Annotated in this window: 50 protein-coding genes, 1 tRNA gene and 2 pseudogenes (1 of these 53 running past the window's edge); 18 read left to right on the plus strand and 35 right to left on the minus strand. The window is 34.4% G+C overall.

Annotated features, from left to right (window positions below; all coding sequences use genetic code 11):
• Positions 1–485 precede the first annotated feature (485 nt).
• The 3 genes from H602_RS0100010 to H602_RS0100020 are packed head-to-tail and all read left to right on the plus strand — an operon-like array spanning position 486 to position 3,979.
• Positions 486–1,838 carry a hypothetical protein gene (locus H602_RS0100010; RefSeq protein WP_026976173.1) on the plus strand — a complete coding sequence of 451 codons (1,353 nt, stop codon included), beginning with the start codon at positions 486–488 and terminating at the stop codon, positions 1,836–1,838.
• Between the two features lies 1 nt (position 1,839).
• Complete coding sequence (locus tag H602_RS0100015; RefSeq protein WP_026976174.1) at positions 1,840–2,880, plus strand: hypothetical protein; 1,041 nt, start codon at positions 1,840–1,842, stop codon at positions 2,878–2,880.
• A 4-nt stretch (positions 2,881–2,884) separates the two neighbouring features.
• The gene (locus tag H602_RS0100020; protein ID WP_026976175.1) at positions 2,885–3,979 is read left to right on the plus strand and encodes a hypothetical protein; all 1,095 of its coding nucleotides are present in this window, start codon (positions 2,885–2,887) and stop codon (positions 3,977–3,979) included.
• Between the two features lie 233 nt (positions 3,980–4,212).
• On the opposite strand, the pseudogene H602_RS19765 reads toward H602_RS0100020, so the two are convergent.
• Positions 4,213–4,333 (minus strand): annotated as a pseudogene (locus H602_RS19765) (IS1595 family transposase); the annotation flags it as partial.
• Between the two features lie 1,076 nt (positions 4,334–5,409).
• On the opposite strand from H602_RS19765, the gene H602_RS20155 reads away from it, so the two are divergent.
• The 3 genes from H602_RS20155 (at position 5,410) to H602_RS0100050 (ending at position 7,418) form a co-directional block, all read left to right on the plus strand.
• Complete coding sequence (locus tag H602_RS20155; protein WP_211224005.1) at positions 5,410–5,556, plus strand: helix-turn-helix domain-containing protein; 147 nt, start codon at positions 5,410–5,412, stop codon at positions 5,554–5,556.
• Positions 5,557–5,832: 276 nt separating this feature from the next.
• Positions 5,833–6,639: a type IV toxin-antitoxin system AbiEi family antitoxin domain-containing protein gene (locus H602_RS0100045; protein WP_026976178.1), complete on the plus strand. Its 807-nt coding sequence runs from the start codon at positions 5,833–5,835 to the stop codon at positions 6,637–6,639.
• A complete protein-coding gene (locus tag H602_RS0100050) occupies positions 6,636–7,418 on the plus strand; it encodes a nucleotidyl transferase AbiEii/AbiGii toxin family protein (protein WP_026976179.1) in 783 nt (260 codons plus the stop codon). Before H602_RS0100045 ends, H602_RS0100050 begins: the two co-directional genes overlap by 4 nt.
• Before the next feature lie 533 nt (positions 7,419–7,951).
• On the opposite strand, the gene H602_RS0100060 is transcribed toward H602_RS0100050, so the two are convergent.
• From H602_RS0100060 to H602_RS0100130, 16 genes are all read right to left on the minus strand, one after another.
• Complete coding sequence (locus H602_RS0100060; RefSeq protein ID WP_026976180.1) at positions 7,952–9,187, minus strand: site-specific integrase; 1,236 nt, start codon at positions 9,185–9,187, stop codon at positions 7,952–7,954.
• Positions 9,188–9,436: 249 nt separating this feature from the next.
• Positions 9,437–9,521: transfer RNA gene (locus tag H602_RS0100065), tRNA-Ser, on the minus strand.
• A 143-nt stretch (positions 9,522–9,664) separates the two neighbouring features.
• Positions 9,665–10,798 (minus strand): 3,4-dihydroxy-2-butanone-4-phosphate synthase, encoded by a 1,134-nt coding sequence (ribB, locus tag H602_RS0100070; protein WP_026976181.1) that lies wholly within the window; start codon positions 10,796–10,798, stop codon positions 9,665–9,667.
• A complete protein-coding gene (locus H602_RS0100075; protein ID WP_026976182.1) occupies positions 10,788–12,272 on the minus strand; it encodes an LptF/LptG family permease in 1,485 nt (494 codons plus the stop codon). Before H602_RS0100075 ends, ribB begins: the two co-directional genes overlap by 11 nt.
• Before the next feature lie 9 nt (positions 12,273–12,281).
• Positions 12,282–12,935 (minus strand): outer membrane lipoprotein periplasmic chaperone LolA1, encoded by a 654-nt coding sequence (gene lolA1, locus H602_RS0100080; protein ID WP_245574896.1) that lies wholly within the window; start codon positions 12,933–12,935, stop codon positions 12,282–12,284.
• 1 nt (position 12,936) lies between these two features.
• Positions 12,937–15,387, minus strand: a complete 2,451-nt coding sequence (locus H602_RS0100085; protein WP_026976184.1) for a DNA translocase FtsK — start codon at positions 15,385–15,387, stop codon at positions 12,937–12,939.
• Between the two features lie 56 nt (positions 15,388–15,443).
• Positions 15,444–15,818: a diacylglycerol kinase family protein gene (locus tag H602_RS0100090; RefSeq protein ID WP_425402306.1), complete on the minus strand. Its 375-nt coding sequence runs from the start codon at positions 15,816–15,818 to the stop codon at positions 15,444–15,446.
• Between the two features lie 2 nt (positions 15,819–15,820).
• On the minus strand, positions 15,821–16,318 hold the full coding sequence (gene tpx, locus H602_RS0100095) for a thiol peroxidase (RefSeq protein WP_026976186.1): 498 nt from the start codon (positions 16,316–16,318) through the stop codon (positions 15,821–15,823).
• Between the two features lie 125 nt (positions 16,319–16,443).
• Positions 16,444–17,433, minus strand: coding sequence for a TerC/Alx family metal homeostasis membrane protein (locus tag H602_RS0100100; protein ID WP_026976187.1), 990 nt, complete (start codon positions 17,431–17,433; stop codon positions 16,444–16,446).
• Positions 17,434–17,467: 34 nt separating this feature from the next.
• Positions 17,468–20,167, minus strand: coding sequence for a DNA gyrase/topoisomerase IV subunit A (locus H602_RS0100105; RefSeq protein WP_026976188.1), 2,700 nt, complete (start codon positions 20,165–20,167; stop codon positions 17,468–17,470).
• Positions 20,168–20,178: 11 nt separating this feature from the next.
• Positions 20,179–21,363, minus strand: coding sequence for a PDDEXK nuclease domain-containing protein (locus tag H602_RS17870; protein ID WP_051224044.1), 1,185 nt, complete (start codon positions 21,361–21,363; stop codon positions 20,179–20,181).
• 2 nt (positions 21,364–21,365) lie between these two features.
• Positions 21,366–21,545, minus strand: coding sequence for a hypothetical protein (locus H602_RS19770; RefSeq protein WP_157504773.1), 180 nt, complete (start codon positions 21,543–21,545; stop codon positions 21,366–21,368).
• Positions 21,546–21,611: 66 nt separating this feature from the next.
• Positions 21,612–23,468, minus strand: coding sequence for a DNA topoisomerase IV subunit B (locus H602_RS0100115; protein ID WP_026976189.1), 1,857 nt, complete (start codon positions 23,466–23,468; stop codon positions 21,612–21,614).
• A gap of 125 nt (positions 23,469–23,593) precedes the next feature.
• Positions 23,594–24,268, minus strand: a complete 675-nt coding sequence (locus H602_RS0100120) for a TIGR02117 family protein (RefSeq protein WP_026976190.1) — start codon at positions 24,266–24,268, stop codon at positions 23,594–23,596.
• Positions 24,269–24,423: 155 nt separating this feature from the next.
• Positions 24,424–24,921, minus strand: a complete 498-nt coding sequence (locus H602_RS0100125; protein ID WP_026976191.1) for a hypothetical protein — start codon at positions 24,919–24,921, stop codon at positions 24,424–24,426.
• Between the two features lie 129 nt (positions 24,922–25,050).
• A complete protein-coding gene (locus tag H602_RS0100130; protein WP_026976192.1) occupies positions 25,051–25,839 on the minus strand; it encodes a hypothetical protein in 789 nt (262 codons plus the stop codon).
• Between the two features lie 262 nt (positions 25,840–26,101).
• On the opposite strand from H602_RS0100130, the gene aroC reads away from it, so the two are divergent.
• From aroC to H602_RS20400, 4 genes are all read left to right on the plus strand, one after another.
• Entirely contained in the window at positions 26,102–27,163 is a 1,062-nt protein-coding gene (aroC, locus tag H602_RS0100135) for a chorismate synthase (protein WP_026976193.1), read from the plus strand.
• Positions 27,160–28,449: a dicarboxylate/amino acid:cation symporter gene (locus H602_RS0100140; protein WP_026976194.1), complete on the plus strand. Its 1,290-nt coding sequence runs from the start codon at positions 27,160–27,162 to the stop codon at positions 28,447–28,449. The genes aroC and H602_RS0100140 overlap by 4 nt, the downstream gene beginning before the upstream one ends.
• Positions 28,450–28,776: 327 nt before the next feature.
• Positions 28,777–29,037 (plus strand): proline and serine-rich protein 1 family protein, encoded by a 261-nt coding sequence (locus H602_RS20495; RefSeq protein ID WP_026976195.1) that lies wholly within the window; start codon positions 28,777–28,779, stop codon positions 29,035–29,037.
• A 320-nt stretch (positions 29,038–29,357) separates the two neighbouring features.
• Entirely contained in the window at positions 29,358–29,483 is a 126-nt protein-coding gene (locus tag H602_RS20400) for a hypothetical protein (protein ID WP_281170753.1), read from the plus strand.
• A gap of 291 nt (positions 29,484–29,774) precedes the next feature.
• Here the strand turns inward: H602_RS20400 and H602_RS0100160 are convergent, their stop codons facing one another.
• Entirely contained in the window at positions 29,775–30,992 is a 1,218-nt protein-coding gene (locus H602_RS0100160) for a porin family protein (RefSeq protein WP_026976196.1), read from the minus strand.
• Between the two features lie 73 nt (positions 30,993–31,065).
• Positions 31,066–33,867, minus strand: a complete 2,802-nt coding sequence (uvrA, locus tag H602_RS0100165; RefSeq protein ID WP_026976197.1) for an excinuclease ABC subunit UvrA — start codon at positions 33,865–33,867, stop codon at positions 31,066–31,068.
• Between the two features lie 272 nt (positions 33,868–34,139).
• Between uvrA and H602_RS0100170 the strand changes: the two genes are divergently transcribed.
• On the plus strand, positions 34,140–34,724 hold the full coding sequence (locus H602_RS0100170; protein ID WP_022827053.1) for an RNA polymerase sigma factor: 585 nt from the start codon (positions 34,140–34,142) through the stop codon (positions 34,722–34,724).
• 211 nt (positions 34,725–34,935) lie between these two features.
• Here H602_RS0100170 and H602_RS0100180 read toward each other — a convergent pair whose 3' ends face one another.
• The gene (locus H602_RS0100180; protein ID WP_026976198.1) at positions 34,936–35,601 is read right to left on the minus strand and encodes an endonuclease III domain-containing protein; all 666 of its coding nucleotides are present in this window, start codon (positions 35,599–35,601) and stop codon (positions 34,936–34,938) included.
• Positions 35,602–35,635: 34 nt separating this feature from the next.
• On the opposite strand from H602_RS0100180, the gene bcp reads away from it, so the two are divergent.
• On the plus strand, positions 35,636–36,088 hold the full coding sequence (gene bcp, locus H602_RS0100185; protein WP_026976199.1) for a thioredoxin-dependent thiol peroxidase: 453 nt from the start codon (positions 35,636–35,638) through the stop codon (positions 36,086–36,088).
• A 247-nt stretch (positions 36,089–36,335) separates the two neighbouring features.
• On the opposite strand, the gene H602_RS0100190 is transcribed toward bcp, so the two are convergent.
• The gene (locus H602_RS0100190) at positions 36,336–37,514 is read right to left on the minus strand and encodes a hypothetical protein (protein WP_026976200.1); all 1,179 of its coding nucleotides are present in this window, start codon (positions 37,512–37,514) and stop codon (positions 36,336–36,338) included.
• 118 nt (positions 37,515–37,632) lie between these two features.
• A complete protein-coding gene (gene fahA, locus H602_RS0100195; protein ID WP_026976201.1) occupies positions 37,633–38,916 on the minus strand; it encodes a fumarylacetoacetase in 1,284 nt (427 codons plus the stop codon).
• 111 nt (positions 38,917–39,027) lie between these two features.
• Here fahA and H602_RS0100200 point away from each other — a divergent pair, with 111 nt between their 5' ends.
• The 3 genes from H602_RS0100200 (at position 39,028) to H602_RS0100210 (ending at position 41,738) form a co-directional block, all read left to right on the plus strand.
• Positions 39,028–40,302 (plus strand): serine hydroxymethyltransferase, encoded by a 1,275-nt coding sequence (locus H602_RS0100200; RefSeq protein ID WP_026976202.1) that lies wholly within the window; start codon positions 39,028–39,030, stop codon positions 40,300–40,302.
• A 239-nt stretch (positions 40,303–40,541) separates the two neighbouring features.
• Positions 40,542–41,135 (plus strand): MiaE family protein, encoded by a 594-nt coding sequence (locus H602_RS0100205; protein WP_026976203.1) that lies wholly within the window; start codon positions 40,542–40,544, stop codon positions 41,133–41,135.
• A gap of 105 nt (positions 41,136–41,240) precedes the next feature.
• Entirely contained in the window at positions 41,241–41,738 is a 498-nt protein-coding gene (locus H602_RS0100210) for a GNAT family N-acetyltransferase (RefSeq protein WP_026976204.1), read from the plus strand.
• A gap of 126 nt (positions 41,739–41,864) precedes the next feature.
• Here the strand turns inward: H602_RS0100210 and H602_RS0100215 are convergent, their stop codons facing one another.
• Entirely contained in the window at positions 41,865–42,434 is a 570-nt protein-coding gene (locus H602_RS0100215) for a pentapeptide repeat-containing protein (protein ID WP_026976205.1), read from the minus strand.
• A 199-nt stretch (positions 42,435–42,633) separates the two neighbouring features.
• Between H602_RS0100215 and H602_RS0100220 the strand changes: the two genes are divergently transcribed.
• Together H602_RS0100220 and H602_RS0100225 are read left to right on the plus strand one after the other, a co-directional pair.
• Positions 42,634–43,752, plus strand: a complete 1,119-nt coding sequence (locus H602_RS0100220; protein WP_026976206.1) for a vWA domain-containing protein — start codon at positions 42,634–42,636, stop codon at positions 43,750–43,752.
• A 156-nt stretch (positions 43,753–43,908) separates the two neighbouring features.
• Positions 43,909–45,372, plus strand: a complete 1,464-nt coding sequence (locus H602_RS0100225; protein ID WP_026976207.1) for an AAA family ATPase — start codon at positions 43,909–43,911, stop codon at positions 45,370–45,372.
• An 88-nt stretch (positions 45,373–45,460) separates the two neighbouring features.
• Here H602_RS0100225 and H602_RS17875 read toward each other — a convergent pair.
• The 11 genes and pseudogenes from H602_RS17875 to nhaC form a co-directional block, all read right to left on the minus strand.
• Positions 45,461–46,420 (minus strand): annotated as a pseudogene (locus H602_RS17875) (lipid A deacylase LpxR family protein).
• Positions 46,421–46,539: 119 nt separating this feature from the next.
• On the minus strand, positions 46,540–46,839 hold the full coding sequence (gene trxA, locus H602_RS0100235; protein ID WP_026976208.1) for a thioredoxin: 300 nt from the start codon (positions 46,837–46,839) through the stop codon (positions 46,540–46,542).
• A gap of 2 nt (positions 46,840–46,841) precedes the next feature.
• Positions 46,842–47,039, minus strand: a complete 198-nt coding sequence (locus H602_RS19775; protein ID WP_157504778.1) for a hypothetical protein — start codon at positions 47,037–47,039, stop codon at positions 46,842–46,844.
• Between the two features lie 58 nt (positions 47,040–47,097).
• Complete coding sequence (locus H602_RS0100245; RefSeq protein ID WP_026976209.1) at positions 47,098–47,691, minus strand: hypothetical protein; 594 nt, start codon at positions 47,689–47,691, stop codon at positions 47,098–47,100.
• A complete protein-coding gene (locus H602_RS0100250) occupies positions 47,678–48,175 on the minus strand; it encodes an RNA polymerase sigma factor (protein WP_035758600.1) in 498 nt (165 codons plus the stop codon). Before H602_RS0100250 ends, H602_RS0100245 begins: the two co-directional genes overlap by 14 nt.
• A 146-nt stretch (positions 48,176–48,321) precedes the next feature.
• Positions 48,322–49,173, minus strand: a complete 852-nt coding sequence (locus tag H602_RS17880) for an alpha/beta fold hydrolase (RefSeq protein WP_051224047.1) — start codon at positions 49,171–49,173, stop codon at positions 48,322–48,324.
• Between the two features lie 169 nt (positions 49,174–49,342).
• On the minus strand, positions 49,343–49,600 hold the full coding sequence (locus H602_RS0100260; protein WP_026976211.1) for a DUF6952 family protein: 258 nt from the start codon (positions 49,598–49,600) through the stop codon (positions 49,343–49,345).
• A 6-nt stretch (positions 49,601–49,606) separates the two neighbouring features.
• Entirely contained in the window at positions 49,607–49,921 is a 315-nt protein-coding gene (locus H602_RS0100265) for a thioredoxin family protein (RefSeq protein ID WP_026976212.1), read from the minus strand.
• 86 nt (positions 49,922–50,007) lie between these two features.
• Positions 50,008–50,646: a peroxiredoxin gene (locus tag H602_RS0100270; protein WP_026976213.1), complete on the minus strand. Its 639-nt coding sequence runs from the start codon at positions 50,644–50,646 to the stop codon at positions 50,008–50,010.
• Between the two features lie 194 nt (positions 50,647–50,840).
• The gene (gene katG / locus H602_RS0100275; protein ID WP_026976214.1) at positions 50,841–53,024 is read right to left on the minus strand and encodes a catalase/peroxidase HPI; all 2,184 of its coding nucleotides are present in this window, start codon (positions 53,022–53,024) and stop codon (positions 50,841–50,843) included.
• Positions 53,025–53,175: 151 nt separating this feature from the next.
• Positions 53,176–54,660: a Na+/H+ antiporter NhaC gene (gene nhaC / locus H602_RS0100280; RefSeq protein ID WP_026976215.1), complete on the minus strand. Its 1,485-nt coding sequence runs from the start codon at positions 54,658–54,660 to the stop codon at positions 53,176–53,178.
• Positions 54,661–54,840: 180 nt separating this feature from the next.
• Between nhaC and H602_RS0100285 the strand changes: the two genes are divergently transcribed.
• Positions 54,841–56,406 carry a L,D-transpeptidase family protein gene (locus tag H602_RS0100285; protein WP_026976216.1) on the plus strand — a complete coding sequence of 522 codons (1,566 nt, stop codon included), beginning with the start codon at positions 54,841–54,843 and terminating at the stop codon, positions 56,404–56,406.
• Positions 56,407–56,478: 72 nt separating this feature from the next.
• Here the strand turns inward: H602_RS0100285 and H602_RS0100290 are convergent, their stop codons facing one another.
• On the minus strand, positions 56,479–57,671 hold the 3' portion of the coding sequence (locus H602_RS0100290; protein WP_026976217.1) for an aminotransferase class I/II-fold pyridoxal phosphate-dependent enzyme. Its footprint extends 10 nt past the window's final position; 1,193 of the gene's 1,203 nt are visible here — the last part of the coding sequence; its start codon lies beyond the right edge, outside the window; its stop codon occupies positions 56,479–56,481.

Raw genomic sequence — 57,671 nt, forward strand, 5'->3', positions numbered from 1 at the left:
AACGTTTTTGGAGCGTATACAAGTATTCTTGGACTTGCTCTACATCCAATTCGGTTGGGATTTTACCAAAGTGCAATGCTATTGATGCAACATGTTGGGCATAATTCCTGTAGGTACTGTCGCTCCTGCCTAAAATGGACATCGCTCGTTCAAATCGGTGAAGTAATTCTGCAAATTCAGGAACTTGAGCAACGGCTCGACTCAGAATTGTGTTGGATCCAACTAACTCATCTGCTTTTTTTTGTCATTGTAATTAATTTTTAATTAGTTTTACAAAGGACTAACATTTTCAGGTAATACGCTACCGAAGGTTTAGTTCAACAATGCATATATTCAATAGCGACTTTTAGTGTATCTGAAAGTCGCTTTTGTATTTGGAATGTTTTGGCTAAATCCTTAATGTGGACTTTTTAATCCGCTACTGAAATATATGCACGGACGTTATATGACACCTTTTAGCTACACAGAACATTGAAAAACCGCATATGAAGACAATATTTTTCTTTTTAATTCCATTATTTACTTTCTCACAAGTAAAAATACCAAGTGTTCAGCAACCAACTCAAATGCAACATTGCGGAAATCAAGGTTTAGGAAATCCGAACAATATAAATGTAGTTCCAAATCCGATGAATATATTTAACGGAACTGATGAAACTCCAAAAAGACAGCAACTCCAAAACGAGAAATTAATCCAACAAGCTAACCAATCCGAAAAGCAAAAGAAAATACAAATGCGTGAAATTTACGCGGACATCAACCAAACTAAATCAAATATCAATTACAATCTTCCTTCTTATTCTAATCTTTCAGGAACATCATACTATTATGAAGTTTACGACAGAATAATACAAATTGACACCAATAGTTTATCGGTAAAAGACATTAATTTTCAAATCGAAAACGCTTATTTTGAAAACAAACAAGACAAAGCTCAATTTGACCAAATCATAAAAAACTTGGGCGATTTCATTATTGCAAAAATGAAAGAGTTAAAATATGATATCGAAAGTAATGTCGCCAAAAACTTTATGCTCTTTCAATTCTTTTCAGAAACTTTACAACTCAAATCAAACGGATTAAAACATACTGCTTTTCAATATGATTTTGACGATTATATGGGCGTGAAAGATTATTCCAAAATGTTTGTGTCAAAACTTCTTGCCACCAAAACAGGGCAATGTCATTCATTGCCACTACTCTATTTAATTCTTGCCGAACAAATAAATGCCGAAGCGTTTTTGGCGTTCTCGCCAAATCATTCTTATATTCGTTTTAAAGACGATATTGGAAAGTGGTACAACATAGAACTAATAAACGGAATGTTTTCTACAACTTCCTACATTTTACAATCGGGTTACATAAAATCAGAAGCGTTACAAAACAAAATCTATATGCAAAATCTTTCTAAAAAAGAATTGCTTTCGCAATTTTATGTAGATTTAGCAAACGGTTATGTTCATAAATTTGGTTACGATGAATTTGTACAAAAACTTATTACCAAAGCATTAGAACTTTATCCAAATAGCATTTCAGCCAATATGATACAATCCAATTTAGACACGGTACGCTTTGAATATGTAATGCAACAAATTGGAATTAATCCACGCAAAAAAGAAGAACTCCAAAACATTCGTTCATTTTCACAAGCAGTTGCACTACTCAACAAAGTAAACGGGCAATATAATTTTATGGATAATTTAGGTTACGAACATATGCCAGATGAAGCCTATCAAAATTGGCTACAATCTATGAAAGAACAAAAACACGTTCAAGATAACGAAGCCATCAGAAAACAGTTTAAAGGTTTAGTCATCAAAAAATCATTAAAAAACTAAAATGAAGAAATACATCATACATTCTTTTCTCTTTCTCTCAACATTTTGTGCTGTCGCACAAAATCAAGAAAAACTATTTGAACAAAGCTACGCTTTGCTCAATAGTATGATTGTTGATGAGAATAATTATAGTTTTAAGAAAGCCGTTTTTTCTGTTGAAAATGCTTATCTCAATGATAAATTAGATACTACGTTTGTCAATAAAGAAATCAAAACATTAACTAACCTTTGCAATTCTTTAATCCAAAATAGATTTTTGGCTTATGTAGAAAACGACAAAGAAAAAGTAAACAAATGGGCTTCGGTTTATTCAGTAATGTGCGACACAATTCCGATAATTATTGAAGACAAACAATACAAATACATTCCTTACGGTTACGACTTTAACGATGTTTTTGGGCATAATGATTTAGCCAGTATGTCGGTTACAAAGTTGCTTCGCACTCGAAAAGGAAATTGCCATTCATTACCTTATTTATACAAAATTCTTTGCGAAGAATTAGGAACAACTGCTAACCTTTCGTTAGCACCAAACCACATTTACATCAAACATCAAAACAAAAAACACGGTTGGTTTAATACCGAACTCACAAGCGGAATTTTTCCAAACGATGCTTGGATAATGGCTTCAGGTTTTGTCCATCTTGACGCTATTACAAACGGCGTTTATATGAAAGCACTAAACAATAAAGAAAGTATTGCACTTCTTTTAATTGATTTAGCCAATGCTTATAAAAGCATTTACCCGAAGAACGACGGAACTTTTGAATTAAAATGTGCCGAAACGGCAATAAGTGCTTATCCAAGCTTTGCAACTGCTTTAATTCTTAAAGCCGAAATTCATAAAAAGCAATTAGAACAAGAACCAAACGATGAAAAAGCAAAATTGCTTTTCACGTCTTTGGAAAAAGAATACGGACACATTCACAAAATCGGTTATCGTTTTATGCCCGAAGAAATGTATTTCAATTGGTTAGTTAAATTAAAAATCGAAAAAGACAAATACGAAAACAAAAAATTAAATAACTTTAGCACAAATTAAATCTATGACAAAAATTTATTTTTTAGTGCTTTGCTTCTTAACTTTTGGTGTGCTTTCAGCACAAGAAAAGTTATCTAAAGAAGAACAAGCACGCCGAGAGAAGAACATACAGGCAGGAAATCCTTTTGCCAAGTTTGGTTATAAAGGTAAAGTTGCTACTTTAAGCAAAGGCAAGTATTTAGAAGTTCACGATTTAGACAGTATCGTAACTATTGGTTCAATTCGTTACCATGTTGACAATAAACAAATTGTTGGTAATATCGTAATTGACACCACCAATATATATGCTCGACCAATTGGCGACACGCCAAGCCGTTGGCTTTCGCCTGACCCATTGAGTGAAGAATTTCCTGATTGGTCACCTTACAGCTTTTCATTCAACAGTCCTTTAAAATATAATGACCCGACAGGAATGGCACCAGAAAGTGTAATTCCGCCTGATGATTATGTATTTAATGAGAAAGGACACTATGTTAGAACAGATAAGACTAATACTCCGGATATGCTTGTCATAGAAAACTCAAAGACATCTGCAAAAAGTTCCTACACATTTAATGACCCAAAAACTGATGTTGCATCTATAAATTATAATATTAACAAATATGGAAGTCAGGGTTTCAAAGAACATCAATTTGTATTTGGTATAGATAACTCTTGGATGAATTTTTTCAAAAAAGAATCAGGTATAGAACAAAAAAACTATTTTTCACGAACCTTTTTTGCTGCTACAGAATCAGTTGGAGGTAAAATGGATCCTTCTGTATACTCACTCTCGTTACTCTTGTATTCGGCAGGAGAATATTACAATTATGATGCAAAAACAGAAATTTTGGGCGATAAAGGACCTTTATATATGTTTCAAAATGATGGCTATCGCGTTTATAATCATTTAGATTCTGGTAATTTTTTGTGGGGTAATTTTATGAATGGCTTGGGTTTTAGTTCATCCGATGCAATGAATTATGCAAAAGATTATAATAAAAATGATACTTCATCAGATATAAATGCTATCCAAAGAGGTAGTACATTAAATAATAGTATGGGGATTTACGGGAACTTACCAATAACAAATGAAAAAGTAAATGAAGTACAAAAATAAAATAAGTAGGGCTTTAATTATTTTGATAGCAATTTTTATAATCTTTAAATTGTCAAAATACTTATATCATAATGTTTTTGATGAATATTTTAAAGAGAAAACCTGGAATGAATCGGTTGATAGAGCTAAATCAAAATAGTTTTTCCATTTTAGTATATAAAAATTAAACAGATGAAACAAATAATAAAACTAATCAGTAAAGAAGATAAATTAAAACGCATATCCGTTTTCAATCATACTCCTGTAATGCTTACTATCACTAGTCTGTCGAATAATTTTTCGCCAAAATATCTTCTTTTTTAATTTGTAAACAAAATCATCGAGGTAAAGTTGTAAATTCTTGCGCTTTATTTTAGCCCCCTAGCCCCCAAAGGGGGAATTGGAGTTGGGTTAATAACTGGTTATTTTTTATATCTGTTACTGGTTTTGTCTCATTTGAAAAACCTAACGCCCTTGCACGAACTAACTAAACCAAAAAACTCGGCAAGGGGTTAGGATTCCTCACCCCAGCCCTCTCTGGTTGCTTCATTCTTCGCAATGACAGAGGGAGCCAGAAGTGTTGTGCTGGTCGCTTTAAATTCATAAGCTTTATTGTTTATAAAGGAAGGGGAACTGCCGTTGCAGATTGCAGCCAGGCGCGGGCAGTATCCTTCCAGAAAAATAATTTTCAAATTGAAATGCGAAACTGATAAAAAGAAAGCAGTGCTAAGAATTAAGGAGAGTTGGCTTTTTGGAAATAAAAAAAAGCGTGGAACTCAGCTTACTGCACTAGTGGTACTGGTATACCGAGCAACAATAAGAGAGCCCACGCCGTTAGACGTGAGCATCGTACTTATTATCTCGTTGCAAAAATTACCAGTTTTCTAGTGCGAGATTCTAAGCGAATGCTTCAAATGTGATATGTGAAGAATCGCAAATATATGTAATTATTAACAAATATAATAAAATTATAATGCGCACGACAATGCGCAGTGTATTTTAACATATTTCTTTAATTTGAAAATGGGAAAAAATGAGAAACCTCTAAGTAATGTACGGATTCGTAAAGTTTTTAATGTAGATAAATTATTATGTAATTTTATCGTTGAAGAATTTTAGGATGCGAATTCTAATCGGTTTGTTGGCGACAGTATGAATAAGTCGGAATCAATAATCCGAAAGTTTAAAGATGAATATGGCTATAACGTTCCGTTATCTACAATTAATGCTTTCTGCATTAGCCAAAAAATTCTTCTTTCCGATTTTTTCAAGCTTTTTGAAGATAAATATGGAGACTTAATCGACGAGAAGTTTGATAGAGTTGAAGTAAGGCATACAAAGAAATAAGGAAATTTCATTTACCCCCGGTACCGCAGGAATTCTATATTTCATAAGTTCTTATAACAAATATTTTATAAAAAATGAAGCATTTTGTTTTCAAGCAATAGTAGATGGAGAAGCATAATGAAAAAATATTGAGTGATTTTGGAAAGCATGTGAAGAAACTTAGAAAGGATGCTGGCTTAAGTCAGGATCATGCTGTAGCTAACAGTAACTGGCTTATTAAAGCAACAGTAAGCGATATTGAAAACGGTTAGCGTAATTTGTCTTTTACAACTTTAATTGATCTTGCAAAGGGCATGAACAAACATCCTAGAGAATTGTTAGATTTCAAATTTGATTTAGATATAGATTTATAGAAAAAAGATGCTGGGGCATCTTTTTGTTTTATTTTCATAATGTTTAAAATTCTTTTTTTTTAAATTTTAAGTTTCGAAATATCCCCAAAACATTGTTACTTATAAAAATATTAATTAAGTTTACATCTGCAATAGGGTACGGACTTCATACCCTATTGCAGACAAAAACTTAAAATGAAAAGTAATTACGCTTATTTAGAAGACTTTATCAATGAATTACGTTCCAACGGGAGGTATGCATTTTCATTACAAGAAGTAAGAAACCAATTTAATCAGTCTGATCAAGCCATTAAAAAGGCAATACAACGACTAAAAAAGAAAAAAGAAATTGCTATAATAAGAAATGAATTCTACGTAGTAATAACGCCAGAATACAGGAGTAAAGGCATTCTTCCACCTTCATTATTCATTTCGGAATTAATGAAATTTTTGGAAAAAGATTATTATATTGGATTACTAAATGCAGCATCGTATTATGGAGCTGCACACCAGCAGCCTCAATCATTTTCTGTAATAACTATGAAACCTAGTTTAAGAAATATCAATAATGACAACCTAAAAATTAATTTTTACATTAAAAAACAATGGTCAAAAGATGATATAGTCCAAAAAAAAGTTGATACAGGCTATATAAACGTTTCTTCTCCCGAGTTAACAGCTTTGGATTTGATGTGTTATTATGATCAAGCGGGAGGTCTTAATAGAGTTGCAACAGTGCTAGAAGAACTCTGTGAAAGCATTGATGCGACTAAATTGCTTGATATCTCAAAACGTTATACTCCTATAACTGCGATACAGCGTTTAGGATTTTTGCTTGAAGAAATTTTAGATATGAGGGATTTAAGCGATCCAATTAAAGAATATCTAAAAACAATAAAATATTTTCCAATATTATTAAGGCCACAAAAAGAAAAATCGGAGATGATAACGGGTAATGACTGGAAGGTTGTACAAAATATAGAAATAGAAACAGATTTATGATTCCAAAAGCATATATAACCGCATGGCGTAAAAAAGTACCCTGGCAAGAGGATTTTCAGGTAGAACAAGATTTGGTAATTGAAAGAGCGTTAATGGCCATTTATAGCGATGAATATTTAAAAGGGAAATTAGCTTTTAGAGGAGGAACTGCTTTACACAAATTATATCTATCACCTGCAGCAAGGTACTCTGAAGACATAGATTTAGTACAAATTACCGCAGAGCCTTTTGGTCCAATTATGGATAAACTTCGCGAGGTACTGTCTTTTTTGGGTCACAAACCTATACGTAAACAGAAACAACATAACAACACATTAGTCTACCGTTTTGATTCAGAAGACGGAATACCATTAAGGCTAAAAGTCGAAGTCAACTGTAGAGAACATCATACCATTTTTGGTGTTCAAGAAGTTAAGTATACTATGCAATCTGAATGGTTCACTGGAGAAGTATCAATACCATCTTATCACCTCACCGAGTTGTTGGGAACAAAAATGCGTGCGCTTTACCAAAGAAGAAAAGGAAGGGATTTGTTTGATATGTGGTATGCAATAACGAAAAATGATGTATCTCCACAAATAATTATTGAAGCATGGAACTTTTACATGAACGAAGAAGGCAATAGTATAACGCAAAAAGAATTTCTCGAAAATATGGAAAAGAAAATTGCAGATCAAGATTTCGTAGGCGATATGGAAGGATTATTAAGACCCGGTTTGTCTTATAACATTATCGAAGCTTATGAATTTGTGAAAACAAACTTATTGGAGAAAATTTAAAGGTGAATAATAGAGATGACTAGCATAAATAACCAATAATTGGATGTGCAACTGCAATTGGTGAAGAAGGGATTGCATATAGCAACGGTAGTCATTTAATTAGAAGTGATAACTTATGGGAAGATGAAATTTTAGCCATGCACATTCATCCATTTATTAGAGAAGAGCGGTTTAAAATTTTGATGGAGAAGATAGAACAAATAATAAAATAAAAGCTGTACTATTGGTATAAATCATTTTAGAATATATTGAGACAATTAAAATAACTCAACTTTTAATGTCACTAGCAATTTAATTTTAAACAGAATTTATATGGAAACTATTCAAGCAATTAAACCGGGACCTAAACCTAACAAAGAGGACGGAACGCCTGATGAAAGAAGGAGAGTTACGCCGCCCAATAAGGATAAGCATCCTGATTTAAAGCCTCATAAGCATAGGCCAAAGGATTAGAATTAATAAAATAAAAAAGACAGCTCAATTGCTGTCTTTTTTTGTATTTTGAACCGTGGATTATTTTTTAAAACTAATGATTAGGATGATTTCTTAATTGCTTTATCTGCTAATTTCTGTTTTAGCAAGTTCATATCTTCACTTACTTTGCGGTCCACAACTTTCGCATAATGCTGCGTAGTTCTTAAGTTTTTATGTCCAAGCATTTTGCTTACGCTTTCTATTGGAACACCGTTGGTTAATGTAACCGTAGTAGCGAATGTGTGTCGCGCCATGTGAAAGGTCAGTTCCTTGTTAATTTCACAGAGCGTTGCAATTTCTTTTAAATACGCATTCATTTTCTGATTACTTAAAATAGGAAGTAATTTATTCTGGATTATGCACTCCTTTTGTTTACTGTACTTTTCGATGATCATTGCCGTAACCGGTAATATTGGAATTTTGGAAGCGGCTTCTGTCTTCTGCCTGTGCGTGAAAATCCATTGGTCGCCGTCGATACCAAAAGTAATATTTTCTTTGGTCAAATTCTTTACGTCAATATATGCGAGACCGGTGAAACAGCTGAAAAGAAATAGGTCGCAGACCAATTCTAATCGGGGAGTGGTAAACTTTTTTTCAATTAAATTTTGAATTTCTTCTTCGGAGAGATAAGTGCGCTCCAGTTCTCTAATTTTTGATTTGTAGTTTGCGAATGGGTTTTTATCAATCCAATCGTTTGCGATGCAGATTTTAATTATTTTACTAAAATTCTTAATGTATTTAACTGCTGTATTATTTGCACAGTTTCTCACACTTCGCAAGTAGAATTCATAGTCCATAATAAATGCATGGTCTATTTTATTCAATTCAATATCTGATGTTCCATACTTCCACTGCATGAACTCCACTGTGTGCTTTAGAGAGGTTGTGTAACGCTCTAAAGTCCCTGCCGCATATTCTTTACCTACGAGTTCTTTTATTCGATTGTTGCGGTCTTCGAATATTGGGATAAGCGTTCTTTTAGGTTCTTCCTTATTCAAAATATTATCCTTAAAACTACTGTAAGTAATTGCTATATCTTTCTTGAATAACTTTTTTTCAGATTCGACTGTTTGTTGTGTCAAATATTCGAGATGACTATTAATTGATCTCGCTTCTTCTGAACTACCCCGCATTTTTCCAAATTCACTCGACCAGTTTATAGGATTTATATACTTGCCGGTACTTCGATCTAATCTCTTGCCATTAATGGTAATCCGATGATAAATTGGTACTAGCCCTAAACTGTTGATTTTTGCTCTCTTTAAGTAAAAAAGATTTATGATTACTGTTTTCATATTGGTGACTTTTAGAAATTAATAATTTACGATTAAAATCCAAACGACACAAGATGTTCAATAGGTGTACTGGTTCAGTCTAAACAATGTGGCTCAATTCGGGGCACAATTTTTAGCCTAGTTTGATGTGCCCCTAATTGTACTCCTTTTCGATTGAAAACAATTGTGTTTCTTTTGCTTTATGTAAAAGAAAAAACCCCTTAAATCATACGATTTGAGGGGTTTTAAGATACTTTGAAAAGTATTGTGCGGAGAAAGAGGGATTCGAACCCCCGGACCTGTTACAGTCAACAGTTTTCAAGACTGCCGCATTCGACCGCTCTGCCATTTCTCCAGTCTGTCGCTTTCATTACCTGATTGCGAGTGCAAATATAAGACGTTTTTTGAATACTCAAAGCATTTTTTGATAAAAAATTGCAAATTTTTTCTTTATATTTTTCAACAATTTAATACTCTTATAGTTAAAAGAAAAATAAATTAGAAATTAATGTAATCTACAATTTCTAAACCGTACCCAATCATACCTACACGCTTGGATTGTTGTGAATTTGACATCAAGCAGATGTGTGAAATATCAATGTCATGTAAAATTTGAGCTCCAATTCCAAAATCTTTGGAATCCATTACAATTTTTGGCGCTTTGTAAATTCCCTCTGATTGCAGCGATTTTAGCTCTGTAATGCGATTAAGCAAATTTATAGAATGACTTTCCTGATTTATAAAAATAATAGCTCCTTTGCCTTGCTCATTGATAACCTTAAACATATCATCTAACTTTTGATCCGCGTTATTCGTTAGCGTACCTAATAAATCATTATTGACCAATGTTGAATTAATCCGTGTTAAAACAGTATCTCCTAAGTTCCAAGTCCCTTTTGTTAATGCAATGTGAACCTGTTTATTGGTAGTTTGTAAATACGCTCTTAATCGATAAGTTCCAAAACGAGTTTCAATATTAAAGTCTTCTTTTTTGACAATTAAACTATCATGCTGCATGCGGTACGCAACTAAATCCTCAATAGAAACTAATTTTAAATTAAATCTTTTGGCAACTTGCACTAACTCTGGTAAGCGTGCCATCGTACCGTCTTCATTCATGATTTCACAAATAACTCCAGCGGGTTTAAACCCTGCCAATCTTGCAAAATCTATTGCTGCTTCTGTATGTCCTGTTCTTCTCAATACACCACCTTGCTTTGCAATAAGTGGAAAAATATGTCCTGGACGTGCTAAGTCAAAAGCTTTTGTTTCGCCATCTATCAATGCCAAAACAGTCTTAGCACGATCTCCAGCAGAAATACCTGTGGTAACACCATTTCCTTTTAAGTCTACTGAAACTGTAAAAGCGGTCTCTAAATGATCTGTATTATTGGAAACCATTGTGCGTAAATCTAATTCTTTACAGCGACTTTCGGTCAATGGTGCACAAATCAACCCTCTACCGTGAGTTGCCATGAAATTGATCATTTCGGGCGTAATCATCTCAGCAGCACAAAGAAAATCCCCTTCATTTTCACGATCTTCATCATCTACAACGATGATGATCTTTCCGTTTCTAATATCTTCAATCGCTTCTTCAATGGTATTGAGTTGTATTTTGTCAGTGGACATCTTTTTTATCTTTGTTTTTGTTAAAAATCTTTTTAAATAAATTTTGAATGGGTGTAAACACAGCATCCATATTGATCAAGCCAATATCGTTCGTTGCACGATAGGTTAGTAATAATGCAAAAGGCGTCAGAATAATGCTAGACATCCAAACTCCTAAAAATGGCGTTAAGCCGTCTTCTTGTGCAATTTTTTTACCAAATGTATTTGTAAAATGAAATGTTATAAAAATCAAAACTGCAAAAACGATTGGCAAACCAAGACCACCTTTTCTAATAATTGCTCCAAGAGGTGCACCAATAAAAAAGAGTAAAATGCAGGCATAGCCCATTACAAATTTCTCGTGTATGGCAATATAGTGGTTGTTAATGTTTTTTCGTTTTGAATGAAAGTCTTCTCTTGAACCTTGGATACTAAAATTAGTACTAGTAACACTATTGAATGCCAATTCAAGAAAACGCGATTGTTCAGCTGTAGTTAAGTCGGCAAGAATATCATCCGGAATGATGGTTTTTACAGTTTCTTTGGGTAAAGAATCTTGATTTTCAGTGCGAAATTGTTCCCGTAATGGACCACTTTCTATACCACTTCGGCTGTGGATATTTTCAGCAAACGACACAATTTCGTTTTTGTAGTTTAAATTTAAAGAATCTAATGTGTAATGCAATTCTCTGATATTCAACATGGTGTTTGTTCCTGCGGCAATGGTTTCTTCAGAGTCACCTTTACTCAATTGCGATAAATCTAAATTCATCGTATATTTTTTAAATGCAGTTTTTGCAAACGGTATTTTTCTACGTTCCTCATATTTATTAGGAACAATATCTTCATATTGAAAACCATTGTACAAAATAAGCTGCAACATATTAGAGTCTTCACTACTTAATAATTGACCTCTTTCAGCTTTTATTACGTTAGTCACCCCACTTCCGTTCGGCTTCTTTTTATGGATCGTAACTCCGGTTAATTCATTTCCTTTAGGTCCTGATTTTTTTTCTACTTTGATGTTAAAAGGACCTACCTCGCTAAATTGTCCTTCGGCCACGGCCAAAGCAGGTTTAACCTGTGCAATGTTTTGGCGAAAGCTGATGAACTTAAAAGAGGCATATGGAATTACGTTGTTCGCAAAAGTAAAAGCAGCAATACTTAGGATGACAATGAATACGATCAAGCTTTTCATTGCTCTTTGCAAAGAAACACCAGACGACTTCATAGCTGCAAATTCATAATTTTCAGATAAATCTCCAAACGTCATGATTGAGGCTAGAAGCACAGAAAGTGGCAAAACCAAAGGAACAACATTGGGCATGGAGTACCCTAGAAACTTTAGAATTAATATAAAATCCAAGTCCTTCCCTGCAAGTTCAGCGATAAAAAGCCAAACGGTTTGCAAAATGAATATAAAAAAAAGGATTACAAATACCGAAGTAAATGTAATCAGAAATGTTTTTAAAATGTATTTGTCAAGGATTTTCACTCCAGTTCTTTAGTCTATGTTGTTAATGTAATAATTAGGATATTTACTTTTAACAAATGTAAACTGATTTTTTGAAACGGGCTGATTGGTTTTAAAAGAATTAACAACAATTGTTGTTTTAGTACCATTCTTACCAGTTTCAATCACATTGTAAATATTTTTTGTCTGAACATCAATGCCCAAAAGCACTTCTTTTCGTTGGTCTTTTGAACTGATAGGAATCAATTTTATGTATTGGATCTTTCTTCCACGAACATTTTGCAAAATATCCCATGAATATTTATAACCTTTATTGAAAAAAGTTAACATTTTAGAAGGAGTAATGGCACTCTCGTCTTTTTCATCAAAGTTAGAAACACTAATTTCTTCGTCTTCAGGTACAATAGTATATACTTTTTTACCATCAAAAATTTTAGTAATACCCATAAAGTTTAATACGTAATTATTGTTTTGCAATAATACGTTTCCTTTACTTTCCTGATTGATGTTCTCTTTGCTGTTTTGCAATGAATACTTGAAATCAATGGCAATATTGCTATAACTTTTAACTTTTGAAGTTACGTCATCCAACAAAGCTTTCGCTTTCGCATCTTGAGCATTTGCAGTAAAATTAAAAACTAGAGCAAAAAATAAGGAGAATAAAAACGGGATCTTGAATTTCATTTTAAAATGTATTTTTTTCATTATTAAAAAAATCGTCAAGAGCACTTAAATCTTGGATTAAAACGCCTCGTGCTTTACTGCCTTCAAAAGGTCCTACAATTCCTGCAGACTCCAGTTGGTCAATTAAACGTCCGGCACGATTGTAGCCTAGTTTTAATTTTCTTTGCAATAAAGAAGCGGATCCTTGTTGAGCTGTTACAATTATTTCTGCAGCCTCTCTAAATAAAGTATCTCTTTCGGAAATATCCATATCAAGTTTAGTGCCACTTTCTTCATTGCCAGTAAATTCAGGTAATAAGTAGGCGTCATTATAGCCTTTTTGTGCGCCAATAAATTCTGTAATTCGTTCTACTTCTGGTGTATCCACAAAGGCACATTGTACCCGAACTACATCATTTCCATTGGTATACAATAAATCTCCACGTCCAATCAATTGATCTGCTCCTGCCGTATCTAATATAGTTCGTGAATCTATTTTTGAGGTCACTCGAAAAGCGATTCGTGCAGGGAAATTGGCTTTAATGATACCTGTAATGACGTTTACCGAAGGTCTTTGCGTAGCAATTATTAAGTGAATTCCAATAGCTCGTGCCAATTGTGCTAGTCGAGCAATCGGAGTTTCCACTTCCTTACCGGCTGTCATAATTAAATCGGCAAACTCATCCACAACCAAGACAATATACGGTAAAAATCGGTGTCCATTTTCAGGATTCAATTTTCTACCTTTAAACTTATCGTTATATTCTTTAATATTCCGAACCATTGCATCTTTAAGCAAGTTGTAACGGTTGTCCATTTCAATACAAAGCGAATTTAAAGTATTAATTACCTTTGCGTTATCAGTGATAATAGCATCGCCTCCGTCTGGAAGTTTGGCTAAATAATGGCGTTCAATTTTGTTAAATAAAGTAAGCTCTACTTTTTTAGGATCTACTAACACGAATTTTACTTCCGCAGGGTGTTTTTTGTATAAAAGAGAGGTTAAAACTGCATTTAAACCAACTGATTTTCCTTGACCCGTAGCTCCAGCCATTAGTAAGTGGGGCATTTTGGCTAAATCAACTACAAAAGTTTCATTGCTAATTGTTTTACCTAAAGCAATTGGAAGTTCCATTTCTGCTTCTTGAAAACGTGCTGAACCAAGAACACTTTTCATAGAAACCATCGTTGGATTTTTGTTCGGAACTTCAATACCAATGGTCCCTTTTCCAGGGATAGGTGCGATAATTCGAATACCTAATGCAGATAAAGAAAGCGCGATATCGTCTTCTAAACTTTTAATTTTTGAAATACGAATTCCTGCCTCAGGAACGATTTCATACAATGTTACTGAAGGACCTACCGTAGCTTTAATCTGTGCAATTTCAATTTTATAATTGCGCAAAGTTTCCACAATGCGATTCTTATTTTCTTCTAATTCAGCTTGATTGATCGTAATTCCGCCCGTTGAATATTCCTTTAATAGATCTAAAGAAGGAAATTTATATTTGGATAAGTCTAGAGTAGGGTCAAACAATCCAAAATCAGCCACCAATCGAGATGCTATATTTTCGTCAATTGTTTCTTCTTCCGCTACTTTTTCTATTACAAAGTCTTCTTGTTGTGGTACTTCTTCAACAACTAAGTCGGGTGAAGCAACAATTGGCTTTGGTTTTACATCCAATTGCAATTCCGATGAATTACTAATTGTGGGTTTAAGCACTTCTCGGTCAATTTCAAATTTTGATGCTGGTTTCTGAACAGGTTCTTTTCTAATTAATTCCGGCTCTTCTTCTACTGCAAATTCTTCTAAATTATAAGAAGGCACTTCCTCACGTGTTTTCTTTAGGGCTTCAAAATCAGCATTTACTTTATTTTTTGTTTTTTCAAAAGCATGTTTCACTGCGTCTGGCGAAATCTTTATTCTAAAAATAAGAAAGATGATTATTCCAAAAATGAGAACGAGTAAAGTTCCAGTTTTCCCTAAGTAATCTTGTAAGTAATCGTTCATTTCAAATCCAATTACACCACCTAGTTCAGGCAATTGGGTTGCAAAAAAACCGAAAAGTATAGAAACTACAATAGCTACAAAACTATCCCAAAACCAGCTGCTGCGTAATTTTCTTACAGATAAATCTAAAATTAAATAAGCGCCAGTTAAAAAGAATAATCGTACAAATATAAATGCGGCAAGGCCAAAACCGTCGTAAACAAAGAGATTGGAAAGATAGGCTCCAAATTTGCCCAACCAATTACGGACTTCAATGCTTCGATTTCCAACTTCATGAACGGCGCTTTGGTCTTGATGACCATAGACATAAAAAGAAATAAAAGAAAGCGTCAGAGCTACAGCAAATAAAATCAATAATGTTCCAAAAATGACTTTGTACTGTCGAGATAAACCTTTCCTTTTTGTGGGAGTAGAGGTGGATGTGTTTTTGGAAGTCGTTTGTTTTTTAGTTGATTTTGCCATGCTGCAGGGAAAAGCTTATAAGTATAAATGTAAACTATTTAATATTTTTTCAAGTATTAAAGCGCTTGAATAATAGGGATGTAGATAATTGCACCAATGATAAAGGCGGTTATGGCAGCAAAAAACACGGCACCAGCGGCTATGTCTTTTATAAAACCAATTCGTTCATGATATTCAGGATGAATAAAATCTGCAATTTTTTCAACTGCGGTGTTCAACCCTTCAATACTTAAAACTAAACCAATGGCAAAAGTTTGAAAAAGCCAGTCCGTATGTGAAATTTTAAAGTAAAAACCAGCAATTGTAACCAGAATTCCCAAAGAAAACTGTACCATAATACTGTGTTCAGTTGTAATGAGTTTGTATGCGCCAACAAGGGCGAATTTTAAACTTTTAAGTCTTCCGGTTACAAATGTGTGATCTTTTTTCATTTTTATAGAACTGCTAAAGCTGCCTCGTAATTAGGTTCTGCAGCGATTTCGCTAACTTGTTCTGCGTATAAGACAGTTCCGTTTTCATCTAAAACGATTACTACTCTTGAATGCAAACCGGCCAATGGACCATCAGTCATTTCTAAACCATAGTTCTTTCCAAAAGCGCCTGTATTGAAGTCAGATAGGTTAACTACATTTTCTAAACCTTCAGCACCACAAAAGCGTTTTTGAGCAAAGGGTAAATCTCTTGAAATACATAAAACAGTAGTGTTATCTAATTTACTTGCACTTTCATTAAAAGTACGAACAGATTGCGCACAAGTTCCTGTGTCAATGCTTGGGAATATATTTAAAACCAGTTTTTTACCTGCAAAATCAGCTAAAGTTGCTGTGGATAAATCTACTTTTACTAATGAAAAATCTGCAGCTTTTGAGCCTTTTTGTGGTAAATCTCCATTTGTATGAATGGGATTTCCACCTAATGTAATTGATGCCATAATTGATTTATTTAGATGCCAAAAATACTCATTTTTTCGTAGAAAAGAACGAATGATTCCGGTTATTCGTTGCTAATTATTTGTAAAACAGAAAAACCTAAAACTTTGAATTAAAAGTGCTGAATTTAAGATTTTTCTGCAAATAGTGCCGAAAGTAGTACCGAGCCAATTAAAATTCCTCCAATAATAATTAGGGAAAAAACGGATTCTACATGATAAAATGGAGCAACTATCATTTTTAAACCAATAAATGTAAGAATGATGGCTAATCCATATTTAAGCATACTGAACATGTAAAGAAAATTATCGAGCAGAAAAAATAACGCTCTTAAGCCCAAAATTGCAAATATATTTGATGTGTATAGTATAAATGGATCATCAGAAATTGCAAAAATAGCCGGAATTGAATCTACTGCAAAAAGTAAATCCGTGAATTCAATAACTGCTAAGACCAAAAACAATTTTGTAGCAACGCGTTTCCCGTCTTTTATGGTGAAAAATTTATCTCCATCATATTCATCGGTGACTTTAAAAATTTTTCGAACCAGTTGTGCTCCTTTGCTTTTATTGTAATTGGTATCTTCTGACTCTTCATCCGAACTCCAAGATTTAATTCCAGCGTAAACCAGAAATAGACCAAAGAAAGTCATAATGATATTGATATTATACTTGAATCCTTCAATGCCAAAATTCCCTAAAATGGTATTCAAATAAGTTAATCGAATCAGATAAGCTCCCGAAAAAATAAAAATTGCGCGCAAAATTAAAGCACCTACGATTCCCCAAAAAAGTATTTTGTGCTTATTTTGATTGGCCACATCAAAAAATTTGAAGACCATTATAAAAACAAATAAGTTGTCTACTGAAAGCGCTTTCTCAATCCAATATGCCGATTGAAATTCAAAAAATTTGGTTGGTCCCGCTATATTATATAGTACTGCACTAAAACCCATCGATAAGCCAATCCACACTGCGGACCAAATTAGAGCTTCTTTATTGGATATTTCGTGACTATTTTTATTAAAGACGCCCAAATCTAAAAGCAACATTACCACAATTACAATAGCAAATAAAGCAATTAACCAAGGATGTTCAACATAAAGCGGATGTTCCATTTTTGTAGTACAACTAATTTAGTAAGCATAATTATTAAGCACCTTCATTATCGTTTTCTTCAAAGAGATTAATTTGGCCATCTTCATCTAATTTCACATTTGTATTTAACTCATTTTCACCAATCACTTCTCTGTCTTGTTTAGCAACTTCTTCTGGGATTTCAAAGGGTAATGACTCTAATAAATTAATTTGTTTGATTTTATCAGCAGTCAATTGATTACCTAAAGCTTTAATTCCTTTTACAGATATAAAATCATCAAAATCAATTGTTTGATTTTCTTTTTGAACTCCTTTTACTTTTGCAAAAATTACTTCTGCAACTGGTCGATAATCTGTGGCTACAATTTCAACGTGTGATTTTGGATGTTCGGTTATAAAAAATTCTTCCTTGTTTCCGTTGTCAATTAGAAACCGTTTTATAAAATATTTTTCCTTTTCCCCTTCAAAATAGATCGCGGAAATAGGTTTTTTAGGCGACCATTTTTCAAGAACAATCATATCATCATCAAAGTGCGTCGTCAATTCTGGAATAATAGTTTTTACTTTCCCCGATTGTTGAATAATTAACAGTCGATCGTTTGGTTTAAATTCGCCTAAAAGTTCGCCTCTTCCATCAACATTTAATTTCTGAACGGTGTCGTCAAACCAAATGCGTCGCGGTTTTAAAGTTGAAATTCCTTTTTCTTTGAGTTCAATTTTTTTGATTGGATATTTAGTTACCAAATTTCCTTTGGAACCTCGACCTTTTATAGCTAAATCCGCAAAATCGATATCAAATTTTAATTTTTTAACTGTTCCTACTTGACGTAATAATATAGTTATAACTTCAGCTTCTCCATTTGGATTATGCGAAAAATAAAGTACTTGGGAACCTGCTTTGTCTTGACTTAATGGGTAAGCTTTATCTCTCGTGACACCAGAAACATTGAATCTCTTGATGTAAGAAGGTCCCGATTTTCCGTCACGATAAATCATGTTGTAAATCGTTCGTTTGTCTTGCTTGTCAAAGATTGCAATGTGAATAATGTCTTTTCCAACAAATTTCTTGTCGTCTACTTTTGAAATCATCATCGAACCGTCTCTTAAAAAAACAATAACATCGTCAATTTCAGAACAATCAGCTACATATTCGTCTTTTTTCAATCCCGTTCCAAAGAAACCTTCTTCTCGGTTGACGTATAATTTTGTATTTCTAAGGATTACTTTTGTAGCTTCAATATCATCAAAAATTCGTAGTTCCGTTTGACGTTCTTTCCCTTTTCCGTATTTCTCTTTTAATTTTGTAAAAAAGGCTATAGCAAAATCAATAATGTGTTCCAAATCGTGCTTGACTTGCTCCATTTCTGCTTCTAATTTTGCAATCGCATCATCCGCTTTATCGGAGTCAAAACGCGTAATTCGAATCATTGGAATTTGCGTCAATTTCTGCAAATCATCATCGTTGATTTCGCGAACTAATAAATCTAAATAAGGTTCGAAACTTTTGTACAAATAGGCATAAAGTGCTTCTCTATCAGAATACAATTTGAAATCAATGTACATTTCTTCACGAATGAAAATCTTTTCTAATGTTGAAAAGTGCCATTTGTTTTGCAACTCAGCCAATTGGATTTCCAACTCACTTTTAAGCAATTCAACCGTTCTGTGGGTTGAAATTTTCAACATTTCAGAAACACCAATAAACAGCGGTTTATGATTTTCAATTACGCAACCTAATGGAGCAATTGAAGTTTCGCACGCTGTAAAAGCAAACAAAGCGTCAATCGTTTTATCAGGCGAAACCCCTGGAAATAAATGAATTAAAATTTCAACTTCGGCAGCAGTATTGTCTTCAATTTTCTTAATTTTGATTTTACCTTTGTCGTTGGCTTTCAAAATACTGTCTATCAAACTTCCTGTATTTGTGGAAAAAGGAATTTGAGTGATGACTAATGTTTGCTTGTCTAATTGCGCAATTTTCGCACGAACTCGAACTCTTCCGCCACGAAGTCCGTCGTTATAATTGGTAACATCAGCAATTCCAGCCGTAATAAAATCTGGATATAGCGTGAATGGTTTTCCTTTTAATATTTTTATTGAACTATCAATCAGTTCGTTAAAATTATGTGGTAATACTTTTGTTGACAACCCAACAGCAATTCCTTCAGCACCTTGCGCCAAAAGTAATGGGAATTTCACAGGTAGATTTACCGGTTCAGCTCGACGACCGTCATAAGAAACACCCCAATCCGTGATTTTTGGAGAATATAAAACGTCGTGGCCAAATTTTGAAATTCGAGCTTCAATATAACGAGAAGCTGCAGCACTGTCGCCGGTAAGAATATTTCCCCAGTTTCCTTGCATGTCGATAATCAGTTCTTTCTGACCAATTTGCACCATCGCGTCACCAATACTAGCGTCACCGTGAGGGTGATACTGCATGGTATGACCCACAATATTCGCCACTTTATTGTAACGACCATCGTCTAATTCCTTCATCGAATGCATAATCCTACGTTGAACCGGTTTAAAACCATCTTCAATCGCAGGAACTGCTCTTTCCAGAATTACGTAAGATGCGTAGTCCAAAAACCAATCTTTGAACATGCCGGTTACTTTTGTAATCGTATCTTCCGGACTGTCATTGGTCTCGTAAAAGTGATGTCCCGAGGTTTGAATGTCGTCAAAACCTTGATTTTCGTTTTCTTGACTTTCGTTTTCTTCGGGGATTTTATTTTCTTCGTCTTCGTTCATTTATGCTTAAATTAATCTCTTTTTTCAAAAGATTTTACATCAATTTCTATTATGTTTTTCAATTCTTGTTCTGTAGGTAATTGCAATTTATATTTACTTACAAATATTTCTTGAGACAAACCACCTAAAGCGTAATGCACCAAGGCGTTGTCTTTCTGGCTACAAAGTATGATTCCTATTGGCGGATTATCATTCTCAACCATTTCATTTTCTTTGAAATAGTTCAAATAGACGTTCATTTGTCCAGCATCCGAATGGTCAAAATCGCCAATTTTCAAATCAATCAAAATATGACATTTCAGAATTCTATGATAGAAAACCAAGTCAATTCTATAATGCTTATTGTTGAATGAAATTCTTTTTTGTCGTGCTTCAAAACAAAATCCACGACCTAATTCTACTAAAAAATTTTGCAAATGGTTGATAATCGATTGTTCCAAATCATTTTCAGAAAATTGCGACTGTTCCGGAATATTTAGAAACTCTAAAATGTAAGGACTTTTTACTATTTCACTAAAATTACTTAAAGTATCATTTTTTAACTTGTCAAACATCAGTTCTTTATTTGAACTTAATCCAATTCGTTCGTAAAGCATTGCACTTATTTCCCGCTGAAGTTGTCTAACGGTCCAATTATTTTTAATGGTTTGAATCTCATAGAAGCTTCGCTGGGTTGAATCGTCTATTTTTATAAATTCTAAAATATGTGTAAAACTTACTTTACCTACAAATAGACTTGGATTTTCGACTGCAATAGATTTTACTTTTTTATCTGCTTTAAAATTTCCAATCAGTGATTGTATAATCTCGTTTTCGTCCAAATTGAATTTTCCAATCATTGATTGGATAATCTTATAGTCATTGTTTTTTTCTAGTTTCAATTGTTCAGTCAGCGTCTGAATAATTGAAGGATATGTTAAGAAAAAATTTTTAAAGCTATGTAACATCATTAATGACATACCTTTCACCTTCTTCTCCTTTAAATTATTCGCAATATTTCTATATAAATTATCTCCATATTCTGCTCTATCTTGGCCTTTTTGTTCATATTCAAATAAATACATTCCAATCAACCAATTACGCAACGTGTATGCATAATTTACCTGCCGATTTGCATAATCAGAAAAGTAGGTATTGATACTTTCAATCTGAACAGATATGTTTTGGAGATTTTGCAAATTTAATTTAATACTCAATATTAAAAATTATACTTCTCTTTACAAATATGACGTTCTGTTATTACGGTTTCGCCATTTGATTTTTTTACAGTATTAGAAACTGTTTCACATTCAATATGATCATTTGAAAAGTGAATAAATAAAAGTACAGAAGCCGTCGAAATTATTATTGAAAATAAGATTAAGGTGAGTTTTTTCATTATTTTTTGAAATTAAACTATGTTTTCATTTATGGTTTTTTATTTTTTGTTAGCTGCGATTTTGCATTATTCTTTCTCGACAACATCCAATTCCACCTTCAAATTATTAATGATAAACTCTTGTCTATCCGGAGTGTTTTTTCCCATATAAAACTCCAATAATTTTTCAATAGAAGTCGATTTATCCAACATCACTGGGTCCAAACGAATATCAGCACCAATAAAATGCTTGAACTCGTCGGGAGAAATTTCTCCTAAACCCTTAAATCGCGTAATTTCTGGTTTTGGCTTTAATTTTTCAATCGCATTTACGCGTTCGTCTTCTGTATAACAATAAATGGTTTCTTTTTTATTTCGAACTCTAAATAAAGGTGTTTGCAGAATATATAAATGTCCTTCTTTGATTAATTCTGGGAAAAATTGCAAGAAAAATGTAATCAAAAGTAACCGAATGTGCATACCGTCGACGTCGGCATCGGTTGCAATTACGATATTATTGTACCGCAAATCTTCCATTGCTTCTTCAATATTTAAAGCAGCTTGTAATAAATTAAACTCTTCATTTTCATAAACAATTTTCTTTGACATCCCGTACGAATTCAACGGTTTTCCACGCAAACTAAAAACCGCTTGCGTATTTACGTCACGCGATTTTGTTATGGAACCCGAAGCTGAATCTCCCTCAGTAATAAAAAGTGTACTTTCTAAATAACGTGGATTTTTAATGTCTGCCAAGTGAACCCGACAATCACGTAATTTTTTATTGTGCAGATTGGACTTCTTAGCTCTGTCTTTCGCTAATTTCCGAATACCAGACAGTTCTTTTCGTTCCCTTTCTGCTTGAAGGATTTTACGTAAAAGTAAATCAGCAACTTCTGGATTTTTATGTAAGTAATTATCAAGTTTTGTTTTCACAAAATCATTTACAAAAGTCCGAACCGTAGGTTTATCACCTCCAACATCTGTTGAACCTAATTTTGTCTTGGTTTGCGATTCAAAAACCGGTTCCATTACTTTAATGCTTACCGCACTTACAACTGATTTTCGAACATCGGAAGGTTCAAAGTTTTTATTGTAAAATTCGCGAATCGTTTTCACCAATGCTTCACGAAAAGCAACCAAATGCGTTCCTCCTTGAGTCGTATTTTGACCATTAACAAAGGAATGATATTCTTCTGAATATTGTGTTTTACTGTGTGTTAAAGCTACTTCAATGTCGTCGCCTAAAAGGTGAATAATCGGATACACCTTGTCTTCTTCGGCAATATTTTCGTCTAATAAATCTTTTAATCCGTTTTCCGAAAAGTATTTTTCCCCGTTGTACAAAATTGTTAATCCCGTATTCAGGTAACAATAGTTTTTCAGCATTTTAATTACATACTCATTTCTAAATTTGTAATTTTTAAAAATAGCTTCGTCTGGAATAAATATTACTTTGGTTCCCTTACGTTTAGTTGTTTCAATGATTTCTTCGTCCAAAACTAAATTTCCAGCTGAAAATTCTGCAGATTTTTGCTTTTCATCACGAACGGATTCTACCCTAAAATAATTGGAAAGTGCATTGACGGCTTTGGTACCAACTCCATTTAAACCTACTGATTTTTTAAAAGCAAGCGAATCGTATTTCCCACCAGTATTCATTTTGGAAACCACATCAACCACTTTTCCAAGAGGAATTCCACGACCGTAATCGCGTACCGAAACTGTTTTATCTCTGATACTTACCTCAATTGTTTTTCCAGCACCCATAACGAATTCATCGATACAGTTGTCTAAAACTTCTTTAAGTAAAATGTAAATTCCATCATCAGCCGACGAACCGTCGCCGAGTTTACCGATATACATTCCTGGTCGCATTCGGATGTGCTCTTTCCAGTCAAGTGAACGGATATTGTCTTCGTTGTACTGATTTTGTTCTGCCATTTGAAAAGTGTGGATTTTGTGCTAATGTACGGCATCTGCTCAAAAAATAAAAGTGCGTAGAAACAAAATTATTAAAAAGTAATAAATCCTATGAAACATCCTATTTACTTTTCTATTACGGGCTTTTAATTGTAATGTTGAAATATTCCACGATCAGTCGCGGTCCACAAAGCTGCTTTTTGATTCATCACTTTTAGCCCGTTATTTGCCCAAGTATTGCACGTGTAAAAGAAATTATAAGAACCTTTTGCTTCATAAAAACTGTCGTTTTGGCCATACGTTGTGGCATTAATCAATAAGGGTTTGCCATTAACATCAAATTGAAATTTCTGTTCAATATAATCAACCAACGCTTGGTATTCTTGAGCTGAGACCTTAATTTTTATACAATTTTCGCCTTCTTTCATTTCTTTATAAAAAGTAGCGTGCATTGCTGAACCTCCCAGTCCAAAAGCGGCTACAAACGCGGTGCGGAATGTCAAATCCGACCATTCGGGTGTGTTTAAATAAAAACCTTTATCGCCCCAACCTATGCCGATAAATTGCATAGTTGAATCCTGCGATTTAATATGACTGTATGCAATTGATGTGCTCCAATCTTTATAGTCAGTTTTAATAGGAACCACAATATCAGTGTGAACACCATTAGTTTTAATGTAAACTTCTACATCTTCGGCAGGTTCCACATCCTCGTTGTTAACTGCTATATAAGGAACTGCAAAAACAAGCAGCAAGTAGGCGAGTAGGAATGCCACTAAAACTAAAATAACTTTACCTATAATTAGAAACATTTTTTTCATCTTTTGTAGATTCAAGATTATTTTTCATAACAACTATTTTTTGACACTTTTGACGGAATTATTCATTATTATTCAAAAAAAAAGCACTTACAAAATTTATCTGCAAGTGCTTTATTTGAAATATTCACCAAAAGAATTTCAGTAAACCAATTTAATTAAAATTGGTAACGAACTCCCAAAGCGATGTCTGGACCAAAGTTGTCATTTCTAAAGTCATCACCAAAATAAAGTTCAGGACGAATGTCTAAAGAAAGCATCAATGGAATGTCAAAATTATATTCAATCCCTAGATTTCCGGCAGCTAAGAAAAAAGTACCGCTTTCGTCATTCTTAAAATTATCATTTTTGTCGTTAATGCTGTAACTTCCTAAACCACCACCAACACCAGCGTACCAGTTGAATCCGCCTTCAATATTCCAAACCCATTGGTACAATCCAACTATCTTAAATGAATCATAGTAATCATTATTACGTAATCCTAAATCCAATTCCAAACGGTTGTTGTCACCAAGTGCTCTTTGATAAGTAACTTCAGCACCAAATCCGTCATTGTCACCTAAACGTAAACCTAGAGCATTTTTACTAATCTCTTGTGCGTTTGAAGCAAATGCTAATCCTACTAGCATTATTGCAGATAAAATTATTTTTTTCATTTTTGTTTTATTAAATATTTGAAGCAAATGTAGGCCTTATTGCGTCATCCACATTGTGATATTTTTAAAATATGTTGTAATATTTCATAAACAATTCGAATTCTGCAATTTGAAATGATAGAATAAGTGTTAGTCTAAAAATTCTTCGATAGTAGACGAGCCAATTTGCGGAATGGGGAATTCAATTTCTGCTTGAGAAAAATCATTCAATTCATAGTTGACCTCTGTTTTGGAATAAATCATGCCAACTCCTTCCGCATAATAATGTGTCGAAATAATTACGTCTTGCGAGTTCAAAATACCAATGGAAACCGGCGTGTTGAGTCCGGGTAAAGTATAAATGGTATTTACCTTTAAGTTGGCTACTAACTTAATGACCTTTACGTTGGAATAACTTTCTCTTCCAGGAACGGTAAAAGTGGCAAGCGATTCTTTAAAAAATGACTCTAAATTATAGTCTATTTTTATTGGCAGACCTTGTAGATCTTGTTCAATGGTTCCTGATTTAGTATCAAGCTGAGCATTGTTACTGCTGTTTTCTTTAAATAAAACAAAGTCTGTAAGGTTTATGTCAATTGGGAATAATTCAGATAAAGCAAAACCTGTGGTTCCGGAAATTAGTAATTTATCACCTTGCTTTCGAATAGAACTATTATTTAAAGCGTTAGTGTAAAATCCAAATGGAGTGGAAGCTGTACTAAACGTATTATAGGTGTTGCTGTTAATTGTAGTTTCACCACTTATAAAAAGTGAATCGCGTCCTACATTTTGATTTTCAATACTGACATCATAAAGCCAAGCGGAAGATGCATTTAAGGGCATAAAAATATTTTCGCTATCGACTGAGTTTTCGTCATTACTAGAACAAGAAGTTAAGCCTAAAAATAAGAAGGCAGCGCCAAAGTATATTTTTTTCATTTTTTCATTTTTTATTCGTTGCTAATATAATATAAATACGTTACTTAATTAATAGCTTAGCTCTTTTGTCAACTATTAATATGATTTTATGTATTTACCCTCGAAAGTTTAAATTATTTTAGATAAAATAACTAGTATTAATTAGATGCGAATTAGCTTTAAAACGTTTGTCAGGTTCTATATATGATAGGTCTTGTAAATTTTGGGTCAATTTTTTTTATACGTTACACTAAAAGTTTACATTTGTTCAAAACCAAGTATTATGGCGGGAAATAGCTACGGAACTTTATTCAGATTAACAAGTTTCGGCGAATCGCATGGCGAAGCATTAGGAGGTATTATTGACGGCTGTCCGGCTGGAATCATGTTAGATTTGGATGCAATTCAGGCTGATTTAATTCGGCGAAAGCCTGGGCAATCTGCTATTGTAACCCAAAGAAAAGAAGGAGATGAAGTACATTTTTTATCTGGGATTTTTGAAGGAAAAACAACGGGAATGCCTATTGGATTTACCATTTTAAATACGAATGAAAAGTCGAACGATTACGATCATATTAAAGATGTATATCGACCGAGTCACGCTGATTATGTGTATGAAAAAAAATATGGCCTTCGCGATTACCGTGGTGGTGGAAGAAGTTCTGCACGAGAAACGGTTTCAAGAGTAGTTGCTGGAGCCATAGCCAAACAGATTTTACCTGAAATAAAAATAAATGCATTTGTATCTTCTGTAGGAGATATTTTTATTGATAAACCTTACCAAGACTTAGATTTTTCCAAAATAGAATCTAATATTGTGCGTTGTCCAGACGAAAGTACAGCGAAAAAAATGGAAGCGTACATCAAGCAAATTCGTAAAGAAGGAGACAGTGTTGGTGGTACAATTACTTGCGTTTTGCAAAATGTTCCTATTGGTTTGGGCGAACCTGTATTTGATAAGTTACATGCAGAATTAGGCAAAGCAATGCTCTCTATCAATGCTGTAAAAGGTTTTGAGTACGGAAGTGGCTTTTGTGGTGCGAAAATGAAAGGGAGCGAACATAATGATTTATACAATGCTGACGGCACTACAAAATCCAATTTATCTGGTGGAATCCAAGGCGGAATTTCAAATGGAATGGACATTTATTTTAGAGTTGCATTCAAGCCAGTTGCTACAATCATGCAATCTCAAGAAACGATAGACCATCAGGGAAATAGTGTACAAATGCAAGGAAAAGGCCGACACGATCCTTGTGTAGTTCCAAGGGCTGTACCCATTGTAGAAGCAATGGCAGCGCTGGTTTTAGCCGATTTTTACTTACTAAATAAAACACAAAGATGAAGTTAGCTTTACACTGGAAAATATTAATTGGAATGATTCTCGGTCTAGGTTTTGGACTGCTGATGAAAAACCTAGAACAGCCAGAAATAGTGATTGATTGGATAAAGCCTTTCGGAACTATTTTTATCAATTTGCTCAAAATGATAGCTGTACCATTAATTGTAGTTTCATTAATTACTGGACTAGCTGATCTTAAAGATATTTCTAAATTATCAAAATTAGGTGGAAGAACCGTACTACTTTATTTATTTACTACAGTTACAGCGGTTACCATTGGTTTAGTTTTGGCAAATATTGTAGAACCAGGAAGTTACATTAATGACGTTTCCAGGGATACGCTCTTGGAAAGTTTTACTGGTGATGCAAATGCAAAAATTGAATTGGCTTCTTCAGCTAAAAGTCAAGGTCCGTTACAACCATTAGTAGACATCGTTCCAGACAATTTTTTCCAAGCTTTAACGGATAATGCAAGTATGCTAAAAGTAATTTTATTTACTATTTTACTTGGAATCGGAATTATTTTGGTGGACGAGAAAAGTTCTAAACCTGTAGTTGACTTTTTTAAAGGTTTAAATGAAGTAATTTTAAAAATAATTGACATCATTATGTTAGGAGCTCCCATCGGAGTTTTTGCATTGATGACCACGTTAATGGTTGAAATACCTGATTTTACAACTCTTGGTGCTTTAGTAGTTTACGGGTTGACCGTGCTTTTTGGATTGCTAATAATGACCTACATTGTGTATCCAACATTGCTTTATAGTTTTGCAAAAGTTGGACCAAAAAGGTTTTTTGCTGCAATTGCACCTGCTCAGTTATTGGCTTTTTCTACGAGTTCAAGTGCGGCTACATTGCCGGTTACTTTAGAACGTGTGACGGAGCATTTAGGTGTAGATGAAGAGGTGGCAAGTTTTGTTTTGCCTCTTGGTGCCACGGTAAATATGGATGGAACAAGTTTATACCAAGCCGTTGCCGCTGTTTTTATTGCGCAAGCGATGGGAATTGAATTAGATTTAACCGCGCAACTGATGATTGTTGTTACCGCAACTTTAGCCTCAATTGGTTCTGCCGCTGTTCCAAGTGCCGGAATGGTAATGCTTGTTATTGTTTTAGGGCAAGCGGGTATTCCGGAAGCAGGATTGGCATTGATATTTGCCATTGATCGACCTTTAGACATGTGTAGAACGGTAGTAAATGTTACCAGCGATTCTGCTGTTTCTGCAATTGTTGGAAATTCAGTGGGTAAATTACGAAAGCCAGAAGATATCCATGAACGCGTCCTTTGATAAAATTTTCTAAAATTAAATAATTATTAGTTTGTAAAACGCTGTTTATCAAATTTACAGTGTTTTACTTCATATCATTTGATCTTTTAAGTGGATTTGCAAAAAAGCAAATTTCTAAATTTGGCACACTTTTAGAATAGTGCGTTGTAATAACTTAAAACAAATATTACGAAAAATTTCTACACATTTTGTATTTTATTTACAAGTGCTTGCGTTTTTGCTCAAGAGGCAGGTAAAGCAGGTCAGTTGTTAAAGAATGAAGTTAAAAGCACTGATGCTCAAACTGAAGTTAATAGACATGCGATGAACCTGCAAGATTCGTAGAATTTGGTAAAAGCGGTAAAGCGAGAAGGCAGAACGGATGACTCAAAAATGATTATGATTACGTCAACTACGCAGTTTTCACGGTTTACTTCTCGTCAAATTTATGATTTAGTGAAAACGCTTAATTTTGAAAACAATAAGTTGCAATTGGCAAAGCAGCTTTTTTCAAACTGCGTTGATAAACAAAATTTTTATCAGGTCTACAGTGCCTTTAATTTCGAAAGTAGTAAAAGAGAATTAATTGATTTTGTTGGAAAGAAGTAGAAAAGTGAGAGGTGAAAATCTCTCATTTTTTTTGTATACGAATTGCGTTGTAATTAATCTTAAGCTATTGATTGTGAAAGAGGTAATTGGTGAAAAATACTTTTTAAATATTTACAATTAATGCAAACTAAATGTTGCTTTTTCCATGGCAAAATTATGCATATCTTTTAAATCAAACTCAATTTCAGTTAATGCAATGCATTAAATTATTTTTATTATTTAAATTTTTAGTGCGTCATGAAATTTTTTCAATTATGATAAATGTCATTCCTTTAATTTATGAAGAATATTAAATTTGAAAAATATTAAATCTTAAAAATATGAAAGACACTACACTCTTTACTTTGGACAACGGAACATTTATTATGGTATTCGTTTTTGGTTTGGTAATAGCAGGACTAATTGGCGCGGTCTTTATGATGATGAACTCTGATAAGAAGAAATAATTTTTTTGGTATTGTTTCAAAATACTTTGGATGGAATTTTTCTACAAACTAATAAGTCGGCCGTGATAAATGTCTTGGTTTTCAGACCTGTAAGCAACTTCTGTGACTTTGGACTTCCCTTTTAATCGTGTCATCAACAAGGCATTACAATCGGTTATGATTTCCTAGAGCTACACTTTTTTAAATTATAAATTGCAGACATAGGTAGTCAATAACAGTTTTACCAATCATTTTTGATACAAGGATTATGAAGCATTACCAACAGTACAAACAGCAATTACACTATCTCTTTTAAAAAATAGAATAGCCTAAAATTATTGATGTTGTAGCGTATGATGAACCAATAAGAAGGTATTCGCCTAATGCATCTCTGGTTTGATATCTAAATTCTACACTAAACGTATCGTAAAGTTTGTAACCCAGTCCAACCGTATAATTTTTATTGGCTTCGATCTTGAAGTTCTCTGTAAGTAGGTCAGAACGTCTAAATTCTATATTAGATTTAGCACTTAGATCTAAAACATAGGATACATTTAAGAATAATTTTGAATGATTATTTAGGAAAAAATAATGTCTCAAACTTATCGGAACATCAATGGAAGTATAATCTATAGAAGCTTCATATGATCCGGCATTAAAACCAATTTTGGTAAAGCGTTTTTGTGATTTATAATTTTGATAGGTAGGTTCAATTGCAATGGACCATTTATTTTTATTAAAAGGCAAAATATACTCAGCTTCAATCCCAAAACCAAAGCCTATCTCGCTTCCAAAATCTACGTTATAAATCGAAGTTGATGAGCCATTCATCTCAAAAGTTGAATTATTGATGCGAGGTCTAAAAGTTAAATTGAATAAATCGCGCTTTATATTAGGCCTAAAATCAACGACTTCCACATTAGAGCATTCACTGTATTGAGAAAAAATACGAATTAAATCGCGTTTCTTGTATTCAATTGTTTCAAACGTACTAATTTTAAAAGCGTCACATTTTAAATCGGAAAATAATTGTTGTCTGAAAGCGTTATTGGTCGCAATTTGACCGTCTGTCGTTAAGTATTTTTTGTACGTTAATTGCGTTAGAGTTCCGTCCGCTGTATTGTAAAAAAACCGGATAAGGTTTGAATCTGAATATTCAAATAAATTTGCTTTTCCTTCTACTAAAACTTTTAAAAATAATTTTTCTTCAGTAAATAAAGGATCTTTTGTGGTATTTAAAGAACCCAACATATTACTTGACTTGTCAATGTTTACGGTTGCAGAAATGTATTTGAAGACATTATAGATTCCAAATTCCTGCACATTTTGAATCGTAGCTGTTTTTATTTCGCTTTCATCACTTAGACGGTATTCTAGTTCAACCGGATTTCGTTTAGAATCACTATTTTTGATTAAACACTCTGTCTTTTGATTTAAATGATCAATTATATAGCCCTTTTCAAAGGTAATTTGGGAATAGCTGTTAACAGATAATAGAACAGTGATAATTAAGAGTAATTTTTTAACCATATTGAATAATTTTAATTGCGTTTTGTTGTATTAGGTCTGAAACATTATTACAGCTTTTTCAGATAGTATTCCCCTACAATTTTCCCTTCAAATACTTCCCAGTCACACTCTTCTTATTTTTCATCACTTCTTCAGGTGTTCCTTCGGCAAGAATGTAACCGCCATTTTCGCCGCCTTCGGGACCTAAATCAATAATCCAGTCGGCACATTTTATTAAATCCAAGTTGTGTTCAATCACGATAACCGAGTGTCCTTTATCGATCAAAGCATTGAAGGAAGCCAGTAATTTCTTGATGTCATGAAAATGCAATCCTGTGGTAGGTTCGTCAAAAACAAACAAGGCTTTCTCTTTCGTAGTTCCTTTTACCAAGAAAGTAGCTAATTTAATTCGCTGTGCTTCCCCACCTGAAAGGGTAGAGGATGACTGACCCAATTGAACATAGCCTAAACCTACGTCTTGAAGCGGTTGCAGTTTTTGCATAATTTTTGCTTCCTTTTGTTCGGTAAAAAACGCAACAGAATCATCAACGGTCATCGTTAAGATATCGTCAATATTCTTACCGTTAAATTGTACTTCCAAGACATCTTTCTTAAATCGCTTGCCATTACACACTTCGCAAGGCAACGAAACATCGGCCATAAAAACCATTTCTACATTAATGCTTCCTTCACCTTTACAGGTTTCACAACGACCACCATCTACGTTAAACGAAAAATGTTTGGCTTGATATCCTCTAATTTTCGACAACTTTTGTTTGGCAAACAACTCTCGAATATCATCATATGCCTTAATATAGGTCACGGGATTGGAACGCGAACTTCTACCAATGGGATTTTGGTCAATGTATTCAATATGACGAATCTGGTGGTAATAACCTCTCAATTCACTGAATTGTCCGGCTTTTTCACCCATGCCATCCAACTGTTTTTGCATCGCTGGAAACAAAATCTTCTTCACTAATGTGCTTTTTCCACTTCCAGAAACGCCTGTAATTACTGTTAGCATTTCCAACGGAAATTTAACATCCACGTTTTTCAAATTGTTTTCACGAGCACCTAATATTTCAATATAACTTTTTGAAGTTCTTCGTTTTTTTGGAACTGAAATTTCTAATTCGCCGTTCAGGTATTTTGCGGTCAACGACTCTGATTTTAGAATTTCGTCATAGGTTCCTTGCGCGACTAATTCACCACCAAAAGTTCCCGCTTCCGGACCGATATCAATAATCATATCAGCAGCTTTCATAATATCTTCATCGTGTTCCACCACAATTACGGTGTTTCCTAAAGCTTTCAAATCTTCTAAAACATGAATCAAACGCTCCGTATCCTTGGGGTGCAAACCAATACTGGGTTCATCAAGAATGTACATCGAACCCACTAGACTACTTCCTAAGGACGTTGCCAAATTGATACGCTGCGATTCACCACCGGAAAGAGATGCTGAATTTCTATTCAACGTCAAGTAGTCCAAGCCCACATTCACCAAGAAATTCAAACGGTTATTGATTTCCAATAAAAGTCGTTTTGCTACCTGCTGGTCAAAATCGGATAATTCAATGGTTGGAAAAAATGCATTCAAATGTTTAATCGGCATGTCCACCAAATCCGAAATGGTTTTGCCTGCATTTTTTACATAAGAAGCTTCGGGACGCAACCGTTTGCCTTTGCAAGCATAACATTTGGTTTTTCCACGGTACCGCGAAAGCATCACCCGATTCTGAATTTTATAGTTTTTTTCCTCTAATTCTTTGAAGAATGCGTGTAAACCAGTAAAGTGTTTATTTCCGTTCCAAAGTAATTCTTTATGCTCATCTGTAAGTTCAAAATAAGGTTTGTGAATGGGAAAATCAAACAAGTAAGCACTGTTGACCAACTGATCTTTGTACCAACTCATACTTTCGCCACGCCAAGCATAAACCGCGTTTTCATAAATAGATAATGAAGTATTTGGGATGACTAATTCTGCATCAATCCCTATTATATTTCCGTAACCGCCACAAACGGGACAAGCGCCATACGGATTGTTGAAACTGAATAAGTGGACGTTTGGTTCCAAAAAGTCTATTCCATCTAATTCAAATTTGTTGCTGTAGCTAAATCGATTTGCTGATTCCACTTCTTGCAAATAGGAAACGCCTTTTCCTTCAAAGAAAGCTGTTTGAATGGCATCCGACAATCGGTTGTAGAATTCTTCTTCTTCCTTAACCACAATTCTATCGATGATTAAAAGTACTTCCGATTTCTTTACCGAGTTGATTTTCACCATCGCTTCCGCAAAATCATCTAAACGAATGGTTTCATTATTAACCAAAATTCGCGAAAATCCTTGTTGCAACAAAACGCCTAGTTTTTCTTCTAAAGTTCTACCTTTTTCCACTTGTATTGGCGAAAGTAAAAGCCATCGACTGCCAATTTCAAATGTTTTTACTTGATTGACCACATCAGTAACGGTATCTTTTTTTACTTCTAAACCTGAAATAGGAGAGAAGGTCTTTCCAATTCGGGCATAAAGTAATTTTAGATAATCGTAAATTTCTGTTGAAGTTCCAACTGTAGATCGAGCGTTTGTGGTATTTACTTTTTGCTCAATGGCAATTGCTGGAGCAATACCTTTAATATATTCTACTTTTGGTTTATCCAAACGACCGAGGAATTGTCGGGCATAAGAGGATAAACTCTCTACATAACGGCGTTGACCTTCTGCATATAAAGTATCAAAAGCCAAACTTGATTTCCCCGAACCGGACAAACCTGTTATGACTACTAATTTATTTCGCGGAATAGCAACGTCCAAGTTTTTTAAATTATGTACTTGAGCGCCTTTTATAATGATGTTTTTTCGAGGATCTAATTTGGAAATGTCAGTATTCATAGTATTTACGTGCAATTTAAACAAAGGTAATCATTTCCATTTTTATTTTAATACAACTGCTTTATCAACTTTTTCACTGACTTTCTTGTTTTAAAACACTGTTAAAAGAATCTTTTATTGCATGAAATGTGTTAAATTTTGAAATCATGTTTGGATTTTAAGATTTTATTATGGTATATTTGAACATACAAAAATACTTAAACAAACGTTAGCCTATTTATAAAATTACTTTTTAGCACTTACAAAGCCACCCTAACTCTAAAAAGATAATTATGACTAATGTACAAATCCCCGATGCTTTATTGGTAAAGAATTACATAGCTGGAGACGAAAAATCTTTAGGTACATTAATTACCAGACATCAATCTCGAATTTACAACTTCATATTTTCAAAAATAAACGATCGCGATGTCTGTGATGACGTTTTTCAAGATACATTTATTAAGGTCATCAAAACCTTAAAATCCAATTCATATAATGAAGAAGGTAAGTTTTTGCCTTGGGTAATGCGTATTGCTCATAACTTGGTAATTGATCATTTTAGAAAAAACAAGAAAATGCCAATGCTTCGCGAAACCGAAGAGTTTTCAATATTTTCAATTATGAGCGATGATGTTCCTAATATTGAGAAGCAGATGATTACATTGCAAATTGAAAATGACTTGCAAAAATTAATTCAAGAATTACCGGAGGATCAAAAACAAGTACTGATCATGAGAATGTATCAAGATTTGAGTTTCAAGGAAATTTCAGAGCAAACGGGCGTTAGCATTAATACTGCTTTGGGAAGAATGCGTTATGCCTTGCTAAACCTTCGAAAAGTGATTGATAAAAATAAAATTATGTTGGCCAACTGACAATATAGTTTTTGCTTTGGCGTTATATTTTATAATATATACAGTTTATGGCAAAAATTTACTCTAAAAAATCAGTAGCAAACTCAAACATGAAACCAAAAAAAGAGACCATTTCTTTTTTATTAAATTATTCAAAAGCATTAAGCTATTTGAAAGTGAGCGGTTTAAAGGTAGAGATCGTTGCGAATTAATTTGAACTCCCATTAAAGAACTATTTTTTAATGGGATTTTTTTTATCATATTCTTCCAAAACTGACTTTCTTCCAATTGTTTGTGTGATAATATCATTTTGTAAATTCCAACCCCGTGCTTGGCAGTATTCCCGGCCGTACCAAATCATTTGTAGGTGTAAATCATTCCAGGTTTCTCGTGGAAAAAGTCGTTTTGCATCTTTTTCAGTCTGAACAACATTCTTTCCATTAGACAAATTCCAACGGTACATTAGTCGATGAATGTGTGTATCTACCGGAAAAGCAGGAACACCAAATGCCTGCGACATGACCACGCTTGCTGTTTTATGTCCAACCGCAGGAAAAGTTTCTAATGCTTCAAAACTTTGAGGAACAATTCCATCGTAGTGTTCGATCAGCATTTTGGACAATCCAAAAATCCCTTTAGATTTCATTGGAGATAATCCACAAGGTTTAATAATCTCTCGAATTTCTTCTACAGTCATTTTTACCATATCATACGGATTATCCGCTTTTGCAAAGAGAATTGGCGTAATTTGATTTACGCGAACGTCGGTACATTGAGCAGAAAGTAAGACGGCAATAAGTAAAGTATAAGGATCCTTATGGTCTAAAGGAATAGGAATTGTTGGGTAAAATTCTTTTAACGTATTTATAACAAATTTCGCACGAGCTTCTTTGTTCATTTTCTTTATTTTTAGTCAAACAAATATACGCGATATGATACAATTAAAAAAAGGCGATAAAGCACCCGATTTTTCAGGTTTTGACCAAGACAATAAAATGCACCAACTTTCTGATTATGCAGGAAAAAAGCTGGTAGTTTTCTTTTATCCAAAAGCAAGTACGCCAGGTTGTACGGCCGAAGCTTGTGATTTGAGAGACAATTTTGCCCGATTTGAAGAAAATAATTATGCACTTTTAGGCGTAAGTGCTGACGATCAAAAGAAGCAAGCCAAGTTTAGAGATAAATATAACTTTCCGTTTCCATTAATTGCGGACGAGGATAAATCAGTGCTTGAAGCGTTTGGTGTGTGGGGTCCAAAGAAATTTATGGGACGCACTTATGATGGTATTCACAGAACGACTTTTGTTATTGACGAAAGCGGAATTATTGAAGAAGTCATTACAGCTGTAAAAACAAAAGTACATGCTTCTCAAATTTTAAAATAATTTGGGCGTGCCCTTTCAGGTCGGGCTATACACTCCCGCTTTAATTGCTTTTGCAAAGCAATTAAGAACTCCGCTGCTATCCCTCACGCAGTATTCCTGACGCATAAAAATTATTTTCAATAAAAAAGAAAGCCACGAATTACACCAATCTTCACTAAGTTAATTAGTGCTAATTGGAGTAATTCGTGGCTAAATCTTTAACCCTAAATTTAAATCAATTAAATCTTTTAAATCTGTGGCAAAAAAATTACTTTCGAAACTTATTCTGCTTTATAATTCCCTTCAATTGATTCTTTAAATCTTCACCAGTATCAAAAACCATCTGTTGATTATTAGGAAAAGGAACTGGACCATTTCTAAAATTAGGTAAGTATTTTGAGTCAACGGCTCTTTTGTCGCCTTTCATTCGGGCATAAATATTTTCAAAAATAAATTCACTACTTAACGGAAAACTCTCTAAAAGTTGGTTATTGTTCATATTAAAATAATCAATTTTAGCAACAACTTGCACCGTTTTAAACTGACGCACTTCACTTATCAAGGCTTTGACAATTTTCACGTTATCTACCATAACATCTTTTCCTAAACTGTCTTTAACCACACGACCTCTCGAATCTGTTAATTTAATTCTACCATCAATAATCTCTTTTTCTACAACAAATTCGCGCTCTTTAACTTGTTCAGGAGACATATTTATTTGTTCAAAAGAAATGCTTAATCCGTAATCATACACAATGTTTTTCTGTTTGCCACCGTGGTATTCCGTCCATTTTTCATTTAAACCATAGGTGTTAAAGTCCAGTAACGCTGCGTTTAAATTTGCAGGAATAATCATCTTTGTATTGTTTTTTGTATAGACATAAACAAAGTCAGTTCCTTTAAATTGAGCCTCATTAAGCAGCGTATTCAAATCTTTATAACTTGCAGAAATTTCGTTTAGGTAAATTAAATCAGCGTAAGCACGCCTTGCATTTATTTTATCTTTCGTGTATAAAAGTGCTTTTGAATTGTCGTACAAGTATTTCGCAAGCGCTTTTTGACTGCTAACAATTTGATCGGTATAATCTTCAAAAGCAAAGGTCACTTCTTTTCCGTTTAATTGTAAAGGTAGAATCGGCCTGATTTTTTCTTGACGTGCATTCAAATTTTTATAGATGTTGAAAATCTGCTCCAATTTCTGTGGATTGGCATCTTTCACTAAAAATGAAATGTCGCGATTGTCTCGCTCTTTCGCTTTTGAAAAAGCTTCCTTTAATAGCGCAATGTATTCTTTGCTTTTCTTATTGCTCTTATTTTTCTTTAGTTTCTGTGTTGCTTTTTCAATGGCAACATCATATTCGCCTTCGCTGATTGCCTTTTCCGTACTCTTAATACCGCAAGCTGATAGTATAACAAGTAAAAGTAAATAGATAGTAGTTTTTTTCATGGTTTTTGGTTTTAGACAAATATAATAGGTTTTTTTTGTGAAATTCAAGAATAATGCCATAAAAAAAAGTTCAGCTATTTTGCAACAACTGAACTTTGATGTAACGATCTAAAAACGATTATTTTCGACTGAATGGAGGTAATAATTTACTTGAAACTTCTCCAAATCCAATACGAATTTCTTTATTTTGGCAAAATCCTTTCATCACAACGGTATCGTTGTCATTAATGAATTTTCGTTCGGTGCCATCACTCATCTTAATAGGATTCTTTCCACCCCAAGTCAGTTCTAACATCGATCCGAAACTATTTGGCGTAGGCCCTGAAATAGTTCCTGAACCCATCATGTCACCTGAATTTACGCGACATCCGTTAGAGGTATGGTGTGCCAATTGTTGGCTCATTGTCCAATACATATACTTAAAATTCGACTGACTTACTAATGTAGTTTCAGCATTTTCTGGAGTAATATATGCTTCCAAATGAATATCAAATGAATGCTTTCCTTTTTGTTGCAAATAAGGAAGTGGTGTAGGATCTTGAGCTGGTCCTTTAATTCTAAAAGGTTCCAAAGCGTCCATCGTTACAATCCACGGAGAGATGGAAGAGGCAAAGTTTTTAGCTAAAAATGGTCCTAGCGGCACATATTCCCACTTCTGGATGTCTCTTGCACTCCAGTCGTTCAACAAAACCATTCCAAAAATGTATTCTTCTGCTTCATGAACCGGAATATTTTCGCCCATGATGTTCGCGTCCGTTGTAATAAATGCCGTTTCCAATTCGAAATCAACCAATCGCGACGAGCCAAAAACAGGAGATGTTTCACCGTTAGGTAACGTTTGACCCATTGGTCTGTGAACCGGAATTCCAGAAGGAACAATTGTTGAACTTCTTCCATGATACCCTACAGGAATGTGCAACCAGTTGGGAAGCAACGCATTGTTCGGGTCACGAAACATGGTTCCTACGTTTGTAGCATGCTCCTTACTTGAATAGAAATCAGTGTAATCGCCGATAAGAACAGGCAATTGCATTTCAATTTCTTCCATCGTAAAAATGATGATATCACGGTGTTTTGGATTGTCTCTTAACTTTGGGTTTTCTGCATCAAAAATATCAGCGATACGATTTCGCACCAACCTCCAAGTTTTTTTTCCGTCAGAAATAAAATCGTTCAGCGTGTCTTGCATGAACATATCGTCTGTCAACTCAATTCCTTCAAAGTAATTAAGTTGTTGTAAAGCGCCTAAATCTATAGCGTGATTTCCAATGCGTGTTCCAATAGTGATGACATCATCTTTAGTTAAAAAAACACCAAAGGGAATATTTTGTATTGGGAAGTCGGAATTTTGGGGAACATCAAGCCATGATTTTCTACGAGGGTCGTTTGCTGTTATTGGCATTTTGTATGTTAGTTTTGTTGTTTTAAATTGAGTTATCAAATATATTATTATAAGTGGATTTAACAAACGATTTTTGTATTTTTGACCAGTTTTTAACTAAATATTATCTACATGCAACAAGACCAAGAAATTTTCGACCTCATACTAGAGGAACAAGACAGACAAATACACGGATTAGAATTAATTGCTTCGGAGAATTTTGTGAGCGACCAAGTAATGGAAGCGCAAGGTTCTTGCTTGACTAACAAATACGCGGAAGGATATCCTGGAAAACGGTATTACGGTGGTTGCGAAGTAGTGGATGTTGTCGAGCAAATTGCAATTGACAGAGCAAAAGCTCTTTTTGGAGCAGAATATGCAAATGTACAACCGCATTCAGGTTCGCAAGCAAATACAGCCGTTTTCTCTGCAATTTTGAAACCAGGTGATAAAATTTTAGGTTTCGATTTGTCACACGGAGGTCATTTGACGCACGGTTCGCCAGTAAATTTTTCTGGAAAATTATATACTCCTTCTTTTTACGGCGTTGAACGTGAAACAGGCCAATTTGATTATGACAAAATTCAAGAAATTGCTACAAAAGAACAACCAAAATTAATTATAGCGGGAGCTTCGGCTTATTGTCGTGATATGGATTTTGAACGCTTCCGAAAAATTGCCGACAGTGTTGGTGCTTTGTTATTGGCTGATATTTCACATCCATCTGGTTTAATTGCTAAAGGTCTGATGAACGATCCAATTCCACATTGTCATATTGTTACAACTACAACTCACAAGACATTAAGAGGTCCTAGGGGTGGAATGATTTTAATGGGTAAAGATTTTGAAAACCCGATGGGATTGACTACTCCAAAAGGAGAAATCAGAATGATGTCTTCTGTTTTGGATTTATCGGTTTTCCCTGGAAATCAAGGTGGTCCATTAATGCATGTTATTGCGGCAAAAGCAGTTGCATTTGGCGAAGCATTGACAGACGAATTTTTCAGATACTCTTTACAAACACAGAAAAATGCGAAAGCAATGGCGGCTTCTTTTGTAAAAAGAGGATACGATTTAGTTTCTGGAGGAACTGATAATCATATGATGTTGATTGACTTGAGAAACAAAAACATCACCGGTAAAGAAGCAGAAAATGCTTTAGTAAAAGCAGAAATTACGGTAAATAAAAATATGGTTCCTTTTGATGATAAATCACCTTTTACGACTTCCGGAATTCGTATCGGAACTCCTGCAATTACTACACGTGGTTTAATTGAAGCAGATATGGACAAAATTGTGGAACTAATTGACCGAGTTTTGATGGACCATACAAATGAAAATGTGATTGAAGAAGTAGCAAATGAAGTAAATGAAATGATGAGCGAACGAGCAATGTTCGTTTTCTAGATTTTAAATTAATATAAAATAATCTTCCGTGAAACGAAAATTATTTGGTTTTGCCACGAATTACAGAGATTCATACTAATTATAATTAAGTTTGTTCATTCAAAATTTTTAAATTAGCGAAGATTCATGCAATTCGTGGCTCACTTTTGAACAGTGTTTACATGATTGCAAGCATTTAAATGCTCAACCTATAACCGCATAACCATTTACACTTTTAACCTTTTTTAAAAATTACTCAAATGTCAGTTTTAAGATTGCAATTGCCAACCGATCCGAGATGGGTCAATATTGTAGAAGGAAATATAGAAGAAATTCTTACAGATCATGCGTGGTGCGAACAAAAAGCGGCTACAAATGCTATTACAATTGTCACGATTAATTCAGAATATCCGGATTTAGTTACTGATATGTTGGCTTTGGCCAAAGAAGAAATTGAACACTTCGAAATGGTGCACGAAATCATCAAAAAACGAGGTTTAGTTTTAGGACGCGAACGCAAAGATGAATATGTTGGCGAATTGGCCAAGTACATGAAAAAAAGCAATACAGGAAGTCGCGTTTCGGGTTTTGTAGAACGCATGCTGTTTTCGGCGATGATTGAAGCAAGAAGTTGTGAGCGTTTTAAAGTGCTTTCCGAAAATATTCAAGACGAAGAATTGTCAAAATTTTATTGGGATTTGATGGAAAGTGAAGCGGCTCATTACACTACTTTCATCACCTATGCACGAAAATACGGAACCGGAATTGACGTTGAAAAACGTTGGAGAGAATGGCTAGAATTTGAAGCTTCTATCATTGCGAGTTATGGTAAAGGTTCGACGGTTCACGGGTAATTTAATTCAGCCACTGATTAACGAGATTAGCACAGATTTGATTTTACAATTTTAAAAGTCATTTTATTAATCATTTAAATCTGTTGCAAATAAAAAAGCTTATTTATGATTGATATTTTTCCTGCTATATCCGAAGATTTTATCACTATAAAAGATTTAGCATATCGAATTTGGCCGGCGACTTATGGCAAAATTTTGTCAGAAAAACAGTTGCACTATATGCTTGATTTGTTTTACAACGAAAAAGCATTGCAACAGAATATGGATGACAAGCACAACATCATTTTGATTCAAGAAAACGATGAAATTGTAGGTTTTGCAGATTATGAATTGCACTACAAAAATGAACCTACAACCCGAGTTCATAAAATTTATCTTTTACCTAAAACACAAGGAAAAGGTTTGGGTAAAAAATTAATTCAATACATTGAAAATAAAGCTTTAGAGAGCAAAGATTTAAAGTTATCGTTGAATGTAAATCGATTTAATACAGCGAAGGATTTTTACGAAAGTCAAGGTTTTAAAGTTGCTTTTGAAGAAGATGTTCTATTAGATTTTGGATATTTAATGGAAGATTATAGGATGGAGAAATTGTTGAAATAAGGCTGTTTTTTCTTGCTGAACTTGTTTTAGCTTCTACTTTTTTTAGCATCTATTTTCTTAATTAGTTGTATTGGAATAATTTCAGATTAAACCTCTGACCGATAAGATTTCATTAATAGTGCAGCATTATTCCACAATAATATCATGATGAGAAAGCAATCCTTTAGCTCCTTCGAGTGAAAAGATTGCTTTTTTTACTTTTGTCAATTGAGGATTGATAGTGTAATTTTTACTTGAACTAAAGTCGGCTTTTTGTGCATTGGCTTGCTCAAATTCGGCACGGTACAGATCGCATTTTAGAAACGTTATTCCGGAAACATCGGCTTTCATGAAATCTACAGCAATTAAACTCGAATTATAAAAACGACATTGCTTTAAATTCAAAGCATACATTTTTGCAAAATCGAGCTTGCAATTTTTGAAGTGCATTTGAAATATAAGTTGGTCGCACATTGCAAAATTTACTTCTTTAAACTCGCAGCTATCGAAAAAAACAGTTCTGAATTTCACATGATTTATTTGTGCTTTACTAAAATTGCAATCATTGAAATTGCAGTCTATAAACGTAAGATCATGAAAGTTACATGCGCTAAAATCACAGTCGATAAAGGTGCAAGCTTCAAATTCAAGGTGATTTAACTCTTCGCTGCCGTAAGTGATGTGCTCAAATTCTTTATCTAAAATATATTCTGACATGATTGATTTGCAATTTGGCGTAAAGCTAGTAAATTCTATTGACTACTTTAACTAAACATTATTATTCGTTAGGTTTGGATTTTCTGCAGTATGCCGTAATTTTATACTATATGAAATGAGCATGTTTAAAAGTTGGTATGAACAGCGAATAGACGATGCGAATTACAAATGAATGATAAAAATCAATAAATAACTGCATTTGAAAACGAATAATAGAAAAGGTTTTAAATTTACTTCGTATCAAGCGAAAAATATCACGCCCTTTGAGAAACTTTTCGAGATTTTCAAGGAATTGATTGTCCATACATCGGGCGATTTTGAGGAAGCAATTGATTGGTTGCGCGAATTGGATCACGAATACCAACTTACCACTTCGGAATATACCATTGATGACTTTATTGAAGACTTAAAAAAGAAAGGATATATAAAAGATGAAGCCAAAGGCGATGGAGGTTCGGGCGTTGGGCTGACTGCAAAAACTGAACGTTTGATTCGGCAACAAGCATTAAATCAAATTTTCGGAAACTTAAATAAAAGTGGTTCGGGAAATCACAAAACCAAACAAACGGGTACAGGTGATGAGTTAACGGGTGAATTGCGCGAGTATCAATTTGGCGACGGCCTAGAAACAATTTCTTTAACTGAAAGCTTAAAAAACGCGCAAATCAATAATGGTATGGAGTCTTTTAAGATTACCGAGAACGATTTGATTGTGGAGGACGCTCATTTTAAAGCACAAATGAGTACGGTTTTGATGATTGACATCAGCCACAGTATGATTTTGTACGGTGAAGACCGAATTACACCAGCCAAGAAAGTAGCGATGGCGCTTGCCGAATTAATTACAACTCGTTATCCAAAAGATACATTAGACATCATAGTTTTTGGGAATGATGCGTGGTCTATTTCGCTAAAGGACGTTCCTTATTTGAATGTTGGACCTTACCACACCAATACGGTCGCTGGTTTACAATTGGCAATGGATATTTTACGTCGGAAGCGAAATACCAATAAGCAAATTTTTATGATTACCGACGGAAAACCCAGTTGCGTCAGAGAAAAAGATGGTTCGTACTATATGAACAGCAATGGTTTGGACGAATATATTGTGGAAAAATGCTACACTCAAGCTGCTCAAGCAAGAAAACTTCATATTCCAATTACGACGTTCATGATTGCAAGCGATCCTTATTTGCAAAAATTTGTAAATAATTTCACAGAAGCAAATCAAGGGAAAGCATTTTACACCGGATTGAAAGGTTTGGGTGAAATGATTTTTCAAGATTATGAGACGAATAGGAAGAAGAGGGTGAAGTAAGTATTCAGTGGTCAGTTTTTAGTTTGCAGTTTAAAAATTCCCTTGCGAACTGAATTTTAATTTCAAGGGTAGTCAAAATATCAATTTCAATATAAAATATATAACTCTGCGAATCTTGCGTAAAACTTTGCGCTCTTTGCGGTTAAAAAAACAAATATGAAAATAGAAAATATAAAAACATTCGGAGATTTAAAAAAAGCAGGTTATCAATCCAAGTCCATTAAAGATGAATTGCGTGATAATTTGAAAAAAAGTATTCAAGCAAAAGAAGCTGTGTTTAGTGGAATTCATGGCTTTGAGAACACGGTAATTCCAGAATTGGAACGCGCCATTTTATCGCGCCACAATATTAATCTTTTAGGACTTCGGGGTCAAGCCAAAACAAGATTGGCGCGAATGATGGTTCGTTTATTAGACGAATACATTCCATTTGTGAAGGGTTCTGAAATTAACGACGATCCGTTTGAGCCAATTTCTCGTTTTGCAAAAGATTTAATTGCAGAGCATGGAGATAAAACGCCAATTGAATGGTTGCATCGCGATGAGCGTTTCTTCGAAAAATTAGCAACTCCTGATGTTACGGTTGCCGATTTGATTGGTGATATTGACCCAATAAAAGCAGCAAATTTGAAATTATCATATGCAGATGACAGGGTTTTACATTTCGGTATGATTCCACGTGCGAACCGCTGCATATTTGTAATCAATGAATTGCCCGATTTGCAAGCTCGAATTCAAGTGGCATTGTTTAATATTTTGCAAGAAGGTGATATTCAAATTCGAGGATTTAAATTGAGAATGCCGCTTGACATGCAATTTGTTTTCACAGCTAATCCAGAAGATTATACCAATAGAGGAAGTATTGTAACGCCATTGAAAGATAGAATTGGTTCTCAAATTTTGACACACTATCCTGAAGATATTAAGACGGCTAGAACGATTACGGAACAAGAAGCCAAATTAGATGCAAGACAATCAGAATTGGTTTATGTGCCAAATTTAGCTAAAGATTTACTGGAACAAATTAGTTTTGAAGCGAGAGACAGTGAATATGTGGATGCAAAAAGTGGTGTGAGTGCACGAATGAGTATTACTGCTTTTGAAAATTTATTAAGTACTGCAGAGCGTCGTGCTTTAATGAACGGCGAAGAAAAGACTACAATTCGTCTGACTGATTTTATGGGAATTATTCCTTCGATTACAGGAAAAGTAGAATTGGTTTATGAAGGCGAACAGGAAGGAGCTCCGTTTGTGGCGCAAAATCTGCTTGGCGCTTCCATCAAAACTTTGTTTCCAGAATATTTTCCAGCGATTGAAAAATTAGCGCGTCCGGACGCAAAAGATGATTACAGTGAAGTGGCCGATTGGTTTTTCAATGAAAGTGGTTTCGAATTACTAGACGATTCCACAGACGAAGCGTACAGAAAAATATTAGATGGAATAAATCCCTTAAATACTTTAGTTCAGAAATACCAGCCCTATTTGGTTCCTGAAGATGCTTACTTTATGAAGGAATTTGTTTTGTGGGGATTGGTCGAACATAAAAAATTGAGCAAAGAGCGTTATGCAGACGGTACAGCTTTCAAAGATTTATACGGAAGTTATATAAGTAAATTATAGGTTTATAGGTTTTATTGGTTTTGGAAAAAGAAGCTTCGTTTGGTTTTAAAACTGGACGAGGCTTTTTGTATATAATTAAATGATGGTTTTAAAAAGTAAATCCAATTTTTATTCCACCCCAACTTGCAGCTTTTCCGGTAGAAAATTCTTTAGTACTATCTGTCGTTGTGTATTCAAAATAAAGTGTTTTTGTTTGCACGACTACACCAAAATTATGTTGACCCACGAATCGTTCAATATTTGAAGAAGAAATCGTGTAAGGACTTTTTTGATTCAATAAGCCTCCTTGAAGCGTTGCATCGTAACCGATTAAATTCACTTGCGGTTTCGAAAATATATAGAGTTGAAACTTTCGTTTTCTTTCGTTTAGAAAAGGATTGTTGAAAATCCCTGCCATAGCGACCAAACTCCCAGAAACATTTGTATTTAACGTTCCAACATTGGCAGAAGCTTCGTATTGCAATGTAAAATAATTGCTAATAGCGGCGATTTCTTTTTGGTAAATAACTTCGTAATTGACTACTGCATCATTTTTAATTTGATTTTGCCATCCTTGTGGAATAGTATTTCCAGTCGCTTCATGAATGCCAACTTGCATTTCCTTTCCAAAAGCAGCCGGTCCAATTATTCCCAATCGAATTGCTGAAATTAACCGTGATTTGCGTTTCGAATTGGAGTTTATTTTAAAACTTTTTAACAGTATTGCTGATGCAAATGGACGATCTCCCAACTGAATTTCGGGGCTTCCAATGCTAAATGGTGTGTAGCCAATATGATCCAAACTTTATCCAAATTGTTGGTCGGCATCTGCATCATTTAATAAAATGACATTTAGAGGGTTTTTGCGCAAAGCATTTAAAACCAGTTCAAAGCTGTATCCTTGCGTGTAATTTTCATCAGTGGAAGTGAAGTAATCATTGTCATAATGAAACCTAAAGTAAGAGGAGTCATTGATCTTATTGTAAGAAGAAAAATTATCTACCTTTTGAGCAAAAATTTGGAAGGAAGCTAAAAGAAATAACGCTGTGACAATTTGTAAATGTTTCATACTATCATGTACGAAATTACCCAAGTAAAAGTTTAGATTTAATAGTGATGAACCATACACTTTTATAAACTATACATTTACCTTTTACCAGTAAAAAATTTTTAAGAAGCGAAGTAAATTTATGCACTTTTAGCAATGATCGTTCGGATAATTTCGTCTTTTGTCAAAACACTCGATTGACGCCAAATCTGTTTGCCGTTTTGGAATAAAACCATAGTTGGAACGCCACGTACTTGGAATTGGGTGGCAAGTGCTTGGTTTTTATCGACATCAATTTTTAATATGGTTACACGTTCGCCCATATTTTCTTTGACTTGCTTTAAAACCGGCATTAACATTTGGCAAGGGCCACACCACGTTGCAAAAAAGTCGACTAGTACAGGTGTGTCAGAGCTGATTAATTCTTTAAAACTATTCATCTCTACTGTCTTTTATTGTGAGGAAGTGCACAGTTAGTTCCTTCGCAACCTGCATTAAACAAGGCGATACCGATGAAAATGACTCCGGGAATAATGAGCCATAAATTGCGGACTTCAACCGCTTGAAAAATAAGCATAATTCCGAAAGCCAATCGTACAAATCGAAATACATTCCAGTTAGATGTGAGGCGGTTTATCATAATATTCATTTTTTAAGGAGTATAAAAGTACACATAAATTTCTCTAATTCCAATACTTTTAAGATTCGTAATGTTCTTCTATTGTTCTAATGGCATCAATGATACTCTGTGTCTTGGTTTGTTCTTTTAATTTGTGTTTTTTGCCTAAATATAAAAACGCAAACAACATCCAAGCCAGGTAAATTACCACAATGATTACCTGATAGAGTAAAGGTACAGGTTGCAAAACTTCAATGAAATAAAGTGCAAAGGCTACATTCATTAATATGAAATAAAGCAAGGTATAGCGTGTGTTTACGGTATTTTGAAAGCGGTAATACCGATGCAAATCGACTAAAAGATGTCGTGGATTTTGGGTCAAGTCCATTTTTTTCATCTCAACTACTTGATACAATCGCACGGCTGAAAAAAGGAGGATTGTACCTGCCATTAACCCAATACCTACAAATGTTGTTACTTGTTGAAATGGGATGATGTTCATCAATACGATTATAAAAATAACAACTGCTACCAAAATAATTACTTGGGTAATGGTTTTAGTATTGAGGCCACGCTGTACTTTTTTGGCATCCGCCAAAATGCTGTTTACGTCCGGCAACTGGGCTGGTGTTTGTTCCTTCCAAAGGTTTTGTATGTCGTTAAAGTCTTTCATATTTCGCGTAAATTAAACTTAATTGTTGCTTGATTCTGTGGATTTTGACTCGTAAGTTTACTTCTGTAATTTCGGTAATTTGTGCTATTTCAGGATAGGACACTTCTTCTAGTAATAAGGTGATTATAAGTCGGTCACTTTCTTTAAGCTCACTAATTGCTTTATGTAATAATTGCACTTGCTGTTCCTTAGTATCAGGTTCGCTTTGAACTAAAACAGGTGCTTTATCGAGGTCGACACTTTTCTTGTTTTTAGTTGTCCGAATTTGGTATAAACAAGTATTTACAGCAATCCTATAAATCCAAGTACTCACTTGCGAGTCACCCCGAAAGGAGTGTAAGTTTTGCCACACTTTAACAAAAATTTCTTGCAAAAGGTCTTCGGCTTCCATTTGGTTTCCGGTATAACCCAGACACAATCGTTGGACTTTCGGGCCATATCTTTGGTACAATTCTTTGAAATGTTGTTCTTGATTTTGGTTCACTTTAATTAAAAATTTTTATTTGCCACAGATTAAAAAGATTAAAGGGATTTAATCTGTGGAAATTGAATTAATCTGTGGCTAATTTTAGTAAATAATTGCTTATTAATGCTAATGTAGATGAATTCATTTGCATCAAATTATAGTTTTTATTTCAAAAAAGCATCAATTTGGGCATAAAACCACTCCGGTTGGTCGTACATAATGAAATGTTTACTATCGGCAACCAAAAGCGTTTTATTGGGCAATAATTCAAATTGTTCGCCATATACTTTCTCACTATTTTCTTTGGTTTGAAAAATACTCGCTAAAACTAGTATATTTTGTTTGATTTTAGGCAATTCAGGACGCAAGTCGGTAGTTGACATTTCTACCATCGTACTTCCCAGCGTTCGTCGGTCGCTTTGAAAACTCCATTTGGCTATTTGGCGTGCTCTAACGGTATCTTGTACCTGATAAGACATTGCATTAGTCATACTTTCAATATAACCTTCTTTGGGCAAATTAATAAAGTTTTGAATAACCATTGCTTTATTGAATTGTGGGTCTTGCTTTAAAGTTTCGGCTGTAGCTGTGGGATTGTAAATAGCAGATATAAAAGGAACCCCATCAACACAGATGCTCTTTCCAAATAAATCAGGCTCGCTACTGTGCAACCATAAGGTCATAAACGCTCCTAAACTATGCCCTATAAGCTTAGGCTTGCGAAGTTTATTGTTTTTTACATATTGAATAATTTGGTCGTGAACAGTCTGAAGTATGTTTTCATCTGGAATAGGAGGAACGGTTGCAAAACCAGCAAGCGTTAAAACATGGAGTTGATATTTACCTTTTAAATGGTCGACGGTTTCGTTCCAAACTTCGCCACTACATGAATAGCCGGGAATGAGAATAATAGGTTCGCCTTTGCCAATGACTTTAACGTCAAAAGCTTTTGTATTTTGTGCGAAACTTTGACAGACAGAAAATAAGAGCAGTAGGGTGAAGGTAAGATTTTTCATAATTATTGGTATTTGACTTTAGCTTTTGATACCAAAGCATCACTAATGTTACAAAAAAAGTATCCACATTTTTAAAAACCTTTACAGCAGTGCGTTTCAGATAGTTTTAAACAAAAAAAACAGCACCATTTCTAGTACTGTTTTCAATAATATAAAGGGAAATCTTCGTCTATTTATCGATAGAACCTAAAACACGTTTCATAAAAGTGTTAAGTGCCTCCTTTTTATCGGTGCCGTTTTTAATCATTTTATGTACTTCTAAAGCACCGTACATATTAGAAATCAACTCGCCAAGTACGTCCAACTCTTCATCTTTTAACGACGAAACTTCAGTCAAACTTTCTAAAACCTCAATGGTTTCCACCAAGTAATCTTGGTCGTTTTCTTCAATAAACTGCGTTAAATGCTTAATTACAGGTAGTTTCATAATAAATTAGTTTGAGGAAATTTCACTTACCAATTCAGCTAAAACTTCCGCTTTATTCGTTTGCGTTTCGTTTACTAATTTACCGTTCACAAAAGTAGCAAAAGTAGGAAGGTTAGAAACATTGGCTAACTTTCTAGACTCTGGAGAGTTCTCAGCATCAACAAGTACAAAAGTTAGGTTTTCATTTTCAGTGGCCATCTTCTTGAACTTTGGTTTCATGATTCTGCAATTCCCGCACCATGATGCCGAAAATTGTACTACAACTTTATCGTTTTTAGTGATTAAATCAGCTAAAGTATCTTCGTTTAATTCAATTAACATATCTGTTTTTGTTTTAAAAGTCAATTGCAATACCAATGTCAGTTTCTATAATTGATTTTTGATATTGCAATTGATTTTGTTAAGTATTAGTGTGAAGCTAAGTAAGAAGCAGTACTGTTTCTGTCAGCACTCATAGCGTCTTTTCCTTCTTCCCAGTTTGCAGGACAAACTTCACCTTTTGTTTGCACGTGTGTGTAAGCATCTACTAAACGTAAATATTCGCTTACGTTTCTACCTAATGGCATATCGTTTACACTTTCGTGGAAAATTTTTCCTGTTTCATCTACTAAATAAGTAGCTCTGTAAGTTACATTAGAACCTTCAACCATTACTGAATCAGTTTCTTCATCATAAGAAGTAGATTCAATATCAAGAATTCCTAAAATGTTTGACAAGTTACGGTTCGTATCTGCAAGAATCGGGTAAGTTACACCTTCAATTCCTCCGTTGTCTTTTGCAGTATTCAACCATGCAAAATGCACTTCGTTAGTATCGCAAGAAGCACCAATAACCATTGTGTTTCTTTTTTCAAATTCTGGTAAAGCTGCTTGAAAAGCGTGTAATTCTGTTGGACAAACAAAAGTAAAATCTTTTGGGTACCAGAACAATAATACTTTTTTATTGTTGTTTACAGCCTCATCAAAAATGTTGATTTTCATGTTGTCTCCCATTTCAGAGATAGCGTCTACTGCAATATTTGGAAACTTTTTACCTACTAATGACATAAATATAGATTTTAATTGTTATTGTTTTACTTGTACAAAGATACCAACTATATCCTTTTTTGATAATCAATTATAATTATATCTTTCTATATAGTCATAGTTTTGTGCTATTAGTATGTTTCTGGATTTTTAGCAAAAAAAAGTGCACCAAGTTAATGATGCACTTCTTTTAAAATCAAAATAATAATGTTGACCTAGATGTCGAAACGGTCTAAGTTCATCATTTTAGTCCACACTTTGATAAAGTCGGTTACAAATTTCTCTTTGTTATCATCTTGTGCATACAATTCCGCATAACCTCTCAAAATAGCATTGGAACCAAAAACCAAATCCGCTCTTGTAGCAGTATATTTTGCAACTCCTGTTTTTCGATCTACAATGTCGTACAGATTTGCACCAACGGAGTTCCAACGGTTGTTCATATCTGTTAAATTCACGAAGAAATCATTAGTAAGAACACCTACATTCTCAGTGAAAACCCCATGTTTCGTTCCCTCAAAGTTAGTTCCAAGAACACGCATTCCACCAAGTAAAACAGTCATTTCAGGAATTGTTAATCCTAAAAGTTGTGCTTTGTCAAGCATTAATTCTTCCGGTTTCTGCGTATATTCTTGCTTCATGAAATTTCTGAAAGCATCATTTGAAGGTTCTAAATCGTTAAATGATTCTTCATCTGTTATTTCTGCTGTAGCATCTCCACGACCTGAATGGAATGGAACTGTTACATCAAATCCTGCTTTTTGGGCGGCTTGTTCAACAGCTGCAGTTCCACCTAGAACAATTAAGTCGGCCATGCTAACCTTCTTACTTAATCCCGATTGAATTTCAGTTAAAACAGAAACTACTTTTTGAAGACGTTGGGGCTCATTTGCGATCCAATCTTTTTGTGGAGCCAATAAAATTCGTGCTCCATTTGCACCACCTCTAAAGTCAGAACCTCTAAAAGTTCGTGCACTGTCCCATGCCGTATTGATTAGTTCAGCACTCGATAGACCGCTGTTTAATAATTTTCCTTTCAATTCTGAAATTTCAGAATCCGATAAAGTGTAGTCAACTGTTGGAATTGGATCTTGCCAAATTAAATATTCAGCAGGAACATCAGCTCCTAAATAACGTTCTTTCGGACCTAAATCTCTGTGTGTTAATTTAAACCAGGCTCTTGCAAATACATCTTCGAAATAAGCTGGATCTTTGCGGAAACGTTCTGAAATTTCTCTATATATAGGATCCATTTTCATGGCCATATCGGCATCGGTCATGATGGGATTGTTTCTTTTTGTAGGGTCAAAGGCATCAATTGGCTTGTCTTCTTCAGCGATATTAATTGGTTCCCATTGCCAAGCACCTGCAGGACTTTTTGCCAGTTGCCAATCGTATTTGAAAAGCAATTCGAAATATTCATTGTCCCAACGTGTCGGGTTGGTAGTCCAAGCTCCTTCAATACCACTGGTTACCGTGTCAGCACCATTTCCCTCGTTTTTTGGATTCATCCAACCAAAACCTTGTGTTTCAAAATCACTAGCTTCCGGTTCAACGCCAAGAGTAGAAGCATCCCCGTTCCCGTGAGCTTTTCCTACTGTATGTCCACCTGCTGTTAATGCTACTGTTTCCTCATCATTCATCGCCATACGTTTGAACGTATCTCGAACGTCAATGGCAGTTTTCAAAGGGTCTGGTTTTCCGTCAACTCCTTCTGGATTCACATAAATCAATCCCATCATTACAGACGCTAGAGGCAATTCTAAATCTCTTTCGCCAGAATATCTTGTTCCTTCACTACCAGAAACGGCCAACCATTCTTTTTCTTGACCCCAGTAAATGTCTTTTTCTGGATGCCAAACGTCTAATCGTCCACCTGCAAAACCAAAAGTCTTAAGACCCATAGATTCGTAAGCCATGTTTCCAGCCAAAATCATTAAATCGGCCCATGAAATTTTGTTACCGTATTTCTTTTTGATTGGGAATAATAACCGTCGTGCTTTATCTAAATTTCCGTTGTCAGGCCAACTACTCAATGGAGCAAACCGTTGACTTCCTGAACTTGCTCCACCACGTCCGTCGTAGGTTCTGTAAGTTCCAGCAGAGTGCCAAGCCATACGAATCATCAAACCACCATAATGTCCCCAATCCGCAGGCCACCAAATTTGACTGTCAGTCATTAAGTTTTTCAAATCTGTTTTAATAGCTTCTAAATCTAGTTTTTTAAATTCTTCGGCATAATTAAAATCAGGACCCATCGGGTTTGTTTTTGAATCGTGTTGACTCAATATATCTAAATCAAGTGCTTTTGGCCACCAATCTTGATTCGTTACTTTAGTTATCGGAGTACTTTGCTTTGAGCTAAAAGGGCATTTTCCGCTGTCTGTTGAATGTTCCATATTTTATGTTTTAAATTGTAATTCTTTTATAATTACAAATTTAGCTAAATTAAAGATCATTATGATTGTTTTTAATTATATGATTTTATAAAGCTATAGTTTTTCGCTATAACTTGTTTTTCTTATTTGTCATTCCGTAATGAACAGCATATTATAGCGTAGTAGAATTGGATGTCAATTGCTTAATTTTTATATTAAAGGCGGCATAGAGTAACGTCATAAATGGACTTATAATATTGAAAAAAGCGTAAGGCAAATAACTAAAGGTGGAAACACCTAAAACTCCAGAGTGATAAGCGCCACATGTATTCCATGGAATTAAAACAGAAGTTACCGTTCCAGAATCTTCTAATGTTCGACTTAAGTTTTCAGGAGCGAGGCCTTTATCTTTATAGGCTTTGGCAAACATTTTACCGGGAACTACAATGGCTAAATATTGATCAGAAGCCGTTAAATTTAATGCTAAACAGCTGACAACTGTACTTGCGAAAAGTCCGAATACGGTATGAAACATTTTCAATAATGAATCTGTTATGCGTGCTAAAGCGCCTATGGCTTCCATAATTCCACCAAAAACCATCGCACACAGAATGAGCCAAACTGTCCCGAGCATTCCTTGCATTCCTTTTGCTGTAAACAAATCATTCAAAATTGCATTGTTGGTGGCAATGGAAGTGTCAACGGTAATAGCATTCATTACGCCTTTATATCCATTAACAAAATTAAGATGTGTTCCTCCGCCTATTTTAGCTACTAAATCTGGTTGAAAAAACAGCGCGAAAATTCCGCCTAAAATTATTCCAGCCAGAAGTGCAATTAATGGTTCGGTCTTTTTCACAATTAAGAAAATTACAATAATAGGAACTACAAAAAGCCAGGGTGTTACGTAGAACGTTTCCTTAATTGCTGCTAGCGTAGATCCGTCATCCGTTATTGCAGTAGTATCTTGCATCAATCCTAAAATGATAAATAGTATTAATGTGATTGTCATTGTGGGAATTGTTGTTAAGGTCATGTATCGAATGTGGGTAAACAAATCCGTTCCTGCCATTGCTGGAGCTAAATTGGTAGTATCCGAAAGTGGTGATAGTTTATCTCCAAAATAAGCACCGGATATTACCGCTCCAGCTACCATTCCGAGCGGCATTCCCATAGTGGAACCAATGCCAATTAAAGCAATTCCCACTGTGGCAGAAGTAGTCCAAGAGCTTCCAGTGGCAATAGATATTATGGAACAAATTATCAAACATGCAGGAAGAAAAATGGAAGGATGCAAAATTTCTAGTCCGTAATAAATCATGGTTGGAATAATACCACTTAACAACCAAGTACCTGATAAGGCACCAACCATTAATAATATTAAAATGGCACCTGCGGTAGATTTAATATTCGTTGACACCTCCTCAATCATACTTTCGTAAGTGACTTTGTTCCTAAAACCAACTATTGCCGCTACGGCAGCACCAATTATTAATGCGAATTGATTTGGTCCAGATGTAGCATCACTTTCGTATAAATATACATTATAGGATAAGATTGCAATTAAAACTATAATTGGGATAAGTGCTTCCCAAAGCGATAGGTTTTTATTGATCTTGACGGCTTCATCGGAAAGAGGAGGAGTATTTTGATTCATAAAAAAGGTTAATTGAGGTTGCAATATAATGAAAAAAGAAGAAAATTGTATAATACACAATTCAAATAAGTTGCCGAAAATTGTACTACAAAATTTTAGTAATTGTCAATCGTTGTTTTGAAGCAAATTTCACTATCAAGTGAAAATAATAAACGGATGAATTACGAAATAAACCAAACTATGAAAAATATTAAAAACAGAGTCCTTGTCGGGCTTTTTAGCTTATTTATCATCGCTTCTTCGTGTAAACACAAGACGGATGGAGTTATAACACCCGAAGATCGAATTGCCTTTGATAGTGCAAAATTAGAGGTATTCTTCCAAAAGCATCCCGATTTTAAGATTTATGAGAGTGGTATTAGTGAATTGTACAATAAGGAAGATTTCCATTACGTTTGGTACGACAAAGATGGTAGAGTGGATTTTGCCGAAGTGCTGTACGGAAAAGTGAATGGAATTAAGGAGGAAGGTGTAGTAGTAACAATGCCCTACAAAACGGAAGTTGATGCACTTTTTTCATCAAAAAGTGGCGATAAGTCAACTTTAGAAAATGATTTATTGGTCAGTGCGATGTATTTCTATTATACCAATAATGTTTTGGCAGGCGTTGATGCTAAAACCAGTAAAAAAACCGGTTGGTTTTTGCCTAGAGCAAACGTTTCGTACGTGGATTATTTGGCAGAAGTTATTAAAGATCCAGAGAAATTAGATAAGGATGAAGCGGAAAATTTCAGTCAATATTATTTATTGAAAAAAGGTCTGAAACGTTATCAAGATGTTCAATCAAAAGGAGGTTGGGGCAAAATCGATTTCCCTTCTAATGTAAAAGCACTAAAGGAAGGCGATTCTGCAAAGGCGATTGCGCAAATTCGTTATCGTTTATTTATGTCCGGTGATTTGGCTAAAGATAGTAAAAGTACCATGTTTGATGGCGAGCTAAAAGAAGGTTTGGCAAAATATGAAACGCGTCACAATCGTAAAGTTGATCATATAATAACTCCAAGTTTAGCGAAGGAAATGAGTATTTCCGTTGAAGACCGTATTAAAACCATTATTGTAAACATGGAACGTTGTAGATGGATTGATCCTGAAATCATGAATTCGCCTGAACTAGTTGCTGTAAATATTCCTTCCTATAAATTGAATTATTTAAAAGACGGAAAAAGTGTGCTGGAATCGAATGTAGTTGTTGGAAAAGAACTCAACAAAACCGTAGTTTTCAGTGGAATGATGAGTTATATTGTGTTTTCTCCGTACTGGAATATTCCAAGAAGTATCATCGAGAAAGAAATCAAACCCGGCATAGAAAAGAATTCAAACTATCTTGAAGAAAAAAACATGGAATGGAATGATGGAAACGTCCGTCAGAAACCTGGTAAAGCGAATTCATTGGGATTGGTAAAGTTTATGTTTCCAAATTCAAATAATATTTACTTACACGATACGCCTTCGAAAAGTTTATTCAACAGAGAAAGCCGTGCATTCAGCCATGGATGTGTTCGAGTAGAAAAAGCGAGAGATTTGGCAGTTGCCATAATGGATGAACAGAATAAAATGAGTCCTTCAGCCATTGACGAAGCAATGAATTCCGGAACTGAAAAAAGTGTTTCTTTGAAACGTAAAATCCCAGTATATATTTCTTATTTCACCGCTTGGGCTGATAAAAATGGAAATGTAAATTTTTACGAAGACATTTACAATAGAGATAATCGATTGGCACAACTGCTTTATACAACTAAAAAATAAAAATCTACATTGCGTGAAAAAGCCGTTTGAAAATCAATTCAAACGGCTTTTTTTATGTTTAAAGTGTTTCAATTATATCACTTTCAACTCTTTCATGCAATCGTGCATCATTTCAAATGTACGTTTGATGTCGTTATCTAATCCAATAGAGAAACGAATAAGTCCGTCTGTCAAGCCCATTTCAGCTTGTTCTTCTGGCGAAATTTCACTAGACGTTGAAGAACCTGGAGCACTGAAAAGTGTTTTGTAAAAACCTAAACTCACTGCTAAATAACCTAAGTTTTTCTTCTGCATCAATTCCATCAAAGCGTTTGCTTTTTCTAAACTTCCTGCATCAATAGTCATCATTCCTCCAAAACCGTATTCTGGATTAATCATTCCTTTGTATAATTCATGAGAAGGGTGACTTTTCAATCCAGGGTAAACAGTTTTTAAACCTAGTCCTTCAAATTTCTCTGCTAAATACTGTGCATTAAAACTGTGTTGTTTGATACGCAAATGCAAAGTTCTCAAGTTTTTCATCACACTTGCCGAACGCATACTGTCCATTGTTGGCCCTAACAGCATACTTGCTCCAGAATTTACGTTTTTCAAGTCATTGATAAATTCTTGTGAAGCACAAACTACACCACCTACTGTATCACTACTTCCGTTGATGTATTTTGTCAAACTGTGAATCACGATATCAGCTCCAAATTGAGTTGGCGTAACTGATAAAGGTGAAAAAGTATTGTCTACAATTAATTTAAGATTGTGTTTTTTAGCAATTTTAGATAAACCATCTAAATCAGCTACTTCTAATAACGGATTCGAAACTGTTTCACAGTATAAAACTTTCGTTTCAGGTGTTATTGCTGCTTCAACAGTATCCAATTTTGTAATATCCACAAACGTAGTTTTCACTCCAAAACGGGGAGCCAAATTTTTCAGAAAAGCATACGTTCCTCCGTAAATCGTTCTACTAGAAACAATATGGTCGCCATTTCCACAAAGTTGTAATAGAGTAGGAGTAATCGCACCCATTCCTGAAGCGGCAACATTAGCGGTTTCTGTTCCTTCCATTGCTGCAAGAGCACGGTCTAAATATAAATTACTTGGTGATGAATGACGTGAATATAAATAACAACCTTCTGCATTTCCTTCAAAAGTATCAAACATGGTTTTCGCTGAAAGAAAGGTATAAGTTGAAGAATCTGAAATAGATGGGTTTACACCACCAAACTCTCCAAAATATTGTAAATCTTGGATGTTATCTGCAGGATTGA

The sequence above is a fragment of the Flavobacterium tegetincola DSM 22377 genome (assembly GCF_000425485.1).
Lineage (GTDB): Bacteria > Bacteroidota > Bacteroidia > Flavobacteriales > Flavobacteriaceae > Flavobacterium > Flavobacterium tegetincola.

Bases quoted from the DNA above. Each gene is read 5' to 3' on its own strand.
- H602_RS0100010 (WP_026976173.1), top strand. From the start codon at position 486: ATGAAGACAATATTTTTCTTTTTAATTCCATTATTTACTTTCTCACAA.
- H602_RS0100015 (WP_026976174.1), top strand. From the start codon at position 1,840: ATGAAGAAATACATCATACATTCTTTTCTCTTTCTCTCAACATTTTGT.
- H602_RS0100020 (WP_026976175.1), top strand. From the start codon at position 2,885: ATGACAAAAATTTATTTTTTAGTGCTTTGCTTCTTAACTTTTGGTGTG.
- H602_RS20155 (WP_211224005.1), top strand. From the start codon at position 5,410: ATGGAGAAGCATAATGAAAAAATATTGAGTGATTTTGGAAAGCATGTG.
- H602_RS0100045 (WP_026976178.1), top strand. From the start codon at position 5,833: ATGAAAAGTAATTACGCTTATTTAGAAGACTTTATCAATGAATTACGT.
- H602_RS0100050 (WP_026976179.1), top strand. From the start codon at position 6,636: ATGATTCCAAAAGCATATATAACCGCATGGCGTAAAAAAGTACCCTGG.
- H602_RS0100060 (WP_026976180.1), bottom strand. From the start codon at position 9,187: ATGAAAACAGTAATCATAAATCTTTTTTACTTAAAGAGAGCAAAAATC.
- ribB (WP_026976181.1), bottom strand. From the start codon at position 10,798: ATGTCCACTGACAAAATACAACTCAATACCATTGAAGAAGCGATTGAA.
- lolA1 (WP_245574896.1), bottom strand. From the start codon at position 12,935: ATGAAATTCAAGATCCCGTTTTTATTCTCCTTATTTTTTGCTCTAGTT.
- H602_RS0100085 (WP_026976184.1), bottom strand. From the start codon at position 15,387: ATGGCAAAATCAACTAAAAAACAAACGACTTCCAAAAACACATCCACC.
- H602_RS0100090 (WP_425402306.1), bottom strand. From the start codon at position 15,818: ATGAAAAAAGATCACACATTTGTAACCGGAAGACTTAAAAGTTTAAAA.
- tpx (WP_026976186.1), bottom strand. From the start codon at position 16,318: ATGGCATCAATTACATTAGGTGGAAATCCCATTCATACAAATGGAGAT.
- H602_RS0100100 (WP_026976187.1), bottom strand. From the start codon at position 17,433: ATGGAACATCCGCTTTATGTTGAACATCCTTGGTTAATTGCTTTATTT.
- H602_RS0100105 (WP_026976188.1), bottom strand. From the start codon at position 20,167: ATGAACGAAGACGAAGAAAATAAAATCCCCGAAGAAAACGAAAGTCAA.
- H602_RS19770 (WP_157504773.1), bottom strand. From the start codon at position 21,545: ATGAAAAAACTCACCTTAATCTTATTTTCAATAATAATTTCGACGGCT.
- H602_RS0100115 (WP_026976189.1), bottom strand. From the start codon at position 23,468: ATGGCAGAACAAAATCAGTACAACGAAGACAATATCCGTTCACTTGAC.
- H602_RS0100120 (WP_026976190.1), bottom strand. From the start codon at position 24,268: ATGAAAAAAATGTTTCTAATTATAGGTAAAGTTATTTTAGTTTTAGTG.
- H602_RS0100125 (WP_026976191.1), bottom strand. From the start codon at position 24,921: ATGAAAAAAATAATTTTATCTGCAATAATGCTAGTAGGATTAGCATTT.
- H602_RS0100130 (WP_026976192.1), bottom strand. From the start codon at position 25,839: ATGAAAAAAATATACTTTGGCGCTGCCTTCTTATTTTTAGGCTTAACT.
- aroC (WP_026976193.1), top strand. From the start codon at position 26,102: ATGGCGGGAAATAGCTACGGAACTTTATTCAGATTAACAAGTTTCGGC.
- H602_RS0100140 (WP_026976194.1), top strand. From the start codon at position 27,160: ATGAAGTTAGCTTTACACTGGAAAATATTAATTGGAATGATTCTCGGT.
- H602_RS20400 (WP_281170753.1), top strand. From the start codon at position 29,358: ATGAAAGACACTACACTCTTTACTTTGGACAACGGAACATTTATTATG.
- H602_RS0100160 (WP_026976196.1), bottom strand. From the start codon at position 30,992: ATGGTTAAAAAATTACTCTTAATTATCACTGTTCTATTATCTGTTAAC.
- uvrA (WP_026976197.1), bottom strand. From the start codon at position 33,867: ATGAATACTGACATTTCCAAATTAGATCCTCGAAAAAACATCATTATA.
- H602_RS0100170 (WP_022827053.1), top strand. From the start codon at position 34,140: ATGACTAATGTACAAATCCCCGATGCTTTATTGGTAAAGAATTACATA.
- H602_RS0100180 (WP_026976198.1), bottom strand. From the start codon at position 35,601: ATGAACAAAGAAGCTCGTGCGAAATTTGTTATAAATACGTTAAAAGAA.
- bcp (WP_026976199.1), top strand. From the start codon at position 35,636: ATGATACAATTAAAAAAAGGCGATAAAGCACCCGATTTTTCAGGTTTT.
- H602_RS0100190 (WP_026976200.1), bottom strand. From the start codon at position 37,514: ATGAAAAAAACTACTATCTATTTACTTTTACTTGTTATACTATCAGCT.
- fahA (WP_026976201.1), bottom strand. From the start codon at position 38,916: ATGCCAATAACAGCAAACGACCCTCGTAGAAAATCATGGCTTGATGTT.
- H602_RS0100200 (WP_026976202.1), top strand. From the start codon at position 39,028: ATGCAACAAGACCAAGAAATTTTCGACCTCATACTAGAGGAACAAGAC.
- H602_RS0100205 (WP_026976203.1), top strand. From the start codon at position 40,542: ATGTCAGTTTTAAGATTGCAATTGCCAACCGATCCGAGATGGGTCAAT.
- H602_RS0100210 (WP_026976204.1), top strand. From the start codon at position 41,241: ATGATTGATATTTTTCCTGCTATATCCGAAGATTTTATCACTATAAAA.
- H602_RS0100215 (WP_026976205.1), bottom strand. From the start codon at position 42,434: ATGTCAGAATATATTTTAGATAAAGAATTTGAGCACATCACTTACGGC.
- H602_RS0100225 (WP_026976207.1), top strand. From the start codon at position 43,909: ATGAAAATAGAAAATATAAAAACATTCGGAGATTTAAAAAAAGCAGGT.
- trxA (WP_026976208.1), bottom strand. From the start codon at position 46,839: ATGAATAGTTTTAAAGAATTAATCAGCTCTGACACACCTGTACTAGTC.
- H602_RS19775 (WP_157504778.1), bottom strand. From the start codon at position 47,039: ATGATAAACCGCCTCACATCTAACTGGAATGTATTTCGATTTGTACGA.
- H602_RS0100245 (WP_026976209.1), bottom strand. From the start codon at position 47,691: ATGAAAGACTTTAACGACATACAAAACCTTTGGAAGGAACAAACACCA.
- H602_RS17880 (WP_051224047.1), bottom strand. From the start codon at position 49,173: ATGAAAAATCTTACCTTCACCCTACTGCTCTTATTTTCTGTCTGTCAA.
- H602_RS0100260 (WP_026976211.1), bottom strand. From the start codon at position 49,600: ATGAAACTACCTGTAATTAAGCATTTAACGCAGTTTATTGAAGAAAAC.
- H602_RS0100265 (WP_026976212.1), bottom strand. From the start codon at position 49,921: ATGTTAATTGAATTAAACGAAGATACTTTAGCTGATTTAATCACTAAA.
- H602_RS0100270 (WP_026976213.1), bottom strand. From the start codon at position 50,646: ATGTCATTAGTAGGTAAAAAGTTTCCAAATATTGCAGTAGACGCTATC.
- katG (WP_026976214.1), bottom strand. From the start codon at position 53,024: ATGGAACATTCAACAGACAGCGGAAAATGCCCTTTTAGCTCAAAGCAA.
- nhaC (WP_026976215.1), bottom strand. From the start codon at position 54,660: ATGAATCAAAATACTCCTCCTCTTTCCGATGAAGCCGTCAAGATCAAT.
- H602_RS0100285 (WP_026976216.1), top strand. From the start codon at position 54,841: ATGAAAAATATTAAAAACAGAGTCCTTGTCGGGCTTTTTAGCTTATTT.